This window comes from Streptomyces mirabilis, assembly GCF_018310535.1.
Taxonomy (GTDB): Bacteria; Actinomycetota; Actinomycetes; order Streptomycetales; family Streptomycetaceae; genus Streptomyces.
This window is the reverse complement of sequence record NZ_CP074103.1, coordinates 111,577-166,957: the sequence shown is the minus strand read 5'-3', so window position 1 is coordinate 166,957 and position 55,381 is coordinate 111,577. Positions and strand designations below refer to the sequence as shown.

Sequence of the window (55,381 nt, the reverse complement as noted above, 5' to 3'; positions counted from 1 at the left end):
ATGGCCACCGTGCCGGCGTCCGGTTCCTCCAGCAGGTTCATGCAGCGGATGAGCGTGGTCTTCCCGGAGCCCGAAGGCCCCATGATCACGACCACCTCCCCGCGGGCCACGGTGAGATCGACGCCCTTCAGTACTTGCAGGGCTCCGAACCGCTTGTGCAGGCCGCGTATGTCTATCTGGTCCGTCTGGTTCATGCGTACGCCTTCCCCAATCGGCGCTCCAGAGCGCCCTGGCCGACCGAAAGCAGGGTGTTGATCAGCCAGTAGGCGGCGCCCGCCACGAGAAACGCCTCCATATAGCGGAACGTCGAGCTGCCGATGCTCTCCGCGGCCCTGGTGAGCTCGACGACGGTCACCGCGGAGGCCAGCGAGGTGTCCTTCATCAGCGCGATGAACCGGCTGCCGATCGGAGGCAGGGCGACCCGGACCGCCTGCGGGGCGACGATCCGCCGGAGCATCCTCCAGTACGGCATGCCCATCGAGTGGGCCGCCTCCCACTGGCCACGGTCTACGGCGATGATGCCGGCGCGGAAGTTCTCGCTGAGGTACGCCGCGGCATAGACCGTGAGTGCGAGGACGGCCGACGGGATCGGCTCGATCAGGATGCCGATCTGAGGGAGGCCGTAGTAGACCAGCATGATCTGGATCAGCAGCGGTGTTCCGCGGAACACCGACACGTACGCGATGGCGAGCGCCTTCAGCAGCCGGAACCGGGAGATCCTGGCCAGGCCCACGAGCATGCCGAGGGCGCTTCCGAGGACGAACGACACCACGCCGAGCGTGAGAGTGACACCCATGGCCTTGAGGAGTTCCGGCAAGTCCTGGATGACGAGGTCCATGGTCGGTTTCCTCCTCCGTGTCAGCCGGCTTGGTTCGCGGGCAGGTCGCGGAGCTCTGCGGCCATGTCGAGGCCGCCGAGCCAGCGTCGCGAGATGGTCGACAGGGTGCCGTCGTCGATCATGTCGCCCAGGGCCTTGTCGAGGTTCTCCTTGAAGTCCTTCTGGCCTTTGCGGAACGTCATGCCGTTGACTTCCGTCTCCAGCAGCGCCCCTGCGGCTTTGACGCGCAGGTTGTTCTTGTCGGCGAGGTAGGCGCCCTGGAACTTCGAGACGAGTGCGGCGTCGGCCCGCCCCTGCCCGAGGTCCATGAGCGCGAGCGTGGCGTTCTTGTACGTCTTGATCTGCGCGCCGGGGATCTTCGTGCGGGCGTACTCGGCCTGGGTGGTGCCTTCGGTCACCGCGATGGTCTTGCCTCGTAGGGCGGGAAGGCCGGTGAGGGAGGTGTTGGACTTGCCGACGAATATGGAGACGCCGTTGACCTCGTAGGGACGGGAGAAGTCGACCTGCTTCTGGCGCTCTTCGGTGATCGTCTGGCCCGAGATGACGATGTCGAACCGATTGGCCCGCACGCCTTCGATGAAGCTGCCGAAGTCCGAACCGATGAACTCGACCTTGCCTATGCCGAGCCGTTTCGCCAGCTCCCGGGCTACATCGACGTCGTAGCCGGTGGGCTTGTCGTTGTCGAGGAAATTCCACGGCGGGTTCGCTTCGGTGAGGGCGACCCTCAGGGTGCCCTTGGAACGTGCGCTGTCGAGGGTGTTGGCGGAGGAGCCGACCGTGCAGCCGGCGGTCAGCACCGCACCGGAGACGAGCAGTGCCGCGAGCCGACTACATCGGGAGGAGGTCAGGGTGGTGGACACAATCGCGGTCCTTCCTGTGCGCAGCAGTTGTGGCCCTACGCGGTGGCATGGGGGGACGCGCCTCGTCTTCGGTGACGGGCGGATCGCGTACGGGAGGGGGCTGCGGCCGATGGGAGGGTTAGGGGCGCACTGGCAGAGTGCGCCTTACCCATCGAGGCGTCAAGTACCCCGTGGGGGTATTTACGTCTGAGAAACAGGGGTGCGATCGCCGCCTGTTGACGCAACGGCACAAACACCCTCGTGGTGCGCCGCAGCGCATAAACTTCCCCCGAGAGCGCCGACGGACCAGCTCCGGACTATGGCGGCAAACTCGATCGGGTCGGCATTCCGCTCCGGAACCGAGACACTCCGACTCCCTCCGGACACGACCTGAGCCCCGTCTGCCTGAGACTCTCCCGACGGGTCCGCGACCCCACCGGACGCGCTCGCATGGACGAAACGGCACAGCCGACCTCGCGCGAGTCTCCGCCCGGCGCGCCCTGCCGCCCGCAGCAGGGCCGGTCCGCCGCTGCCCGTCGCCTCCCAGGGATTCGCGCCCGGACCGGTCCCTCGTTCGGATCGGGAAGCGCCACATGTCCTGCCGCGGGGCCGTGGGGTGGATCGCACCGTGGCGGAGACCTCGTCCGGCAGGGGCACGGCGGCGCGTTTGAGGGCGCAGTTGCCGATGGCGGGCCTTCGGACGGTGCCTTTCATGAGGGCTTCATACGAGCGCCGGTCGTTGCTTCACAGCCGGTCCGCATGCTCAGAGGTGAAGGCATCCAGACCCGGCCGACAGCACACGTCGGGGCGAGGCGGCCGGCACGGGCCGGTCGGCAGGTGCCCGGGATGCTAAGGAGCCAGGAGATGAAGCGGAACCGGAAGGGTGTGACGCTCGGAGCGGCGGCGCTCGCGGTTGTCACGGTGGTCGGCGGTGGCGTCGGCATCGCGCAGGCGACGACCGGCACGTCGAGCACGGCCCCGGCCTCGTCCACCGCGCCGCATGACAACGACGGCTGCCACGGGGGCGGAATGCACGGCATGGCGTTCGGTGAGAACTCCCTCATGACCGCTGCGGCCGACTACCTCGGCCTGAGCCAGACCGGTCTGCGGACGCAGATGCACTCGGGCAAGTCACTCGCGGACGTGGCCAAGGCCCAGGACAAGTCGGTGTCCGGGCTCAAGGACGCCATGGTCGCGGCCGTCAAGAGCAACCTCGACGACAACACCACGCTGACGGCCGCGCGGAAGACCGAGATCCTCGCGCAGGCCAAGGAGCACATCGACACGATGGTGACCATGACCCACCCGTCCGGCACGGGCATGGGCGGCATGGGACACGGGATGGGGCGGTAGCCCCTGCGGTGCCGGGCGGCATGGACACGCGCCCGGCACCGCCGGAAAGCGGGGGACGAGCTCGGCGAAAGGCACGGGAGGAACGAAGGGGGCCTCAGCTGGCTTACGACTGACGGGAGCGGCTGATGGGTGCTCTTCGCGGGGGGACCCGTGGTCACCTCCCTGACCGCAGTGATCCACCTTGCTTTCGTACGCACGCGGGGCCGAGGACCGGCTGGTAGCCCGCTGAACGTCGCCTCCGGCCCGCAGGCACAAAAGCCTCAGGCCCTTCAGATTCCGCCCGGCGCGCGGGCGCGGCGGGCATGAGGGGCGGACTCGCGTCCCGGATGGCAGCCGGGCGCGGACGCTTGTCCGTCGGTGTTGGCGGCCATTCGGCGCTGCCCGGTCGTTAGTCTCGTGCAGGGGTGAGTCATGCGGCGGGTACTGGTGGTCGATGATGAGCCGCACATCCGGAGAGTCCTGCGCGGCTATCTGGAGGCGGACGGCTTCGCGGTGGCGGAGGCCGGCGACGGGGAGGCCGCTCTTGCCGCGCTGCGCGGCGACCCGCCCGATCTGGTGCTCCTGGATGTGATGCTGCCGGGCATCGACGGGCTGGAGGTCCTGCGGAAGCTGCGCGGCTTCAGTGACACGTACGTGATCCTCGTGACGGCGAAGGCGGAGGAGGTCGACAAGCTCGTCGGGCTCGGCGTGGGCGCGGACGACTATGTGACCAAGCCGTTCAGCCCGCGGGAGGTCACGGCCCGGGTGAAGGCGGTCCTGCGCCGCGGCCGGGCGGGGCGTGCCGGCGAGGACACCGTGCTGCGCTTCGACACGCTGACCGTCGACCTCGTCGGCCGCGAGGTCGCAGTGAACGGGACACCGGTGGCACTGTCGAGCCTGGAGTTCGACCTGCTCGCCGCGCTCGCCGACGCACCCGGGCGGGTGTACTCCCGGGCACAGCTGCTGGAACGGGTGTGGGGCTACGACTTCTACGGCGACGAGCGCGTCGTCGACGTGCACATCCGCAGCCTGCGGGCGCGACTGGGTGACGACGCGGGCGATCCGCACCTGATCGCCACGGTGCGCGGCGTGGGCTACAAGTTCGTGGGCCAAAGGAGCTGATGAAGGTGAGGATGCGCCTGCCGCTGAGACTGTTCGTCTCCCACGCCGCCGTGGCCGTGGTCGGCGCCGTCGTCGCGTTCCTGACGGTCCGGCTGCTCGCCCCGTCCCTGTTCGACCAGCGGATGGGAATGCTGGACGAAGACCACGGAATGGGCATGGCAGCCACGATGACACGGGTGCACGCCGCCTTCCTGACCTCGCTCGATACCGCCCTCCTCGTCGGCGTCGGGGCCAGCGTCGCCGCCGCCGGGATCGTTGCCGCGGCGGTCACCCGCCGTCTGCTGCGCCCGCTCGACGCCGTGCGCAGCGCGACCCGGCGGATCGCGGCCGGCAACTACCAGAGCCACGTCGCGCTGCCCTCGGAGCCGGAACTGGCGGCGCTGGCAACCGACGTCAACACCCTCGCCCGGGCCCTGGCCGACACCGAGACGCGGCGCAGCAGGCTGCTCGGTGAGGCCGCGCACGAGATGCGGACCCCGCTGACCGCGCTCGACGGCTACGTCGAGGGGCTGATCGACGGTGTGTTCACCGCGAGCCCGGACACGCTGGCCTCGCTCAGCGAGGAACTGCGCCGACTGCACCGGCTCGCCGACGACCTGTCCAGCGTGTCCCGCGCCGAGGAGCAGCGGCTGGACCTGCACTTGGTGGACGCGGACCTGGCCGATATCGCCCGCCGCGCGGCCGTGCGGCTCTCGTCCCAGTTCGAGGACGCGCACGTCGCGCTGGTCACCGACACGGACAGGGTGGTGCCGGTACATGCCGACCCCGACCGGATCACCCAGGTGCTGACCAACCTGCTCGGCAACGCCCTGCTGGCCACGCCCGCCGGTGGCACCGTCACGATCACCGCGCATGACGTCGGCGGCCGTGGCGAGGTCGTCGTGACCGACACCGGAGCGGGTCTGGCCGAGCAGGACATCGAGCGCGTCTTCGAGCGTTTCTACCGTGTGCCCGGCCGTCCCCGCCGGTCCGCCGGGTCGGGGGTGGGCCTGACGATCGCGCGGGGCATCGCACGTGGGCACGGCGGCGACGTCACCGCGTCGTCGCCGGGACGAGGGAAGGGGGCCTGCTTCGCCCTCGTGTTGCCGCCCCGCCCGTCCGGCCCGCCACGCGCGTAACCTCGCGGCACCCGAAGCGCCACCCCGCGAGCGGAGCGGCCGCCGATCCGGATCCCCGCTCTGGCGGGCCGAAGGCCAGAGGGACGCTGCTCTCCTCAGCGCTGCGGCATCACCACGTCCACCATGTAACGGCCAACTCGCCCGCCCCGCAGGCGGCCGCCGATCAGTCCCGCCCCCCTCCGACCTCATGACGGCCGGCGACCGTTCAGGCCGCCGACCGCGGGAGAAGCACGCCATGAACCACCTCGACACCCTCACCGTCCCTGCCTTTCCGGCACAGTTGCTGGCCGAGGCCAAGCGCCCGACCCACACGCCCGCCGGACTGGTCGGCGACACCCCGGTCCTGTGGCTCGGGGAGCCCTTCACCGCCGCCGGCCGCGGCTTCTGGGCCAAACTCGAAGGCCACAACCCCGGCGGCATCAAGGACCGCAGCGCCCTCTACATGGTCCGGGCCGCCCGCGAGCGCGGGCAGCTGCTGCCCGGCGCCCGGATCGTCGAGTCGACGTCCGGGACCCTCGGCCTCGGCCTGGCCCTGGCCGGCTCCGCCTACGGCCACCCGGTCACTGTCGTCACCGACCCCGGCATGGAACCCCTGATGACGGGCCTGCTCACTGCGTACGGCGCCGGGGTCGACGTGGTCACCACCCCGCATCCCACCGGCGGCTGGCAGCAGGCCCGCTGCGACCGCGTCGAGGAACTCCTGGCCGTCCACCCGGACGCCTGGTGCCCCGACCAGTACAACAACCCCGACAACGTCGCCGCCTACGCCCCGCTCGCCCACGAACTCGTAGCTCGGCCGGATCGACACCCTCGTCGTCGCCGTCGGCACCGGCGGCCACTCCGCCGGCATCGCCTCCGTCCTGCGCGGCTTCTTTCGCCGCCTGCGGGTCGTCGGCGTGGACACCACCGGGTCGACCATTTTCGGCCAGCCCGCCGCACCCCCCACTGATGCGCGGGCTGGGCAGCAGCATCTACCCCCGCAACGTCGCCTACGACCTCTTCGACGAGGTCCACTGGGGTCGCCGCCCCCGAAGCCGTCTGGGCCGCCCGCACCCTCGCACGCCACCACTACGCCACCGGCGGCTGGAGCGTCGGCGCCGTCCCTCTCGTGGCCCGCTGGCTGGCCCCGCACCGTGCCCGCAGAGGAGCGGATTGTCGCGATCTTCCCCGACGGCCCGCAGCGGTACGTCGGCACCGTCTTCGACGACACGTATTGCCGGGACCACGGCCTGCTCGGTCACCTGCCCGCCGACGATCCGGACGAGATCGGCCACCCCTGCGAACGGGTCGTGTCCCGCTGGACACGCTGCACCCAGGTGATCGACCCGCTCGCGATGCTGGCGCCGTCGGCGAACCCGCGCTCGTGGAGGCCGCCCGATGAAGCACCTGTGGCGCCAGACCCGCTCCTTCCCGCCCCCCGTACGGCTGTTGATGGCCAACCGGTTCGCCATCAACCTCGCCTTCTACATGCTCATGCCCTACCTCGCCGCCCACCTGTCCGGTCAACTCGGCCTCGCCGCGTGGGCGGTCGGGCTCGTGCTGGGCGTACGGAACTTCTCCCAGCAGGGCATGTTCCTGATCGGCGGCACCCTCGCCGACCGCTTCGGCTACAAGGCCCCGATCATGACCGGCTGCCTCCTGCGCGCCGTCGGCTTCGGCCTGCTCGGCTGGGTCGACAACCTGCCCGCCCTGATCGCCGCCTCCGCCGCCACGGGCTTCGCGGGCGCGCTGTTCAACCCGGCCGTACGCGCCTACCTGGCCGCCGAGGCGGGCGAGCGGCGCGTGGATGCCTTCGCCACCTTCAACGTCTACTACCAGGCCGGCATGCTCCTCGGCTCGCTCGTCGGACTCGCCCTGCTGGCAGCCGACTTCCGCCTCGTGTGCACCGTGGCCGCCGCCATCTTCGCCGTGCTGACGCTGCTGCAGTGGCGGTCGCTGCCCGCGCGCCGCGGCCACACGGCCGGCACCGGCGGCGAGGGCGTGCTGGCCCAGTGGCGCACAGTCGTGGCCAACCGGCCCTTCCTGCTCTTCTCCGCCGCGATGATCGGCTCGTACGTCCTGACCTTCCAGGTGTATCTGGCGCTCCCCCTCGCCGCGTCCGACGCGCTGGGAGCGAACGGCACGGCGGTCACGAGCGGGCTGTTCGTCGTCTCGGCCGCGGTCGCCGTCGTCGGACAGGTGCACCTCACCGGCCTGGCCAAACGCCGCTGGAGTCCCAGCGAGGCGCTGGTGCGGGGGCTGGCAGCGATGGGGGTGGCCTTCCTGCCACTGGCCTTCGCTCCGCGCGGCTCGTCGGTGGCGGTACTCGTGGCCCTGGTCGCGGCCGTCGTCCTGCTCGCGGCGGGCAGCGCAGTGGTCTACCCGTTCGAGATGGACACCGTCGTGACCCTGTCCGGCGACCGCCCGGTCGCCACGCACTACGGCTTCTGCAACACCGTCTCCGGCCTCGGCAACCTCGCCACGTGCGCCCCTCTGGGACTTCGCCGCGCGGCACAACGCACTCTGGCTGACCTGGGCAGGACTGCCCGCCACCGGGCTCGCCTGCGCGACATCGATCGCGGCGCTGGCACACAGCGGCCGACTCACCGTACGTCGGCCGCAGCCCGTCACCGTATGAGCGGGCGAGCCGCGGTCCAGGACGGGCACCTCCTGCGAAGCAAGGACGGCATCCGTGCGCCACCACCACCACGCGCAAAGGGCCTGTGCCGGTCGCGCCCCCGGCACAGGCCCCTCTACCTGAGCCGATCAGGCGGCCGACGCCACCCCAGGGGCCGCAGCCGCCTGGGCCGGGCGCGCGGGGTGCGGCGACAGGACCCGTTCTGCGAGGAAACCGAAGACCACGCCGAACGAGGCCCACAGCAGCGCCTGGATGCCGAGTGAGGCGAGGCGGAACTGCCACAGCACGGTGGCCGGGAAGTCCTTGGGCGTCTCGTTGACCGCCGGCAGGAACGCCATGGCCACGGCGATGACCCCGATGAAGGCGGTGGTCGCGGCGACAGCGGCGTTCCAGTTGCCGATCCGCCCGGCCAGGCGGCGGCCGAGGATCACCGCGCCGAGGGCGACCAGCACGGTCAGGGCGATCATCCCGACGTACAGCGTGGTCCGCTTTCCGATGGTGTCAGGGTCGCTGGACCCCGGCGGGTTGGCCGGGTACTTCAGGAACGGCACCAGGTAGACGGTGACGAAGGCGCCGCCGGCGACCAGCAAGGTGGTCGCCCGCGCGCCGAATCGGCCGACTCGCCCCAGGGCGAAGCAGAACGCCAACGCGGCGATCCCGCCCACCGCCGTGCCGAGGACCAGCACCCCGGTGGCCAGGCCGGTGGTGGACTGCGCGGCCCGGCTGACCAGTTCCATGCCGTGATCGTGGGTGTGGGCGTCCTCGTAGGCGATGCCCGCGTTCACGCCGGGCTCGCCGATCAGATAGGCGAGCCCGAAGGCCAACAGCCCCGCGGCCAGGCCCGCGAGCATTCCGCGTACCAGCAGCGCGCGGACGGTGACGGAGTTCATACGGCTGTCCTCTCGCGACTCAGTGGCAGGGGAAGCCGAGCAGGTGCCGGCCGTCGTGGACCCACTCGTGGACGCCCTCGCCGGAGAAGACGGAGGTGGCGCCCTGATCGGCGCCGACGAAGTACAGCAGGACCAGCATCAGCAGGCCGAAGAACACCGCCCAGGGCAGAATCGCCCGGATCGGCAGTTTCGCCACGACCGGCGAGGACAGGGGGGCAGGGGCAGCTGCAGTGTGAGCCACGGCGGTACCTCCTCGGGAACACGCGTCCCGCTCGTTGGAGCACGCGACGACGGCGCCGGGTCTGACTCACCGGCAACTCCCCACTCAGCGCGAAGAGTTGCACAGCTCACAGTGGCGCGACCGTGCCGGAATTGCACCGGACTTCCGTTCGCGCCGTCGTCCTAATACGCCAGACGGTACCGGTCCCGCGCCTACCAGCCAAGATGGCCTGTCTCACCCCCGCTCCGGCCCAGGCCGCACCACCGGCACAGGGATAGCGTGCGCCCCATGACGATCCGGCTGACCCTGCTCACCCCGGCTCCCGGACCCACCGGCCGGACCGGCAGGTGGAATCTCCGTCTGGGATGAAGCCGACGACTCCTACCGACCCATCAGGTCGCGGCACTTGTACTCGCCACCTGGCAGGCCGCCGACCACACGCACGCGGACTCCCGGAGCGAGCGCTGCCTCGGACAGGCGGTGAACTCTGCTCAGCCACACATCTCTTCTCCGCCGGAGAACGGGCGCTGCTGAGCGGGTACAGCCACTGAAGTCCATGACCGGACATGGCATCGTCTACTAAGACACTTAGAGTCCGTGGGGTAACATGGGTGTCGCACACCCCCACAAAGGGGGTCCGGAGGGGGGCATGACGGAACACGGTGACGTCTAACACCGCGAGCAACATGACCCACGCCTCTCGGATCGCGTCAGACATCAAGGACGACCAGAGCGGGCTCCTGTCGGGGATCTCCACCTTCTACATCGTGGTAACGGTGCTGATCATCGCCCTGGTCGTAGCCCTGATCGCCGAGCTGGCATGGAGAGACAGGCGGCAGCGGAGGCGGGAAGCGTCAGTCGCACCGCCTTCCGAAACTCCCCCCCGTGAGGGTGAAGCCCCGCCGTAACCATCAAAGCACCCCCTACAGTTAATGTACTAATGGAATTAGCGGATGGATCGTCTTCGCGGCACAGTCCCCAGGCTGCACGGAACCACGTACGACCAGGAGCTGAACGCGTGTCACGAGGCAAGCCGGTCTGGGCCCTGTTCGCGGCCCTCGCTGCCGCGTTGCTGGCCCTTCAGCTCTTCACGCACACCGCTCCCATGGCCTTCGCCCACGAGCGGGAGGCCACGACGTCCCAGGGCGAGGCGTTGGTCTGTGACGACGCCCACGGCCCCGAAGAGACGTCCCAACACTTCCTGACCCGCGATCGCCAGCGATCCGACGAGAACGCCTCGGTCGGCGCTTCAAGTGGCGCCCAGACCGTGGGCGCCCACGTGGCCGCGGCGTCGTCGATGCCCTCGACGGCCGGGCACACGTACCGTCAGCCAAGACCGGCAACAGGGCTCTCTCCTGCGGGACTTCAGATCTTCCGCTGCTGACCGAACCCACAGGCAAGCACCCTTCTGGACGGCCGAGGCACTTCTCCCAGCCGCCCCGCGCTCGCGCGCGCTCCCACTGCGCGCGGAGCGCTGCCCCTTGCCTGCCTCAGTGGCCATTTCCCCACCTGAAGGACCGACGCGCCCTGCGGCGCGCCCAGGAGGCATTCCACATGCAGCCCTTCATCGAACACGCCCGGTCGTTCCGGCAGCGGACCGCGGCACGGCCCGAGGAGTTCGCCCGGCTCGCCGACGGCCAGGCCCCGCAGGCCCTGTTCATCACCTGCTCCGACTCGCGGGTCGTCCCGGCCCTGATCACCGGGGCCCGCCCGGGCGAGCTCTTCGAGTTGCGCACGGCGGGCAACATCGTTCCCCCGTACGCCCCCGGGCGGCCGACCAGCGAGGCGGCCACCATCGAGTACGCGGTGGAGGTCCTCGGTGTCACCGACGTGGTCGTCTGCGGCCACTCGCACTGCGGCGCCGTCGGCGCGCTGGTGCGCGGCGAGGACCTGAGCGCCGTACCCGCCGTCCGTGACTGGCTCGCCCATGCCGCGCCCCAGCCGGGCGAAGCGACGGTCCAGGACGACCCCGCGATCGCGGGCGCGGTGCAGTCCCACGTGCTGGCGCAGATCCTCAGGCTGCGCTCGTACCCGTGCGTCGCGCGGCGGCTCGACGCGGACCGTCTGCGTCTGCACGCCTGGTTCTACGAGGTCCACACCGGCACCGTGCTGGCCCACCGGTCGCACGCCGACACCTTCGTCGCGCTGTGAGCGCGCACAGGAGGGCCACCGGCGGGACACCCACGAATCGGCGAAGGCACGGCCACCGCCGCAAGAACTCCGATACGTCCGGCTCGACTTTCCGGCAGGACTTCGCCGCCTCGCTCGTCGTCTTCCTCGTCGCGCTGCCGCTGTGCGTGGGCGTGGCCGTCGCCTCCGGTGTGCCGGCCGAACTCGGTCTGGTCACCGGCATCGTCGGCGGTCTCGTCACCGGCTTCCTGCCCGGCAGCAGCCTCCAGGTCTCGGGGCCAGCCGCGGGTCTGACCGTGCTGGTCTTCGAAGCCGTACGCGAGTACGGCCTGCCCGTCCTCGGGGTCGTCGTGCTCGCCACCGGTGTGCTCCAGCTCCTCATGGGCGCCCTGAAGTTGGGCCGGTACTTCCGGGCCATCTCGGTGGCTGTCGTCGAGGGCATGCTGGCCGGGATCGGGCTGGTGCTGATCGCGGGCCAGCTGTACTCCATGGCCGGGACAAAAGCGTCGGCCGAGGGACTCGCCAAGATTGCCGGGCTGCCAGGGATGCTCGCCGACGCGGTGGGCGCACCCGGCGCGCGAGCCGCTCTCAGCCTCGGAGCGGGAACCATCGCGGTCCTGGTGCTGTGGAAGAAGCTGCCGAAGGCGATCTTCCCTCGCCGACAGTGTGCGTGAACTCTCTGATCTGGCCGCGCACATCAGCTTCATCCACCAGAACGGGCCCTACGGCAACGGCACGCCCGTCCTCAACGCGGCCCGGCTCATCGGGGACGAACCCTTCATGGTTCTCTGGGCGGATGACGTGTTCGTCGCCGACGTCCCCCGCGCGCAGCAGCTCAAGACGGCGTACGAGGCCACTGGCGCCCCTGTCCTGGCCCTGATGCCCATGGATCCGGCCGACTCCTTCCGCTACGGCGTGCCGATCGTCAAAGAAGATCTCGGCGGCGGATGCCTGCGCGTCTCCGGTCTGGTCGAAAAGCCGGAGCCGCAGGACGCCCCCTCGCCCTACGCCGCGATCGGCGGATACGTGATCACTCCCGGCGTCGTCGCCGAACTGGAGGAGCAGACCCGCCGCTGGTACCAGAAGCCGGAAGGAGAGATCTATCTCTCCGACGCCCTGCACGCCCACGCCATCGCCAACCCGCTCTACGGGCAGGTCATCGCCGGCACCTGGTACGACACCGGCTCCCCGCAGACCTACCTCGAAGCACAGTTCGCCCACGCTCTCACCCACCGCGAGTACGGGTCCGCACTGCGCCGACTCGCGTACGACCTCGACGCCCGCACCTAGGCACACCCATCCGGATGAGTGGGGGCCGCACGCCGGGCACTGCCTTCGACTCGGCGAGCATCTCCGCCGAGCCCGGCAGACGGTGGATGTTTATCCGCCTCGGTCCTCGGGTGTGCGACATCCTCGGGCGAACGGACCTCGTCTCCGCCGCGCAACTGGTCTCCGGGCGCGTGGCGGGAACCGTGACGGCCCAAGGGCCGGATGAAGCACAGGTAGACGAGCACGATCGCGACCGGGACCAGTAGCGGACCGTACGCGCTCACTGAACGCTCTCGCGGGACGACGCCGACGGCTGGGCAGGGACGCGGGTCCGGGCCTGCAGCGCCTCGACTTCCACGCGCAGTTCAGCGAGGTCCGTCTCGGTCCGCCCGGGGGCAGGAGACTCCTTCGGGGCGGAGCCCTTGCGGCCCGACCGCATCATGAACCACATCACGGCGCCCATGCCGAGAGGGCAGGCCAGCACCGGAAGCAGATACAGCACATCACTCATGAAATTGCTCCTCGCCCGCCGATATGACCGGACCACCGACCCGTCCAAGCGGCACACCCGTAACGACCCCATTAATCCACTAAGCTATATAGGAGACACGGTCGTGTCGACCTGTTGTGCGTAGCGCCGCCCACTACGGACGGCGCTACGTGTGCTCGTCGGCGTGCTACAGGCCAGCGGGTTGTGGAGTCAGATGATCAGCGCTGTGCAGGGGTGGGGCAGCGGGTACCAACACCCCCTGTGACTCGGTGCCGTCCACGTCGGTCGGCGTGATCACAGCGAATCCCTGGCCCGGCCCGGGATGCCGTACGAGTTCGCGTGCGTAGAGGCGGTGCAGGAACGCCGGCGGCCGGTGGTAGCAGAACACCGATGACTCGGCCTCCACGATGGCCGGGGTGTCGAGGAACAGCGGCAGCTCGGCGAGCAAGTAGCGCACCGCACAGGCCATTTGAGCCTCGTCCGGCTCGCGCCCCTCCGGGAGCCTTCCGGCAAGGACCCAGCCGCTTGCTTCCCGGCAGGCGGCTCGGAACCCTTCGTCCCGCGTATAGAGAGCATGTCCCTCCGCGTGCAGTCGGCTGAAGGCCGCCACCCCCTGCAGCTCCGCCCACCCGAGGACCCGGGTCCGGCTCGCGCCCTCATCCACGCCCCGCAGGGCCACTCGGATCTTGTTCCGGGTGTACTGGCCCTGCCGACGCGCCTTCCACTCCGCTTTTGCCGGCGAGTAGCCCAGTGCCTCCAGCGTGTACGCGCTCGGACCGTCCGGCACGAAGAAGTCGACGCGTGAGAACCGCTGACAAGCCCAAACGGCCACCTGCCGGATCCGTGCGACCGAGAAGTAGCTGTTGAAAGGGCTGACGCCGATGCACGCGTGCTCAGCACGCGACAGTACGGCGGCACACGCAGTGCTCAGCGGAGTCGCGACAAGTCCGGCTGCCGAAGGGCCCGTTGTGTGCGTCGCGCCCGCCTTCATGAGGTCACCACCGCGAGTTCCGGCTCGGACCGGGCGGTCAGACGGCCGGACCGCGCCAGCAGGCCGACACATCCGGCGCAGAGGGCGCCCGTCGCCGCGAGCGCCCACCACGTCAGCTCCGGGTGCCCCATACGTTCGGCGGCGTCCCAGACAGCCCCGGTGGCCAGGTTCCCCAGAGTGATGCCGAGTCCGGAGACGGTGTTGTACAGCCCGTAGTGCGTGGCGACCAGCCGTCCGCCCGCGAGCGATACGACCGTGTCCATCTCGAACGGGTAGACCACGGCCGTCCCCAGTCCGAGCAGGGCGACCGCCGCGAACAGGGGCGCCAGCGCCATGCCCCAGCCCATAACGCTGGAACCTCCCGCCACCGTTCCAGGCCCGACCAGCAACGGCACGAAGGCGACACCCATGACCGCGATGCCGTAGACGATGGCGCGCTGCGAGGTCCACCGCGCCCGGGCCCACGCCGTGATCTTCAGCTGCCCCACCACAGCCACCGCGGCGGAGAGTGCGAACAGGGCGGTGGTCACCGCGTCGCCGCTGTCCCGGGCCACCCGATGCGCCTGCAAGGGAAGCGCGAGGTAGACCTGGAACGACAGGACGTACGAGCCGATCATGGCGGCGGAGAAGAGCAGGAACGGCCGGTTGTGAACGACGGTGCGCCAGTCGGCCAGCACGCCACCGGGTTCGGCCGACGGAGTGCCCTCACGATCGGGCAGCATGCGGAACTGGATGACCGTCAGGGCCAGGAACAGGACCGCAGCCACGGAGCAGACCAGCCCGAAGTCGGCTGTCAGCAGGGCGAGTCCGACCAGCGGCCCGACGAACATCCCTGCCTGATAGAAGACGTTGAAGGTCGCGAAGGCCTCCACTCGCCGCGCCCCCGCTTCCTGCGCGAGATAGGCCCGTACCGCCGGATTGAACAGAGCCCCCGCGAAGCCGGTGGCCGCCGACGCCACGACGAGCGCGGGCAGCGAATCGACGAAACCGAGCAGACCGAAGCCGATGGTACGCAGCACGCACCCGGCCATGATCAAGGGCTTGTAGCCGAGCCGGTCGGCGAGCGTGCCGCCGACGAGGAACATGCCCTGCTGGGTGAAGTTGCGTACCCCCAGCACCAGGCCGACCGCCCAGGCGGCCATGCCCAGCCCGTTGGCCAGATGCACGGCCAGGTAGGGCATGAGCATGTAGAAGGCGGTGTTGATGGTGAACTGCTGGACCATCAGCAGCCGGATGCATCCGTTGAACGAACGGAACTGCGCGGCAAGGGAGTTCATCGCGCCGTCCCCTCCGCCACGACGGGCGCGGTGATGTTGGTGCAGCGGGTCCAGCGTTCGACCGCGTACTCGCCAGGGTGCGCGATCTCGTCCGGCTGGTCCGCGGGGAAGCGGCGCAGAAGCCCGTGGGTACGGCAGTAGCCGTCGCTGTAGACGGTGTTCCAGTAGCGGTGGACGCCGTCGGGGAAGATCACTGCGATGCGGGTGCGTTCGGATTCCGTTCGAGCCAGCCAGTTCGCCACGAGCGCGACCGCGCCCACGCTCCAACCGCCGCTGGCGTAGTGACCGCGGGCCAGCTGGCGGCAGGTCCACACCGCTTCTCCGGGAGCCACCCAATGGACCTCGTCGAAGGCCGCGTGGTCGACGTTGCCCGGGTGGATGCTGCTGCCGAGGCCTCGCATCAGGCGCGGGCCCGCGGGCTGGCCGAAGACGGTGGAGTTCACCGAGTCGACGCCGACGAGCTTCAACTCCGGGTTGAAGGTGCGCAGGGTGCGGGCGATGCCGGCCGAGTGCCCGCCGGTGCCGACCGCCGCCACCAGGACGTCGATCCGGCCGAGCTGGACGATGAGTTCGAGGGCGAGCGGCGCGTACGCGGCGACGTTGTCGGGGTTGTTGTACTGGTCGGGGCACCACGCCGAGGGTGTACGGGCGAGCAGTTCGCGCACGCGCTGCCTGCGCGCCTCCTGCCAGCCTCCGACCGGGTGAGGCTCTGATACGACGTCCACGTGCGCGCCGAGAGCACGGAGCTGGTGCACCATCAGCGGCTCCATCCCGGGGTCGGTGACCAGGGTGACCGGGTGGCCGTAGGTGATCCCGGCCAGCGCGAGGCCCAGGCCGAGGGTGCCGCTGGTGGACTCGATGACCGGAGCACCCGGTGCGAGGTCGCCCCGCTTTCGGGCGGCGGCGACCATGTGGAGTGCGGGGCGGTCCTTGATGCCGCCGGGGTTGGCGCCTTCGAGCTTGGCCCAGAAGCCGCGTCCGGAGAGGTTGAAGGGTTCGCCGATCCATAGAACGGGGGTGTTGCCGACCATGCCGGCGGGTGACCGGCGCGGTGCGCCCGCAGGGTCGGGGAGTTCGTGTGCTGCGAGGAATGAGGTGATGTCGCGCGAGGGGATGCTGCGCAGGGCCGTGCTCATGTGGAGTCCTCTCGCGGCCCACGATGAGGCCGCGTGTCTGTGCCGTACGGGTGGGGGGTGTCGGGACGCCCGGCAATGCGTGCCAGGCGGGGCACCGTCAGGTACGGCTGACGCAGACGAGGCGCAGCAGGTGGAGTCCGGTGAGGCAGGGCGCTCCGGCGGTATCGCCTCGTCCCGGCGGCGCGCCGGACGTCGCGGGATCCTCCGTGCGGTGGCGCAACGGCAGCAGACCGAGCAGCAGGAGGGCCAGGAGCAGCGCCCCGGCCGGCACCCGCAGGTCGGCGGGCCAGTCGGCGGGGTCACAGCACGCGACGCCATGCCCCGGGTGCTCGTCCGCTCCGTGGGACGCCGAACAGGTCAATGCGTCCGAAACGAGCAGCGGGACGTCCGAACCGGATTCCGCCTGCTCCAAGGACACGGCCGCCGCAGCATGAACGTGGCTCTCGGCCGGGTGCACGGCGCACGCGACAGCGTGGGCCATGAGCATCAGCACCAGGCCCACGAGGAGAGCGAGGGCCGGTTTGCGCGCCCCCGCGCAGTCGGCCGATTCCTGCGGCATGCTACTGATCGTAAGCGGAACATCACTATATGCCAGTACTCATCCTCGTATGGGTGAACTTGCGCAACCTCAGACTCAAGGGACCAGGGCTCAACGTTAAGGCTCTTAGCCGTAAGGTTGGCGGGCCAAGCCGCTGCGGAGGCCCCCACCCTCACCGTCCCGAGACCGCGGTGATCGACCAGGTGATCGACCAGCAGGGCCGCATCGCCGCGCTCATCGTGGGCGGAGCATCCTTCAAGGCCGGCGGCGTGCCGGGCCACTTCTGGGTGCCGGACGCGGTCCAGGGCAGTGCTCCCCCGGTCGCGGCGTTCCTCACCACCCTCCCCAAGATCGGTGCCTTCGCCGCCCTGTACCGTCTTGGGACCGAGGCGCTGTCCGGTACGGACGTTGCCGTGGGCGGCTCTGGTGGCCGTGCTCTCCGCCGCGTCCATGACCCTGAGCAACCTCGCGGCCTTCTTCCAGCAGGACGTGAAGCGCCTCCTCGCATACTCGACGATCAGCCAGGTCGGATACCTGCTGATGCCGGTGGCCGTGGCCAGGCGCGCGGATCTCGCCCAGCAGGCGCCGCTGTTCTATCTGGCCGGGTACGCGCTGACGAATCTCGGCGCCTTCGCCGTGGTCTGCGCTCTCCCCGGGCTCCACAACATCGACGATTACCGGGGGCTGGCGCGTCAGCGACCGGCCCTCGCCGACGCCCTGGTCGTGTGTCTGCTCGGCCTGGTGGGGACCCCGCCGACCGCAGTCTTCCTGGGAAAGCTGGAGGCGTTCAGTGTGGCGGCTACGCCTGGCGGGCGGTCGTGGCCGCGATCAACACCGTGGCGTCGCTGTTCTACTACCCGCTGGATCGCTCCGGCCGTGTCCGCGGGGCGGAACGGGAAGACGCCCGGGACGGGAGGCTCGCGCGCTGACACCGCATCCCCTTGCGATGGGAACCGGACGGCGGTCAGCGGTGTACTCAGCGCATGACCGACGTCCTCAGCAGCGGCCCGCATCGGCCGTCTTGGAGGCCGGCGCGCTCGTTGATCGCGGCGGGACCGGTCGTGAACTCGGCTGCGGCTGTGGCCGTAAGCGTCTTAGCAGCAGTCGGAAGCGAAGCATCACGTCCTACAGCTACCCGAAGTCCCTCGCCACCTCCCCGCCCGGACCTCGCGCTGACTTCCGCGTGACGCAAAGCCGCCACGACATCCACCATGGTATTGCTGCTAACCCTCATAGCCGTCATTGTCGAGGTATGGGTCGCTGTCAACTCCCTGTCCCTCAAAGGACTGCATGCCCGGCACGGCTCCCACACCCACTCCATGGGAGCCGCCATCCTCAACACCGGCGAGGTCGCCCGCCGGGCCGCCTTACGCCCCTCCGTACTCCGACCTCCGAAGGGCCGCTCCGATGTCGCCTTCATCCCACCGCCGACGCACCGCATCCCTGCTGCTCGCGGCGGCCGCGACTCTTCTGCTGGTCCCGGCCTGCTCCAGCGGGAAAGACAACTCCCCTTCGGCCACATCCAGCCCCGCGTCCTCCAGCCCCGCATCACCGTCGGCGAGCACTGGCGCGGTACGCATCACGATGAAGAACTTCGCCTTCAGCCCGTCCACGCTGACGGTGAAGGCAGGCGAGAAGATCACGGTGGTGAACGAGGACTCCGCCGCGCACACGGTGACCGCCACGGAGGGCAAGGCGTTCGACACCGGGAGCATCTCCGGCGGCAAGTCCGGAACCTTCACCGCCCCGTCCAAGGCCGGCAGTTACCCCTTCGTTTGCACCTTCCATTCGAACATGAAGGGCACTCTAACCGTGCGCTGAGGCACCTCGCTCGGGACAGACGCCCGGCCTGGTGATCGCGGGAGCACGCTCGCCCGAGGTCTTCACGTTGAACCGGCGTGACCGCACGGCGGACACCGGCCCGTGGACGGTGACCGTCCGGCGGGGCGACGGCTCGCTGGGGCGGAACGGCGCGGTGGTGACGTTCCCTGCCCCCGCGCCGCAGTTGGGGCGACCGGTCCAGGTCGGCGGTGTCACAGGCAGAGTGGGTGACGGCGAGATCGCATGGCCGATCGGGGACGCCTACGCACGCGTCCGAGGGGATCTGCCGCGGACCGAGCTGGTGGGGATCGCCGCCGCGACCACGGTCGTCTCGGGTCGGCCCCACGTCGATCCGCCGTCCGGACTCTCCGTGACGAGCACGGGCACCTCACGTCCCCGCTACCTACGCGAAGCGCGCTACGGCTCGGACGAGGTCGGAGAGGCCGACGAACTCTCCCTCGGCCTGACATACACAGGCGTGGCCCGTTGTGGCGGGATCGAGGATCGGCTGTACGCCGCGGACGCTCAGGCGTCCGGGACCGTGCACGGCAGGCCTGCGGTGGTCACGTCCGCACTCGGCGCCAACGGCGTGCTGGCCTGGGAGCCGGAACCAGGTCTCGTGGCCTACGTCGGTTACAGCGGGGCAAGCCTCGACGAGGGCGCCGTCGCCACCCTGCACTGGATAGCCGAGCAGACGCGGCCCTTGTGGACCGAGCAGTGGCAGGCCACTCGCCCCCAGACGAACGACGAGACCAACGACTTCGGCTGAGGTGAATCTCTGTGCCATCAGATAGGCATATACCCCCTAGGGGTATATGCCTCGAGAGGTTACGGCACTTCTCGGCGAAGAGGGGCAGAGGCATGGGCTGGCTACTGACAGCGGTGACGAGCGGCGCGCTCGCGCTGTTCAGCACCTACTGGGACGACTCGCTGCACACCGACGTGGGCCGGGACACCTTCTGGAGCGCACCGCACGTGCTGCTCTACGGATCGATCCTGGTCACTCTCGGCGCGCTCGCCCTGTGGGCATGGCCTCAGGTCCGCCGGGAAGGCGTCGCCGGAATCGTGCGGGAGCCGGTTCTGCGGTGGGCCGTCGTCTCCGGGGTCGCCGTGGGCATCGCCGCGCCGGCGGACGCGGTCTGGCACACTGCGTTCGGCCAGGACGCCGTTCTGTGGAGCCCGCCGCATCTTCTGGCCATCGTCGCCACCATCGCCCTGACCGTGGCACTGCTGCGGGCCGTTGTACGGCAAGGTGGCAGCGGCCTGGCGGTCACGGCGGCCGAAGCCCTGGTCCTGGGCGCCGCCCTGGTGCCGGTCATGGAGTACGACTCCGACGTCCCGCAGTTCTCGGCCCTCTGGTACCTGCCGGTGGTCAGCGTCGGGGTGACCCTGGCCGTCCTGCTGGTACGCCGGCTCGACCCGCAGCCGGGAGCTGCCGGCCGCGCCGCGCTGCTGGTCACCGTCGCTCGGCTCCTCACGGTCGCCGTCCTGGCGGCGCTCGGCCACTCCACGCCGATCATCCCGCCGGTGTTCCTCGTCGCGATCGCTGCCGATCTGGTCCACTCGTGGCGCCCCTCCCCCTGGTGGCTGGCGCTAGTCGTCCCGGCCGCCGTCCACGCGGCCTACCTGCCGCTGCTGCCGGTGATGCCGCACGGCACGGAGGTCTCCGCCGACCAGATCGCACCCTCGCTGCTGCTGGCTGTCGCAGGCTCCGCCCTGGTGGTTCTGGTGTCCGAGGGGGTTTCGCGCGCCTGGCACCGGGGAGTGCAGGCCGCGACGGTCGCCTCGGCCGTCCTGCTCGCCGTCCCCCTGCTCACCGCAACGCGCGCCTTCGCCCACGACCCGGGACAGGGCACCGACGCGGGCCAGGCGCAGTGGAAGGCGTTCGTCCAGGAACACGTAGTCGAAGTCACGCTCACGACAGACGACCCGGCGCTCAGGCCCACGGGGCTGATAGCCCGCCGCGCCGGGGAAAAGGTCACCGGGCAGCTCATGCCTGTCTCCGACGGCGCCGAGCGCGGCAGGATCCAACTGCACGCCGAGGGCCGCTGGTTCCTGTACGCGACCTTCAAGGACTCCCGGAACCGGACCGCGGAAAGCTGGGTCGCCGTCCAGCAGGGCTCGGGACGGAACGTCACCGAGACGCGTCCCGTGTACCTGCCGCCGACGCAGACGTACGGAGCGGGCCGGACCACCGCCACCGTGGTGCTGTACGGAATGGCCGTCGCGATCCTCGCCGCCGTCGCCCGGTCCGGCCGCACCCGCCGCGCCGCACAGTCCCAGCCGCAGAGCTGACCGGGCGGAGCCGACTGCCAGGTAGACGGAGACGCAAAGTCCCACCAGCCCCTGAACACTCTCCGAAACCGAAACGTACTAAGGGCAATAGCAGTAAACAGCCCGCATGGCGCCGCGAGGCGCCCTGCGCGGCGAGCCCGCGTCCTTCCGACCGCAGCGGCCCGCCGCGCCCGGACGTACGGGAAGGTGAAGATGGGAAGCCTTGCTCTCAGCTGGTCCGTGGCGGCGGTCGCCGCTCTGGTGGCGGCTGTCAGCGCGGTCCGGGTAGTGACCACCAGCGGTGAGACGCGGTTCGCGGCGGGCGGCGATCTGCTGATGGGCCTGTGTATGGCCGTCATGGCCCTGCCCGCGACGGCCGTCTGGTACGCGGGCTACGGCATGTGGTGGGCGGTGGGGTTCGCCCTGCTCACGCTCGGCGGCGTGGCGCTGGCGGTCAAGCACACGCGTACTCATGGCTGGAAGCACGGCCGCCACTGGGTGCACCTCATCGTCGCCGGCGTCGGCATGGTGATCATGACACTGGCGATGACGAGTACGTCGTCCGGTCCTGCACTCGCCCTCGGCTCCTCCATGGCGAACATGCCGGGGATGGAGAGCATGGCGAGCACGGGGGACATGGCGGGTATGGGCTCCGTGGAGGGGATGGAGTCGATGCCCGGGATGAACATGCCGGGCATGACCACCGCCGCTGCCGGCGCTGGGACGTCAGCGGGTTGGAATTCCGTGTGGCGCCTCGCGATCGCGGCAATCGCCGTGTACTTCCTTCTGTCGATCGCCGCATCTGTATGGGCACGGGTTCGGGGCACCGGCAAGAGCGGCCTCACCGCGGGCCGCGCGGGTGGCCGACGGCGCAGCTGGGGGCGCTGGCTGCTCGCCATGCCGGACACGGTGCTCGTCTTCCTGGCCTCGCTGACGATCTCTGTATGGGACAAGACCCGGGCGGCCGAGCGGACGGCCTGTCGCGGCCGCCGTCGCAAACTCGGCGCCGCACCGGACGCGGCTCTGGCGGCCCACATCGGCATGGGCGGGACCATGTCCACGATGCTGCTGATGATGGCCTCCTGACGGCGGCCGGGTCAGCCCGGACCCCACTGATCGCAGGCCGGCCCCAAGACATGCGGGCGCCCTCAAAGGCTTCGGCCGCGCACGTGCGCGGGCGTCGGCCGAAGCGGCACCGTTGACGGGCGTCAGGCAGCGGGCGCGGCGGGGAAGGTCGTTTCCGAACCACCGCGGCAGCGATGAGTCCGTCCCGCAGAGGGCGGACGACCAGCCCTTCGGCAGGTCGGGGTCCGGGGACTGCGGGAGCACTCATGAAGCCTCCTCGTGGGGTACATGCGCCCCACCATTAAGGGACTTAGCGACAATGGGCAGGGGTGACCAGGCCCATGGGTGCGGCACCACAGGGATGGCGTAATACCCTGGGGGGGTATAGTGTTCCTATCGGTGGGAGGAGCCGGGAATCGCGCCCCTCCCCTTGAGACCCACGCGCATCGACACCCTGAGGAAGAAGCCATGACCGACCAGAAGACCTCCGGCTCCTGCTGCGGCGGCGGTTCCTGCGGCTCCGGCACGACCGCCGACGTCCAGGGCATCGGCGTCACCACCGTCTACAAGGTCTCCGGCATGACCTGCGGCCACTGCGAGAGCTCGGTCTCGAAGGAGATCTCCGCTCTGACCGGCGTCACCGCGGTCCAGGCCGTCGCCAAGACCGGTGAGGTGACCGTCACCTCCGCCGCGCCGCTCGACGAGGAGGCCGTCCGGGCCGCCGTCGACGAGGCCGGCTACGAGCTCGTCGGCCAGGCCTGACGGCCTCTCCGGGGCTTCCCACCCCGGCATCACGCGCATTCCCTCCCCGCGCCGGGACGTACCGCCCCGCTGATACGGACGCCGTACGTCCCGGCCTCCCCCTGGAGATACGCCCATGACCAGCACGGCTCCCGCGAAGACGGCCACCGAGACCGCGCCTGCGCCCACCGCCGCGGTCGAGCTCTCCATCGGCGGCATGACCTGCGCCTCCTGCGCCGCCCGCATCGAGAAGAAGCTCAACCGCATGGACGGCGTCACGGCGACCGTCAACTTCGCCACCGAGAAGGCGAAGGTCTCGTACGCCGACGGGGTCGAGGTCGCCGACCTCATCTCCACCGTCGAGAAGACGGGCTACACGGCCGAGGAGCCGCCGCCTCCCGTCCTGGAGACCAAGGGCGGAACCGAGGACGCTCCGGCAGTGGACGGCGAACTGCTCTCCCTGCGCCAGCGGCTCCTCGTATCGCTCGTGCTCTCCGTGCCCGTCGTCCTGATGGCGATGGTTCCGGCCCTCCAGTTCGACAACTGGCAATGGCTGTCACTGACGCTGGCGGCTCCGGTTGTCGTATGGGGTGCCTTGCCGTTCCACAGGGCAGCCTGGACGAACGCCCGGCACGGTGCCGCGACCATGGACACGCTGGTGTCGATCGGCACGCTCGCCGCCTTCGGCTGGTCGCTGTGGGCGCTGTTCTTCGGACACGCGGGCATGACGGGCATGCGGCACGCCTTCGAGTTCACCGTCTCCCGCACGGACGGCTCCTCCTCCATCTATCTGGAGGCCGCCGCCGGGGTGACCACGTTCATCCTCGCCGGGCGCTATCTCGAGGCGCGCGCCAAGAGGAAGTCGGGCGCGGCGCTGCGGGCGCTGCTGGAGCTGGGCGCCAAGGACGTCTCCGTACTGCGCGGTGGTACCGAAGTACGTATCCCCGTCGTGCAGTTGGCCGTCGGCGACCGTTTCGTCGTACGCCCCGGTGAGAAGATCGCCACTGACGGCACCGTCGTCGAGGGCAGCTCCGCCGTGGACGCCTCCATGCTGACGGGCGAGTCCGTTCCGGTCGACGTGGCGGTGGGCGACGCTGTCACCGGGGCGACCGTGAACGCCGGCGGCCGACTGGTCGTCGAGGCTACTCGCATCGGCGCCGACACACAGCTCGCGCGGATGGCACGGCTCGTCGAGGATGCCCAGAACGGCAAGGCCGAGGTGCAGCGCCTGGCCGACCGCATCTCGGGGGTCTTCGTCCCCGCTGTCATCCTCATCGCGCTGGGCACCCTGCTGACCTGGCTGTTCGTCACCGGCGACGCGACCGCCGCGTTCACCGCGGCCGTCGCGGTGCTGATCATCGCCTGCCCCTGCGCGCTGGGGCTCGCCACGCCGACCGCCCTCATGGTCGGCACCGGCCGTGGCGCTCAGCTCGGCATCCTCATCAAGGGACCCGAGGTCCTTGAGTCAACCCGTCGCGTGGACACCGTCGTCCTGGACAAGACCGGCACGGTGACCACGGGCCGGATGCAGCTCCAGGACGTCTTCACCGCGCCCGGTGTGGACGAGGGAGAGCTGCTGCGTCTTGCGGGCTCGCTGGAGTACGCCTCCGAGCACCCGATCGCCCAGGCGATCGCGGCCGGTGCCGTCGAGCGGGCCGGAAGCCTGCCCGTGCCGGAGAACTTCGAGAACGTCGCCGGCCTCGGCGTCCAGGGCGTCGTCGACGGGCACGCGGTGCTCGTGGGCCGCGAGAAGCTCCTTGCCGAGTGGATCATCGAGCTGCCCCAGGAGCTGGCCGAGGCCAAGGCCGCGGCGGAGAGCGAGGGACGTACGGCGGTCGCCGTCGCCTGGGACGGCGAGGCACGTGGCGTCCTCACCGTCGCCGACGCCATCAAGGAGACCAGCGCCGAGGCGGTCGCCGAACTACGCAGGCTGGGCCTGAAGCCGGTCCTGCTGACCGGCGACAACCAGCTCGTCGCCGAGTCCGTGGCCAGGGCCGTCGGCATTGACGAGGTCATCGCCGAGGTCCTGCCGCAGGACAAGGTGGATGTGGTCAAGCGGCTGCAGGGCGAGGGCCGTACGGTCGCGATGGTCGGCGACGGCGTCAACGACGCGGCCGCCCTCGCCATCGCCGACCTGGGCCTGGCGATGGGCACCGGAACGGACGCCGCGATCGAGGCGGGCGATCTGACCCTCGTACGCGGCGACCTGCGCGTGGCCGCCGACGCGATCCGCCTCTCCCGCAAGACCCTGGCCACCATCAAGGGCAACCTCTTCTGGGCCTTCGGCTACAACGTCGCAGCCCTGCCGCTCGCCGCTCTCGGCATGCTCAACCCGATGATCGCCGGCGCCGCGATGGCCTTCTCATCGGTCTTCGTGGTGACGAACAGCCTGCGGCTGCGGTCCTTCAAGTAGGACTTAGGGACTCAGACGCAGCATCCCGGAACGCCGGGGCCCGGTCTCCCGCCCGGGCCCCGGCGTTCCACCACGTCTGGCTCCCTCGGTCGCCGAGCGTGTCCACAAAACGGCTCACCTCGGCATTGAAAGCATCCGGGCGCTCCAGCATCGGCATGTGGCCGGTCTTCTCGATGACCACGACCTCCAGGGGACGGTCGAGGAGTCCATCCGGATGGTGGGGACCTTGCTCAGCACCACCATCGTGCCGTTCCAGGTCTCGAAGGTCTTCTTGCCGTCGGATCCCGTCGCGCTGGCCTCCACCGCGTACGTCACGCCGGGAGCCAGCTCGGCACCGGAGGTCCAGGAACCCTTGTTCTTGGAGAACGATCCATCGAGCGTGCCCGGCCCGGGGGCGATCACCTTCACGGACGTGAGCTTGCCGCTGCCGACCCGCACGGTCACCGTCCTGCTCCACCAGCACGGCCGAGGTGTCGGACGCGGGCGTGATCGCTATCTTCGCCGGCCCGGAAGTTCCCTTGCCGTCGTCACCACCCGCGCTCGTGCCGTCCGAGCCCGCCGCACTGCTGCAGGCCGCCAGGGCCATGGCCCCCGCGGCAGCCAGCGCGGCGGCTCGGATTCCCGTGCGGCGTCCGGGAGATCCCCCGGCAAGGCTTCGCAGCGCGGTTGCACGCTGCATGATCAGCCCATCAATAGAGTTCGCTGCCTGCCGCATACCGCCCGCTCTGCATCTCCTTGGGCGGCTGCCTCGTCCCGCGGTGCGCCCAGTTCGACAAGCCTTGCGCTCGCGGCACCGGGAAGACTGCGCCGACTTCCGCGGCACTTCAGGTGGACCGGCACCGCCGCGCCCGATGTCGTGCTGCGTGCCGCCGGCGGCCTCCCGGTCACGAACTGAGCTGGCCTCGCTTGCGCCGCACACTGCTGGAGTACTAACTGCAGAGGCGTTTGAAGGCGGTCGCGCCTGGCCGCGCACGGAACTTCACCTCATGTCCCGCGTTGTCGGTGAAGACGGTCTCGGTCTTGGATTTCAAGGTCATCGTGCCGTGCTGGATGGGGTTGTCCCACCCTTCGGGCGGGTTGCCCGAGTTATCGGAGAGCGGGGGATCCGCTTCGAAGTACGTCGAGCCGATGCGAGCCTCGTCGATGCCGCAATGCGTATAGAGATCGAAGGGAATCGTGCGGACGGACGGGGTCCCGCTGGACGGAGTCGCCCGGACGGGCTTTGTGTCTTCGTGGGTCTTGGTGCAGCCGGCGAGCACCGTGACAGCCAGCGCGAGGGCGAAGGTGATCCGTCCAGCTCTCTTCGTCATGCCCTTTCGACGCCCGGGCCGAGTAGGTGGTTCCGTACCTCACAGATGCGGGCCAAAGGGGAGAGCGTCACACGGCGACGGGCATTGGCGCGGCCACTTCGACGTCCGGCCCTTCCTACTGGCCTACTAATCACGTTAGCAGTATGCTTCTACGGCACCTCGCCAACCAGGAGCCCCGGCTCGTGTGGCGCCCCCGGGCGCGAACAGGAAGACGGGTCGGAATTCCTGGGAGGTGCCTCCGGTTAATTGCGCAACTGGGGATCACGCGGCGGGCCCTGAACGCGAGATCAGGGCCCGCACGCCACCAGCAGCGGCAGCAGCGGAGCCGCGATGGTCGCCGCCACTACGCCCAGCCACGTCGCACGGTGCGGCCGCGGCTGCGGAGTAAGCACGCGGCGCAGTCTGATGAGGGCGCCCGATCCACCCGCGCCGAGGGCCGCCTGGGGTGTCTGGCCGGCCGCCACCTCGCACATCGCGGTGGCCAGCGCCTCACGGGGATGGAACCGCAGGGCGCGGTCATCCGCGATCATCTCCACCAGCAGACCGGTCTGCTCCTTGGCGTGCCGGGCGAGCGGCAGACCGCGGAAGGCGCGCGAAAACGCGTCCACCTGGACATGGAGCAAGTGATGCCGGCCCTGGAGATGCGCCCGCTCGTGCTCCAGCACGGCCCGCAACTGCACCTCGGACAGGACGTCCAGGGCACCCCGGGTGATGACGATGCGACGACAGCGGCCGGGCAGGCAGTAGACGGCCGGGACTTCGTGGTCCACGACGGTGGCGCCGTATTCGGGCGCCGGTTCGCCGACGAGGGTGAGCATGTCGAGGTGACGCTGCCGTGCTCGGCGTGCTCGCCAGGAATTGCGCACAAGCCAGCCGAGAGGCAGCAGCACGATCACGACGGGAGCGGCGAGCACCAGGACGTCACCAAGAGTCGGCGAGGACTCGCCCGCCGGGGCGTCGGCGGCCAGACCGCAGGCGCTGAGCAGCCCGATGAGGCCGTCGTGCACATGCTGTTCGGTGAGGGCCAGGTGGTACACCGAGAGAGCGGTGGCGACGACGAACGTCACCATGAGGCCCTGCCACGCGAGGACCGCGAGAACCGGCGCGCGATGGGGCCACGTCGCCCGGGTCAGCAGGGAAGGCACCGCGACGCCCACCAGGACCGCATATGCGGCCAGCGCCACGGCTGTGATCATGCCTCGCTCCGCCTCTTGACTGCTCGGAGAGCCGAGCGTAGTGCGTCCGCTTCCTCAGGCGTGATCTGTTCCAGGAAACTGGCCAGGGTTCCCGCCGGATCCGGGTTGCCGCCCAGCGCATCCTGCATCAGCGACGCCGTGTACTGCTGACGGGTGCAGGTGGGTGTGTACAGCCAGGCCCGTCCCTCTTTGTGCCGCTTGAGCATGCCCTTGCGGTGCAGGATGTCGGCCACGGTCTTGACCGTGCTGTAGGCGATGGGCCGCTGCTTGTTGATGTCCGTCAGAACGTCGCGCGCGGTCGTCGGCCGCCCCCAGGCCCACAGGCGGTACATGATCTCCGCCTCGAGCTCACCCAGCTGACGCACGACCGCTCCCTTCGCCCCCGGAGTGCGAGCCCTCCGGCACCAGTGGACGTTCATCGTAGTCCGCGGCGCCTTCGCGCCCTGCTGAGTCATGAGGAGCGGGGACACTCGGCACCGGGCACGCCTCCGCCGTGCGCAGGCGTCGCACCAGGGCATGCACGAGCAGGGCCAGCGAGGCGACGGCCAGCACCGGCTGCGCGGGGGCCCAGTACGAGAGGGCTCCACTGACCCCGAGTGCGAGGACCACGAGCTTGTTGCAGATCGGACAGCCGACGGCGAACGCGGACAGTACCCCCGCGAACAGTGCGCGGCGCCCGCGAGGGCCTTCGCTCCGCACGGCCGGCGGCTGTCCCAGGTAGGTCGCCGCCAGCAGGCCCATGAGCAGCGACGAGACCGCCCAGACCGGATAGTTCCACCACAGTACCGGGGTCATCCGGGTGTAGAAGGACGTGGGGACAACCCCGGTCGGCACGCCGATCGCGACACCGGCGGCGAGGGCGACGGCCACCGCCGCCGCCCACTGCCGTGGCATCCATGTACGCATGGGCCCGCCTCTCTGCCGTAACCATCAATGCCAAACAGCTTAGTAGAACAGCCGAAGCCTGACCCGTCACAGTGTCCACGGCTCCGCTTGGGTACTGTCGGACGGAGAGATCCGGAGAGACCGAAGCGGAGATCCCGGAGTGCATGTGAGCCGATCCGTACGCACAGGAGGCGCCCTGGGGCACCTGCTGCTCGTCGTCGTGCTCGCGCTGGGCGTCTTCGTCATGCACACCGTGGGGCACCCCGATACGTCGTCCGGGCCCAACATGAGCGTCGCGGCCCACGCATCGACGGCGCACACGCCCGCAGCAGCCCACGACCCCATTGGGGCTCCGGCATCCCTGGAGCAGAGCCACGCGACGCACTCCACTCACGCGTCATCCAGGGACAAGCCCGCCATGGCGATGGACATGCTCTCGCTGTGCATGGCGGTGATGTTCAGCGCGTGGGCGCTCGCCGCGCTCCTGCGAATGGCGCTCGCCCGCCATCCTGACTGGCTGGCGAAGTTCCTCGCCGAGGCGCCCGTCATGCTGCGGCCGAATCCCCCACCCCGCGGCCCCGATCTCACCCAGTTGTCGGTCCTGCGGCTGTAAGCCGAACCGCCCTCGCGGACGCGTGTTCACGCGCGGTCCCGCGACGACGCGTACGCCAAAACAGCCAGAGAACCAACACACGAGGTGAATTCACGATGACTGCCTTCACGCGCGCCCTCCGCCGCAAGCCCACCCGCCGCATCGCGGCCGTCTGCGTCGTAGCCGCGGGAGCCCTGGTGCTCTCCGCCTGTAGCAGCAGCGACGGCATGAGCGGCATGAGTGGCATGGACCACGGCAGCAGCAAGAGCTCGGCCACAGCGACGGCGACCGCCAAGGCCGCGGACTTCAACGAAAAAGACGTCACCTTCGCTCAGAGCATGATCCCGCACCACAAGCAGGCCGTGGAGATGGCCCAGCTGGCCGACGGCCGCGCCTCCGACTCGGAGATCAAGGACCTGGCCGCGAAGATCGAGAAGGCCCAGGACCCCGAGATCAAGACCATGACGGGCTGGCTCCAGTCCTGGGGCAAGCCGACTGCCATGGGCGACATGCCCGGGATGAGCATGGGCGACGGCATGATGTCCGACAAGGACATGAAGTCGCTCAAGGCCATGAAGGGCACGGAGTTCGACAAGATGTTCGCCCAGATGATGATCGACCACCACAACGGGGCGATCAGCATGGCCAAGACCGAGCAGAAGAGCGGCCAGAACGCCGACGCCAAGAAGATGGCCGACGACATCGTCACCGGCCAGTCCGCCGAGGTCAAGCAGCTCCAGAGCATTCTTGACCGGCTCTGAGCCTCGTCGACGCGCCCGCCGTTCGGTACGCGTCGCGCACTGACCGCCCGGGCTCCGCGGACTACACGCCGGGGAGCCCGGGCGGTCGCCCTCCCACTCCCGAAGGACGGCGGCAAGACCGTCACCGAGCGCCTCACCGTCGAGTCGAGCGGTGGGCACTGAACCGGGCACGAGGGCCACGCCGAGCGTGCGGCGGTGTCGGGGCCGGCGTGGCTGGTCCCGGCCGGCACCAGCCGGACACCGCCGCCGCTCCGAACCCCGGGCTGACAGCCGCCAAGCCTTACTGCATATGCTTCGCATGTAACTCCTCAGCGCAGTAGGACATGGCCGAGATCGCCCCGAGGGAAGCAGCCCATGAGTACGCATGCCGCGTCCGTTCGGCGAAGCCGCCGGTTCGACCGAGGCGAGATACGCCGACTGGTCGCGATGTACGGCTTCGTCGCGGCGCTGCACATCGCGGGCTTCGGCCTGTTCGCGTACTACAACGCCCACTACCACGGCCTCGCCGACAGCCAGGGCGAGCTGCTGTACGCGGGGGCGGCCGGGCTGGCGTACACGCTGGGGATGCGGCACGCCTTCGACGCCGACCACATCTCGGCGATCGATGACACCACCCGTTATCTGCTGCAGAAGGGCAAGCGCCCGCTCGGTCTGGGCCTGGCCTTCTCGCTCGGGCACTCGTCCGTCGTCTTCGGCCTCTCCGTGGGCATCGCCTTCGCCGCGCAGGCCGCGAACCGTTTCCAGGCCGGCTTCGCCGACATCGGCGGCGTCGTCGGCACGCTGGTCTCCGGCGTTTTCCTGTACGCCATCGCCGCGCTGAACTTCGCCGTGCTGCGTGGCATCTTCCGAACCTGGCGCGAGGCGAAGGCGGGCCGTCATGAGCCGGAGGAACTGGAGCAGCTGCTCGCCGACCGGGGGCTGATGAACCGGGTCTTCAAGGGCCGCTACAACAGGTTCATCGAGCACAGCTGGCAGCTGTACTTCGTGGGGCTGCTCTTCGGCCTCGGCTTCGACACCGCCACCCAGGTCGGCGCGCTGGGCCTGGCGGCGGGTTCCGCCGCGGACGGCCACTTGCCGCCGCTCGCCATCATCGCGCTGCCGCTGATCTTCGCCGCGGGCATGAGCCTGATGGACACGACCGACGGCGTGTTCATGGCGAAGGCGTACGAGTGGTCGTTCTCGAACCCGGTGCGCAAGATCTACTACAACCTCACCATGACCGGCCTCTCGATCTTCGTGGCCTTCGTGGTGGGCACGGTCGAGCTGGTCTCCCTGCTCGCGGAGCGCCTGGGTGCGGCCAACCGGGCCCCGTGGTCGTGGCTGGCCGCCGTCGACCTCAACACGATCGGCATCGTCATCGTGGTCACCTTCCTGGTGACCTGGGTCGGCGCCGTCACGTTGTGGAAGCTGCGCCGCTTCGACGAACGGTATCCCGCGCACCGTACGACGGTTGACGCGGAACCGGATCCCGCCTCCGTCTGACGCGGCCCAGTCGGCGATCGGAACCTACGAAGATCGCTTCCTCGCTCGGCGGGGCTCGGCGTGGTCCCTGGCAGGATCATCTGACATGACCGTTCCCGTCCTCGTCCGCACCGTGGCCGACGCCTACCTGGCGGCCGTCGACGGCGAAGTTCCGGGCCTCGTGGAGGGCTTCTACCTGCTCGGCTCGGTGGCCCTGGACGATTTCCACCCCGGCAGCAGCGACATCGACTTCGTCGCCGTCACGTCCGGTGAGCCGGACGCCGGCCAGGTCGCCGCCCTCGCACGCGTACACGGGCAGCCGCGCCGGCCGGTCCTCGACGGCATCTACGCCACCTGGAGCGATCTCATGAACGCCCCTGACCTGGCGGCTCCGGGACCGCACATCCACGGCACCACCCTGCACCGCTTCTGCACGCACCAGCGGCACCCCGTCACCTGGCACACGCTGGCCCAACACGGCGTGGCGATCCGCGGACCGCACCCGAGCGAACTCACCGTCGCCACGGACCGGCAGGCGCTCGCCGAGTGGTGCCTGGGCAACCTGGACGGGTACTGGCGCTCGTGGTGGCAGCGCAGCAGCCGCCTGTTCAGCAAGCCCGGCCTGGTCTGTCTCGGTTCATGGGGCGCGGCGTGGGGTGTGCTCGGTGTCAGCCGAGACACCGTAGTCGCCGGCCAGATCACGTCCAAACGGGGCGCCGGCGAGTACGCGCGTACGGCCTTCGACACGCGCTGGCGCCGCATCATCGACGAGTGCCTGCGCATCCGTCTCGGGACGCAGAGTCCGTCGCTCTACCGCGGCCCGATCGCCCGTCGGACCGATGTCCTCGCCTTCATGAACATGGTCATCACTGACGCACACCACGTGGGTGGCCTCGGTCGCGGACCGGGCTGAAGCCGGCGCAGACATCAGTGCGCCTTCGGGGCTTTGCCACGGCGTACGACGAAGCGGCCCAGGCCGGTGAGCACAGTGACCTTCACCAGCACGACCGCCAGGAGGGCGCCCACGGCCCAGCCGGTCCACCGCCAGTTCGCGAGCAGGACGCCGCCCAGTCCGAGATGTACGGCAACGGCCAGTACGCCGACCGTTGCGAGAGCGGTCGTCCTGCCGCGCGATCGGCGTCGTGCCACTCCCCCTGAGGGCACGGGAGCGGCGCTGATGGCTTGGCCAGGAGATTCCGCGACGGCTTCGAGCCAGGTCACCTCCAGCTGCTCGCGCCTGCCGAACCTCTCGATGTGCCCCGAGACGAGGTCCTGGAGCCGCCCCAGGTTCTCCTCGTCGACGGCTTCGACGTGCACCGTGAGCGCGCCCGGGTCGGCCTGCAGCGCGCATCGGCCCCAGGGAAGACTGACCGTCCCCCGGGTCTCGGACCATTCGACCTGGGCCTGGGCTGCCACCGCCTGCATCTCGCGCAGCGCCTGCGCGTCACCGCCGTTGTGGGCACGCGGCCTGTGGCCCAGCTGCCGCCCCTTGTTGTCGAAGTGCTTGCAGAGTTGCACGAGATACCGGCTCGGGCGCTCGGTCTCGACGCGGGCTTCGGCAGTGCGCATGGGGATCCTTTCGCTGTGCGACTCCGCAGGGCGGACGCACTCGGGTGCACGGGTTCTGCCGGTACGGGCATCGACGGGCTCTCGCGGGTAGCAAGGTGCCCGCCCTGCGGAGGTTCAGATCCGGGTGAGGGCGACCAGCCAGGCCTGGATGCCGTCCGGAGTGGTGGTGATGTCGATCGTGGCCGGTTCGATCGAGTCGATCCGCCACCCGTCGGCGAACGCAGCCTCGACCTCCTCCCGCGTCAGTTTGTGCACGCGTCCCCACTCGGTCGGCTCCCGGTCGCTGAAGCCGAGCATGAAGTAGCGGCCACCCACCGGCACCACCGAGCGCAGGCTGTCGGCGTAGGCCGCGCGGTCGTCGCCGTCGAAGATGTGGAAGAGCCCGCAGTCGAGCACGGTGTCGAACTGCTCGCCCAGATCGGCCAGTTGACGGGCGTCATGGCGGCGGAAGCGGGCCCTGCGGCCTCGTTCGCGCGCCTTGTTCTCGGCCGCGTGCAGGGCATTGGAGGCGAGGTCGATACCTGTCGCGTCCAGGCCGAGACCGGCCGCCATGAGCGCGTGCTCGCCGGTTCCGCAGCCCAGGTCAAGCACCCGGCCCTTGATGGCACCAGCGTGGGCAAGGTCCAGAAACGCCGGTTGAGGTCGGCCGATGTCCCACGGCGGCCGGCTGATGTACAGGTCCTCGGGCTTCCGTGAGGTCTCGGGATCGTAGTGGGGGTGGGGGGTCGAGCCAGGCATGCTCGCGTCCTTCCCGTAGCCGTGATTGTCCGGGTCCCCGTGACGACTCCAGATTTATCAATACAGGTTGTCGATGTCAATCCAAGATGTCTTCACATCGGCGAGTCGTACACTGGAGCGGTGCCGAAGCTGTGGAACGAGACGATCGACGCGCACCGGGCAGCGGTGCGTACCGCGGTCATGGACACCACCGCGGCGCTCGTCGCCGAGCACGGACTGACGTCGGTGACGATGTCGCAGATCGCCAAGGAGTCCGGCATCGGCCGGGCGACGCTGTACAAGTACTTTCCGGACGTCGAAGCGATCCTGCTCGCCTGGCACGAACGGCAGATCAGCGACCACCTGAGCCACCTGGCCGAAGTCCGGGACCGGGCCGGGGCCGCCGGCGAGCAACTCGAAGCCGTACTGGAGGCGTTCGCCCTCATCTCCCACGAGTCCCGCGGGCACCGCGACACCGAACTCGCGGGGTTCCTCCACCGGGATCAGCACGTCACCGAGGCGGAGCAGCAACTCCACGGCATGATCCTGGACTTGGTGACCGAGGACGTACGGGCGGGCCACCTCCGGGACGACATCGTCCCTGGCGAGCTTGCGACCTACTGCCTCCACGCCCTCACCGCAGCCGGCAACCTGCCCTCCAAGGCCGCGGTCCACCGACTCGTCACGGTCACCCTGGCCGGGATGCGCCCCGATGAGACTCCTCCCGATTCCGTCGGAGCCCGAAAGCGCCCCCGCCGCTCCAGCGGAACCTCCGGTTCTTCCCCGGTCGAGCCACCGCATGTCCCATGGCGCCACTCGGCGCGTGGTCACGAGTCGACCGATTCATGACCAGTCAGACAGCTCCCGGGCCTATGCGGGGCCGACCGCGGTGCGTCGGCCCCTCCCCATTCGAGCTGGGCATTCTCGGCCGCAGACCAGATTGAATGAACACGGGGCACCAGCCGCCCTCCCCTCCGGCCGAGGTGACGCGTTTGGCCGGATATCCGCCTTGGCAATCCGGCAAGGCGGACGTATTCCAAGGAGACCTGAAAAATCGGGTACACCCGGCAGTGCCGGAGGTGGCAGGCCGCGGCGCAGGTCAGGGGGCGGGCGAACCACCGGGGACGGGTCCACGCATTCCCCCACGACGGGACCGGCCCTCATCGCATCGCACCGCAGATCTGCGTGGCCGCCGCCGGAAGGGAGGGACGCATGTCCCCGAAGGCCACGGCGAAGGCAGGAACAGAGAAGTACCAGGTCCCCGGTGAGTTGACGCCGGCCGAGCCGCTTGAGCGGGCGCGCAGCCAGTTCAACTCCGGCCCCTCTACCGGAAGTTCGGTTTCACCGACACAGCACCCGAGTCCTTCGGCATGGCGCGCTTCATGCCGGCGGACTGACGACCGGGTCGAGTTGGACCCATCGGCCCTCGGTACCGTAGGGGCCCTCCGATCTCACGGCTGAGCGGTCGCAGCGGCCACGAACATCGGCAACGCCAGGAACATCCGGTCGGCCTCGGCGCGATCGCGCTGTTCGGCGATCCACACGTCCGCCTGACCACGACTCACCGCCCCGGCCGAGCGGGCCCCTTCGGCCAGTCCGACCAGCACCGGCGTCATCGCCGGACCGGTGAACACTCCGGTGTGGATCTCGACCGTCACCTCCTCGAAGCCCGCCGCCAGCAGCAGGTTTCGGTAGCGCCGCGACGCCCGCGGGCCCGGCACGAGATCGGCGCGGGCGTGGACGATGGTGCGGGTGAGGGCCGGATGGTCGGAGTCGATGACGAAGGTGTCCCAGTCCTGCCTGACCAGCACGATCCGCCCGCCCGGGACCAGGATCCGCTGCGCCTCCGCCAACGCCCGCTCAGGCTCGCCCAGTTCATGGAAGACCTTGTCTGCCCGATAGCCGTCCATCGTGGCGTCCGCGAACGGCAGCTCGTACGCTCCCGCGACCCGGAACTCCGCGTCGGGCCACCGCTCTCTGGCCGCCGCGATCATCCGCTCGTCCGGATCCACTCCGACGGCCTTCGCGCCTTCTTCCGCCAGCTCGGCAACGGCGCGCCCCGCGCCGCAGCCCACGTCGACGACCAGGGTCCCGGGTGCGATGCCGAGCAACCCATACGAGCGGCCCCGTAGTTCTGCCACGCCAGGCAGCCGGTCGGCCGCATCGAGCAGTGCGATGAGTTCATCCGCCGCGTGTTCCGTTTCCTGCTCCTTGGACATGACTGCCAGGCTGCGGCTTAATGTCGGCATGAAGTCAAGCGGCGAGGACGAGACCTTGAGCATCGGCGCCGTCGCGGAGCGTTTCGGTCTGGCCACCCATGTCCTGCGCCACTGGGAGACGATGGGTCTGCTGACTCCCGTGCGCGATACCGCCGGCCGGCGCCGCTACCGCACCGCCGACCTCACTCGCGTGGCGGTCATTCTCCGCGCCAAGGAGGCCGGCCTGTCGCTGGACACCATCCGGTCCGTGGCCGCCACCGCCGAACCCGCCGTACGCCGGGACATCCTGCGGCAGGAGGCCGCGGCTCTGCGCTTCCGCATCGCCGCCGCAAGGGCCTCGCTCGAACTCATCGAATGCGCCCTGGACTGCGGCCACGAGGACTTCACGCAGTGCTCCCACTTCCGGCAGATGGTCGCCGACCGCATCGGCATCGGCGCGGCTGTCCAGGTCCCGGTATGAGACCGGGGGCGGAAGACGGCCGGATCACTCCGGCCGTCTCGCACCGCCGGTTGGGCGTCAGCTCGCCCAGAACACGTAGGTGATCACGGCGTTGCCCTTGCCGAAGTCACGGACGTACGTGTCGACGCCCGTCGAGGCGGAGTGCTCCACGCGCTTGCCCCAGCTCTTCTTGCTGTTGCCGACCGCCGGTACGGCTGCGGCCAGGCCGACTGTGCTGGACGAGTCGGTGTGGGAGTAGATGGTCGAGAGCTCGCTGTAGTCGTGGGAGTTGGGGTGGAGGTTGCTGGGCGGCCCGTCGGGGCTGTTGGTGTAGTCCATGCACGTGCCCAGGTTGGCGTTGGTCTGGTTCGTGTCCTGGTGGTCCAGGCCGAAGGTGTGCCCGACCTCCTGGCACATCACCATGGTTCTCCAGGACGGCGTGTTGTACGTCGAGGTGTTGAAGTACGTGTCGTTGACCTTGACCGTGCCCGAGCTGATGTGGGTGCTGCTGGACAGCGATATCGAGGCGAGGCCCAGCCAGCCGTTGTTGCCGTACGTGCTGTTGCACACCTCGACGCGCCCGCTGGTGGCCCGGCAAGCGCTGTTCGACTGCCCGGTCACGACGGTGGTGTCGAGCACCGCGGACGAGGACCAGTCGCTCGACGCGGTGCTCAGGTAGGTCTTCCAACCGGAGCTGAGGTTGTCGCCGAGCTTGAGGGTGAAGGGGTTGGACGTGCGGGCCCAGTGGTAGCCGCCCCACGAGTGGCTGGCCTGGGCGGATGTGGCGAGACTCAGTGTGGCGGCGGCCGCGGTCACGGCAGCGGCGAGCAGCTTCAGGCGCACGAGGGATCTCCTCTGATGGGGTGGGAAGCCACACGCGATCCCGGGTGCGCCCCTTCGTCGACGGCGCAGCCAAGATCGCGAACTACCTTGCGATGGTGCGGTGGTGACTGACCGTGCAGGTGAGACGGCATGCCAAACACCCGTGTGAGGCGGGCATGCCGACGGGGCTCTGGTCGACTCGAGGGAATCGAACTGGAGTTAGCGTAGGACCACTTTCAAGTTTTTGTCATGCCCACCATGCAAAGAAGCCGCCAACCTCCTTAGCGGACACAGAACAGAGCGGGCACTACGGTCAACAGCCGCAAACAGCCACGCGGCCAAGGGGATTCGGCGCGCGAAGGCGGCGCGCAACGTGCGTGACCCGCACGACGCCACACAGAGAACAGAGCACCGACACTCCGCGACTGGGCATGGGACAGGCACAGGCGTCGTCCGTCAGGCGCCGTGAAGAGAGGGCTGGCCGCCAGAGCCGACGCTCCGCCCTCGCCCGCAATCGCTAATCCTGATAGCGCGAAGGGCCGCCAGGAGCCGATCCGTACTCGTCTCAACTCCTCGCCCTCACAGCTCCTCAGCCCAGGTCGCGCGCAAGGGCTTCAACGGGGTGCAGCCCCTGGCCGAAGCGCATGATGGCCTCCCGGTTGGCGCGGAGTTCGCCGTACGGCAGGTAGCGCACCCGCAGGTCCGCGACCCGGCTGAAAGCGGGCCGCCGGATCTGGGCGCGGACCTCGTCCTCCCGGGCATCGGGCGCGACCAGATACATGCCGTGCGCGGCCTCGGGGTCGCCGCTCAGCGCGAGGTCGAGCATGCGCACGATGCCGGAGTAGATCGAGGTCGTGTGCTCCACCTCGAAGGCCGCGGCCACCCTACCCCCGGGCTCCAGCCACAGAACGTCGATCAGACCGATCGCCTCTGCCGCCGACGTTTCGGCGAGCGCAGGTGGCAGCTTGATCAGGCAGCCGTCGGCCAACCTCGCGCCCTGGTACTGGCGGTTGCGGTCGTTGGCCGCGATCCAGACCTGGAATCCCAGCGCCCGGCCCAGGTCACGCAGCCAGCCCTGGACCTCGGTGTGCGTGACGTCCTCGCGCTCGGCCTGCGCCCGCGCCTTCTCGGCCTTGGCGTCGGCGCGCACCTGCGCCAGATCGGCCTCCCACGCCGCTCGGGCCTCCGCGGTCGCCTCGGTGCTGAGAGGCGGCGGAGCGTAGCGGCCGGTTCCGAGGTCGAACAGGAGCCCTGCGACCGCGCCCAGGTCGTTCGACAACAGGCCGCGGTGGGCGCTGTTGAGCGCCAGGATCCCCTCCCGCATGGCCAGGTACTGGTCCCACTTGCCCAGCTTGACCTTCGCGCCGGTCAGGGCGTTGTAGCCGTTGACGATCGCCGTGTTGAACGGCGAGGCGATGGTCGGGTGCAGGAAGTAGAGAAGGTTCGCGGCCGCCGGCCCCAGTCCCTTGATGCCGCGAGCGGCCAGGGCCCGTATCGCGGTCAGGACCTGATCCTCCGTGGTGCAGCAGCGGCACGTCTCCAGCATGCGGGCGAAAGCAAGCTGGTTGTCCCGGTCCTCGTAGATGTCGGGGATCCGCAGCTTCGGCTTCCACAAGAAGGCGTGGTCCGCACCCTTGAACATCTGCCGCTGCTCGGCGATCGACCCCACGACGGTCTCGAGCGACGATCCCTTGTACGCCACTCCGAAGGTGTCCGCCTCCATCTCGCGCACGACCTGCTCGATGCCACGCCGGATGGACCGGAAGTTCTTGGTCCTCTCCTCCCACAGGAACCACGAGCGATACGTACCGCCGGAGTCCTCCCGCCACCTGCGGATGAGCGCGCCGACGGCTTCGTGATCGAGGTTGAGCACGCCGGAAGGCACGGAGGCAGGCACGGAGAGAGTCACAACCATGCATTCTGACACCGGATTTGGTGGAATGGGGAGGTAACGGGAGGGACAGGCAAAGGCGGACGAGGGAGCGCGCGGACCCCATGTTCGACCCCCGGCAGGCCCACACCCGATCCGCGTCAGACTTCTGGCGCCACGTACCGACAGCATCAGCCAGGTTCTCAGAGAGAGGTAGAAGGCTCCGACCGGATGCGGCCGGAGCATTCGCATTGCTTCTCGACGACGGCGCAACGGCCGCCGCCGACACCTAAGTGATCCGCTGCACGCCTTCAGTCGCTCGTCGATCGCCGGAACGCGGTGAGCAGCTCCCAAGGCCGTGGCGCCGCCAATCAGGAGGGCGCGGCCGACGGCTGGCCGCGGTACTCCGGGGGGAGAGCGCGGTTGACGCGTGCTGCGGCGGTGGGCGCGCAGTCGCGCAGGCTCTGGCGGGCGACCAGGAGCAGGGAGAGGGTGGTCCCGGTCTCGTCGTCGACGCGGAAGCTGGCGTCGGGGTAGCGCCGGGCAAAGGCGGTGACTGTGTCGGCGTCGCCCTCAAGCTCCGTGCGGGCCTTGCCGCTGGCCGCCGTACGGCATCGGGCGTCGATGTCGTGCAGCGCGTTGTGCATGCGCCGCACGTCGACGGCCGGTGGGGTGGACGCGGGCGTCGGGGTGCCGGCGGTGGTCGATGTGGTCGCCGATCCGCGCCGGTCGTCCGGCCCGCTCGCCCGCAGTACGCCGATGGTGCCCAGCGCGAGCGTCGCCACCACGGTGGCGATCAGCAGCGGCAGCCCGGGGATCCGGCGGGGCGTCGGGGTGTCTCCGCTGACGGGAGACTCCGGGAGATCACCGGTGGCGGGGCGTTCGGGGGCGGCGGGCCGCGGGTCCGTCACGCTGTCGCCTTCCAGGTGGTGCCCCCGTCGGTGCTGCGGTAGACGCGGGCGTTCTGGCCGTCGAGCACGCCCGCGTAGAGGGTCTTTCCGTCCGGGGCGTAGGCGACGGCGCTGGCGCCCTGCGGCAGGGCGGCCACCTTCCAGGTGGCGCCGCCGTCGGTGCTCAGCTCGGCGCCATTCATGCCGACGGCGATGATCTGTTGGGTGTCCTTGGGGTTCCAGGCGGCGGCCATCGCTCCCATCGGCCCGCCGAGGGACTTCCAGGTGCGTCCGCCGTCGCTGCTGCGCACCATCCCTTTGGACATGTCGGGGGCGATCAGCTTGGCGGGATCGGCGGGGTCGACCAGGATGCTGCCCATCATCGAGCGCCCGGCCTGGGCGTTGCGCACCTTCCAGCTGCGTCCGCCGTCGGTCGAGGCGATCAGCCCGGACTCCGGGGAGCCGACGTACAGGGTCTTGCCACTGCCGCCGAGCGCGTGCGCATCGGCCACCGCACCCGCCCCGGTGACCTTGGTGAAGGTCGCCCCGCCGTCGGTCGAGCGGAACAGCCCCGGATGCCCGCCCACCAGGACCGCGTCCGGCGTCTGCGCCCAGCCCATCGCGTCCGCGCCCTGCAGCGAGGAGACATCCTTCCACTGCTTGCCACCGTCACGGGACACCGCCACCGCCGCGTGGCCGCCCACGAACAGCCGGTTGCCGATCACGGTGACGGTGTGCAGATCGCCGCCCACCACGGGCGCCGACCCCGAACCGGCCGAAGTGCCGGAAGAACCACCGTCCCGTGCGGCCAGGTAGATCCCGCCACCGGCGACCACGAGAACGGCCAGTGCCGCGCCGGACCAGGCGACCTGGCGCTTGCGTCGCTCGGCGCGTCGTTCCGCTTCGGCCCGCTCCTTCACCGCCGCACGGCGCATGGCGGCGGCCGTGGCGCCACCCTGCTTGGTGTTGCGCGAAGAACCGGCTGTGGGGGTCATGCGCGGTGGTCCTTTTCTTCAACGGAAAGTGATGGGTCAGCGGGCCGGGACAGGGACGGCTTTCCCGCCGACCGGCAGACAGGCACACGGCCTGCGCCGGGTACACCCTCAGACGCCTAAGCAGTGTAGGAGACTGAATGTGCGAGCTGAGCAGGTCCGAGGAATGGCGCCAGGGCATCCGGCACCGGGCAGGCACAGGCCTCAGCTGTGCTCGCAGTCCGCTCGCTCAACCGCCGACGCGAACGGCAGCGTCGGCGGTTTCCCAGGCTGGTGCCCCGGCCCACCGGTTGGTGTGGCAGGCCGGGACAGCGGTGTGGAGGACGTCCGGTCAGCCGCAACGCCGACCGGAGTTGATGCAGTTCACCGCCTGCCGCATGAGCTGGTCACTCATGACGTTGATGAAGTCGGCGTGGTCGGTGACCGGGGCGTGCTGCTGGCCGGGGAAGGAGTCGACCGCGAACCTGGTCCGGTTCGGCTCCGTGAAGGTCAGCCGCTCGGTCAGCTGCGGCACAGCTTTGAAGCCCTGCGGGCAGGCTCCGGTGTTCGGGTCGGCGCCGACGATGTGGGAGCGGTGGTCGGCGCTGTCGATGTTCCTGCCGTCCCAGCAGCTGGAGAACGCGAAGCTGCGGACCACCTTGCTGCCGGCCGGGCAGATCGGGTACTTGTCCTTGAGCTGGACCTTGTTCTCGAAACCGGTGCAGGACCAGGAGGCGTTGGCGTTCTTGGTGCCGTTGGTGAACGCCTTGGCGTCACCGGTGATGACCCGCAGGAAGCGCGGCATCGCGGTCACCTTGCTGGTGGGGTTGCCCTTGAAAGTGATCTGGATTGAGGCCGGGGTGAGGACGGAACCTATGTTGCCCTCGGCGCCGCCGCCCTTCTGATTGGCGTCCGCGCCCTGCTTCGTCTGGTCGCGCAGGACCGGCCAGTAGTACGCGGACTGGTCGCCGTTGGTGCAGGAGGTGCCCTGCGCGGCCAGCGTGCCGTTGCTCGAGGTGTTGTCCACCTTGACGTTGCCGACGTAGTCGTGGGTGTGCTGGGCGCCGTCCGCGACGCCCGGGGCCACGATCACGTTGTCCGGGTTGTGCTGGCCCTCCGCATTGACACCGCAGCGGGAGCTGAAGGTACCGGAAGAGGCATTCGCCCCCTTCCTCGGAGCGTTGTTCCGGACGTTCGGGGCGACCTTCGTGATGTCGACGAAGTCACTGGCCAGAGGACCGATGACGGTCGACGTGGCCGATGGTGACGGTGACGCTGTGGCCTGGCCGTTGTTGCCGTTGTTCTGGTTGCCGCGGTGCCGGTTGTTGCCGCCCTGGCCTCCCCTCTGGACACCACCGGGGCCGCGGAGGACGTGGCTCCCTTGTTGGGCGCCGGTTCCGCGCTGCTGTCCGGTCTGGTGCGCGAAGGCACTCTGGCCCACCAGACCGAACAGGCCGCCCCCGCCGATCACGGCGAGCGCCGTGAACATGGCGAGACGCGGCTTGCTCATCCGGCGGCGGCGGTCGCGGGGTCGTCGATTACGCATGGAAACTCTCTCTCCTTCGCCCGTCACGCTGGGGCGAATTCAGGATGTGGGGGGTATGGGTGACCACAACGAGGGCCGCTCCCGGCGCCGGCGACGGAGGCACGAGGTCCACAGGGCTCACCGCGTTCACAGGGGCATCCCCGGCAACCCGGCCGAAATTGACCGGCCCGGCGTGCTCCGGGACTGCGTCACCGAGGTCACCTTGGTCTGGTCCACCAGGTTCCGCATCAGCCTGTTGCAGGTGGTGACGCGGAACTCTGTGACCGAGAAGAAGATCTGCTGCTGTCAGCTGGGTTGCACCCGAGAGATGACGCCCGGTCGAAGGGCCACGGTACGAACGTCGGCGTCCAGCGACGTATCACCGCTCGCCAGATGGGTGCCTGGGGTCGCCCCGGCACGTTCTTGCGCTTGCTTCCCGGCACTTCCTCCCTTCAACTCGGCCCTCTGATCCGTCAGCGGCTCGCACAGCCCGGCTGCCCCGGCCCCAGGGCGAATTCCCGGTCTGCCGCCATCAGCAGCCCGAACCAGGTGGACGGCACTCCGAGATCGGGGTTTGTGAGCGTCTTCTGCAGGTCCACCCAGGCCGGGGCGGGCAAACTCGGCCAAGGTCAGCACCAGCCCTCCGGCCGCCGGGAAGGTGGCCGGTGCCTGCCGGCCAGCAGGCACCGCTCCTCCTCGTGTCAGACAGATTCGGATACCCCCGCCCCGTATCTTGGGCTGCGACCGGCACACTAGCCCGCCGACCTGCCCTTGGCGAGGCCTCGACACACATTCGCGATTCTCAGGACGCGGGTGGCCAATCCTCAGTACGCTCACGAATTCGCCGTGCGCCAGTAAGGCCTACGGCAGGCGATTACTCGGCAAAGAGATCGCCCGGCGTTGAACGCCACCTGCAGCTCCTCCGTATAGCGGCAGCTGCTTGCGTAGCGTCGGCCTCCGGATGGCTGGGCGACTTTTCGGCTGGGTGTGGCCGCCGCAAGGGCCTGCCCGTGTGAGTCGCAGTCGCCCTGCCGCCACGAGACCCAGCCTCCCCTCGCGCGACCCTTGCGAATCAATACGGGTAGGGGGTATACAAGGGCCTCACGCGAATACCCCGTCCGGGTATTTCGATTTCGTGCCACCAGGAGATACCCACATGTCGTGCTGCAGCTCCGAGGGACACCATTCCGACGGCGGGACCGACATCGCGTTCGCTGCCGGCATCACCACCGTGTACACCGTCACCGGTATGACCTGCGGTCACTGCGAGCAGTCCATCTCCGCGGCCGTCTCCGCCATGGACGGTGTGCAAGCGGTGAAGGCCGATGCCGCCACTGGCCTGGTAACGGTGGTCTCCACCGCCGAGCCGAGTGACGCTCTCATCGGCGCCGCGATCGGCAACGCCGGCTACACCCTCTCCGGCCGCGCTTCGGCCCACGCCCACTGACCGGGCGCCTGGACAGGGACACGCCCATCGGGCTGCGCGCCCCGCCTGCTCCGGGGCGTCAACACCGCCCGGTCCGGCCAGGACCGCAGATACATCGACGCTGATCACCCCGGCTACGCTGGCCGGACCCGCCGGGGCTATTTCCCCCAGGCGATGCGGGAACCGAGTGCTCCCGCAGGCAGTCGGTCGCGCCGGGCCCTTGCTGTCACAGCCCCACCGGGCCGGAACGCGCAGCCGGCCGACTCGGTCTCGGCGATCCGAGGATTGCCGGGCCGTGGGCGATCGGCCTCAGGGCCCCTTACGACGATCCGTACCGCCGTCTCCTCGTCATGGCCCGTGCGTGGGGCTGATCAAGCACGCCCCACCGCGGAAGGTGGGGGCTACCGGGACCGGTAGTCCCCACCTTCCTTATAGGGCTCGCCCCCAACGTCGCGCCGAGGCCCATGAGCGCACCGTGCCGTTCTCCGGTGTTCCTCGTGGTTCCGTATGAACTCTGGTTGCCGTACCGAGGTGTCGGGAGACGCGGGTGCAGGATCAGGTGCGCATCAGCCGGGCGATGGCCTGGGAGGCCTCGGCGACCTTGTCCCGCGCCTCGTCGCCTCCAGCGGCGATGGCCTCGTGGACGCAGTGTCCCAGGTGGCCTTCCAGCAGTTGCACGGCCACCGCCTGGAGGGCCTTGGTGGTGGCTGAGACCTGAGTGAGTACGTCGATGCAGTACTGATCCTCCTCGACCAAGCGTTGCAGGCCACGGACCTGGCCCTCAATGCGGCGCAGTCGTTTGAGGACGGCGTCCTTGTCATCGTGATATCCCGGCGGTGCGTGCTCGCCCTCGCTAATCTCCATCTGGCCCATACCCCCTGAGAGTATTACCTGGCCGCACCGGAGGGGCGACGAACGTGAACCACGACTTGGCATCCGTCACGCCGACCCCCGGAATCCGACAAGGATCTCGGCGCCACCGCGCGCACGGAGGACGGCGACCGCCCCCGCCGACGACCTCGTAGGTCATTGTTGCCACGACGTCCCCCTCCTCGCGGCCGCTCTCTCACTGGCCGCCGACAGCGCGAACGCAGGGCACCGGGCCGCCACATGCGCCCGGCGGCATGCATGGGCCGTGATGCGGTTCGGCGGAGTGCTGCTGGTGGCGGCGGGCGTCATCAGGTGACCGGCGGGTGGGGACAACTGATCGCCCAACTCCAGACGCTGATCACCGGCTTCCAGCCTCCCTTGTGATTCCGGTCCCACCGAACTGGCGACAAACTCCCGAATTATCTAAATTACTTAGTAGACGGCTCATCGGCGGGCCGGATACGCGACCCGCCATTCACCGGGAGGTCGCCATGCCCCAGTTGCTGTATCCGCTCCTCCTGCTGGCCTGCCCCGTCGGCATGGGCCTGATGATGTGGTTCATGATGCGTGGCGGCGCCCACACCACTCAGCGAAGCGACACACCCTCGACGCACGCCGAACTGGACGAACTGCGCAGGGAAATCGCCGACCTGCGCGCCGCACAGAAGGACGCACGCCACCCCCTGCGGAGCTGAGCCGAAGACCCACAGCCCCGTGGCCGCCGCCGCAGTAGTGATCGCCGTACTGCTCTTCGCCACCATGCTCTGCGACACCACACGCCTGGTCACCCCTCGCTGGGCCCGCCGACCCCTGCTCGCCCTCCTCCGGCGGCGGCGCGCGGCACTGGAGGCCGAGGAACGGTGGAACACCGACCTGCTGCTGCATGGCCGGATTGACGGTCACTCCTACCAGCAGCGGATGAGCGGCCTCGCCCACGGCCAGCACCTCACCCGGCCTCGCTGGCGCCGACGGTCAAGCCATGATTGCTACTAAGCAAATTAGCGACTTAGGATGGCTGTCAGCCGTCGGCCGGAGGCCGGGATCAGGCGTCCCCCCGTCGCCAGGTCTGCCGGTCGGCGGTCTGATCTCAAGGAGCAGTCTCATAGGCGCCTGGCCCGCCCGCAGGTGGGCCACGGCAGCGGTGGCCGCGGTCAGCGCGGCACTCGTCGTCGGCGGGGCCGTGATCGGGTTGTGGCCGACGGGCGTGATGGATGAAAGTCATAATTCAAGGAAACGGCTCGCGCCCTGAACAGGGCACCTCTCGCATCCGTATCCCCGGCGCTGGCGTTCTCCGCCGCGCTTGTCCCTGCGGCTTGCTCCGGCGGGGGTGGCGGCGGTCAGGTGAATGACACAGGAAGCGCGACCAAGACCACCCCCGGCACGCAGGTGACGGTCACCGAGACCGAGTACGCGCTGAAGCTGTCCCGGGCCGCCTTCACACCGGGCACGTACGCCTTCACCGCCGACAACGCCGGCAAGGTCGCGCACGCCCTGGAGGTCGAGGGACCTGGCGTGTCGGAGGCCCAGACCAATCGAGCCAGGGCGGCCACAAGGGGCTGGGCATGGATCAGCGCTTGAATTCGGTTGACACCGCTGGCACCGCACCGACCGCCGTCGCATGACCTCTGAGGAAGAAACGGCCGTCGATCGTGGTGCTTTCCGCATGGTCGGGCCGACTTCCTTTGGGCGTGGGCCTCGCGCTCGCCGTGCTGGTAGAGGCCACACACGCGGCATCCTCGTCCCGGCCGTGATGCGGCAGGCCGGGCCAACTGGTGGGCGCCCGGTCCGCTGCGCCGTCTGCACGCCCGCATGGGCCTCACCGAGGAATGGGGCCGGGTGGCCCGCTCGGCCAGGCGCAGACGGCCCCCGCACCCGTCGGGCCGGCCGCGATCGCCCACCGCCGGTACCGGCCCCGAACCGAGGGCCGGGGCCGGACACCGGTGCAATGGCTGTATCAGGCCGTCATCAGGCCGTCGTGGTGACGGTGACCGTGTGGTAGCCGGAGGCTCCGGTGGGGAAGGGCGTCCGGGGCACCGGGCTCTGGAACTCTCCACCCCGGGCGACGCAGCGGGCCTGGATCGTGTGCCGGCCCGGGGGCAGGGCAAGCGGCAGGCGCCAGCGCCGCCAGGCTGCCGGGGCGAGTTCGCCAGCGAGTTCGGCCGGCTGCCACGGGCCGTCGTCGATCCGGATCTCGACCGTCTCGACTCCGTGCGGGGGCGCCCAGGCCACTCCGGCGCACACCAGCGGGCGGCCCGGCAGGCGCCCTGCGGCCGGCGTGTCGATGCGTGCCGTGGGGCGCACCGGCACCGGCTCGCGCGGCCATCCACGGGGGAGCCAGTAGTCCTGGTTCGGGTGCTCGGCCAGGCGCAGTCCGGTCAGCCATTTGGCACCGGTGAACTGTCCGTAGATACCGGGCACGAACACCCGGGCGGGGAACCCGTGCGCGGCGCTGAGCGGACGGCCGGCCATGCCCACCACCACATACGCGTCCTGCCGGCGCACGAGATCCAGCGGTAGCGTGCACTCCCACCCGTCGACGGCACGGGTCACCAGAAAACGGGCCGTGTCGTGCGGTTCGGCCTCGTCGAGGAGCGCGCGCAGCGGGAGTCCGGTCCAGCGCTGGTTGCCCAGCCGGTCCCAGCCCAGGCGGTTGTGAACGCAGGAGAGCACCGCGTCGAACTCGACCAGGTCCCGCTCCAGCAACTGCGCGTACGACAACCGAAGCGGTGCGGCGCACGCGCCGGTGACCTCCAGCCGCCAGACGTCCGGGTCGACCAGCGGGGGCCGCATGGCGACATCCGTGACGTAGAAGTCCTCGGCCGGCGTCATCAGGGGGCTGACCCCGGCCCAGGACTCGGCGCCGTCCCGCGAGGGCGGCAGGGGACGCGCCACTCGCAGCTTGGCGGCTGTCCGGTCGGTATCGTGCCGCGCCTGCTGCTGCCGCCGGGCGCGGAAGCCGACCGTCAGCGCGGTGCCGCCGGCCAGGGCGAGCGCGGGGGCGCGGCGGGCGGAGGCGGACAGCGCCAGCACCGCGGCCAGTGCTCCCACCGTGGTCGCGCCCAGCGCCCGGGCCTGGGAGCGGGGGTCGGCACCCGCGCCCGGCCGGCGCAGGACGAGGGCCGCACCGGCCGTGCCCGCGGCGGCGGACGCCAGGTCGCGAGGGAGGTAGCGGGGCATCCGCCCCAGCAGGGCGCCGACCCCGGTGAGCGTGGCGACGACCGTTGCCCGGATGGCCGGTTTGTCCGCGCCGCGCAGGTACTTCACGGTGCGTTCGACCACCGGCAGCGGGCCGGTGTCCACCACGAGCCTGCCTGCGGCGTCCACCGGGGAGACCGCCTGCCAGGCCGCCGCGAGCGCCTCGGCCGTTCCCGCCCCGACCAGCGCGGCCGCCGCACCCTGCTGCCAGGTGCCCATCACCCACCCCACTCTCTGACAAGGTTGTGTATCGTGAATGCAACACTAGCGTTGCACCGTTGGGGAGGGCGAGTGACCGGCAGCACAAGCCCGGTCCTGGACGAGGCGGTCCTGGCCGCGACGGCGCAGGTCCTGGCCGAGCACGGCTGGCACGACTTCACCCTCGAACGGGTGGCACAGGCCGCGGGCGTCTCCCGCGTCACGCTCTACCGGCGGGGCATCACCAAGGACGTGCTGCTGGACGCCCTGGTGGTGGGGGCGGCGCAGGCCTGGCAGGCCGCCCTGTGGCCGGCCGTGACGGGGCCCGGGGACGGTGCGGCCCGCTTGCTCCAGGCGATGCGCGCGGCGTGCGCGGTGGTCGAGGAGCATCTGCGGCTGCTCACAGGGCTGTCCACGCTGCCCGATCCGGTCTTCCACCTCGACGGGACCGAGGACGACGGCGGTCGCGGCACCCGCGAGGTGTACATCAGCCCGTTCCGGCGCCTGATCCAGGACGGCCAGGCCGACGGCAGTGTACGGCCGCACCTGGAGGCGGAGCAGACCGCGACGCTGCTGTTCAACCTGCTCACCCGCACCTACCTGCACATGCGCGTCGGCCACCGCTGGCGTTCCGCCCAGGCCGCCGACTTGCTGCTGGAACTGATCACCCCCGGACTTCTGACCCGGCCCGCCGACCCAGAGGAGTAGCCCATGGCCACCGCCGTCGCCGCGCTCGGCCCCGTGAAGGACGTGGAACTTCCCGACGGAGTCATCCGCTACCACGCCACCGGTGCGGGCCCGCCGATCGTGTTCGTCCACGGGATCATCGCCAACGCCGACGTCTGGCGCGGCGTCGTGGCCCGATTGCGCGACCGCTACCGCTGTATCACCCCCGACTGGCCGCTGGGCGGCCATGTCCAGCCCATGCGCCCCGGCACCGACTTCACCCTGTTCGGACTCGCCGACCTCGTCCGGCGCACCATCGCCGCCCTGGACCTGACCGCGCCCGCCCTGGTCGGCAACGACACCGGCGGCGCCATCTGCCAGGCCGTGGCCGCCCGCCACCCGGAGGCCATCGGCTCCCTGGTGCTGACCCCCAGCGACGCCTTCGACAATTTCCTGCCCTGGCCCATCCGCCACCTGCAGCTCTTCGGCCGCACCCCGGTCGGACTGAAGGTCCTCGCCGAGACCCTGCGCCTGCGCCCCGTCCAGCGGCTGCCGATCGCCTTCGGCCTGCTCACCCGGCGCCCCATCCCCGCCGACATCATGGCCAGCTACACCGGCCCGCTGCGCGACCACCCCGAGATCCGCCGGGACTTCGCCCGCCTGGTGCGCGCCATCTCCCCCGCCTTCACCCGGGAAGCTGCCGAAGGACTGCGGACCTTCCCCCACCCCGCCCTGATCGCCTGGGCCCGGCAGAACTTCTTCCCCCTCGCCCACGGCGAGCGGCTGGCCGGCCTCATCTCCGACGCCCGGCTGCGCGTCATCGAGGACTCCGGGCCCTTCGTCACCGAGGACCAGCCCGAGCACACCGCCGCCCTCATCGAGGAGTTCCTGCGGGAAGCCGCCCCACGCTGACCACGCGGCGGCCGCGAGCCCGGCGCACAGCACCGCCCACCGGTGAGGCCGCCGCGGCGGGCCAAGAGCTCCGGTCGGGCGGTAGCCGGGGGACTCCGGCGCGGCCCCGCCGAGACCGACAGGCCGACGGGCGCACGGAGTTCGCACCGACCTCGCCCGGCTCGCCCACGCCGGATGCGCGATGCGGTGCGGAACGGGCTATTTCCCGTTCCGCACCGCGCGCCGACACACCCCTACTTCTTCACGTAGGACAAAGTGGTCAGCATCCCGGCTTCGGCGTGGTAGATGTTGTGGCAGTGCAGCGCCCATTGACCGGGGTTGTTCGCGTCGAGATCGACGGTGACCCGGCTCATCGGCGGCACGATGACGGTGTCCTTGCGCGGTCCCGGGGCGGAGCCGGTGACCAGCTGGAAGGTGTGGCCGTGCAGGTGCATCGGGTGCCACATCATGGTTTCGTTCTTCAGGACCAGCCTGATCCGCTGGCCTTGCCGGACCGGCAGCGTGGCGCTGCCTTCCTTCGCGGCGGCTATGCCCCACTTGTACGTGGTCATGGTGCCGGTCAGGTTGACGGTGTAGGTCCGCTCGGGGGTGCGTGCGGGCAGCGCGGCAGCCCGGGTGGCGTGAAGGTCGGCGTAGGTCAGGAGCCGGCCGGCCAGTTCCTTCACCTTGGTGTCGGGCATGGGGTTTGTGCCGGTCCCCGTACGGAGCACCGCCAGTGCCTGCGCCGACGTTCCTTCGGCCTTCGCGACCAACGGGACCGCCCCGGAGCGGGGCACGGTGACGACCGCGTCGTAGCGCTCGCCCATGCCCAGCAGAATGGTGTCCGCCGTGACGGGCCGGACCGGGAATCCGTCCGAGGCGGTGACGGTCAGCCTGCTGCCGCCGACCGCGACCCGGAAGGGGGTGGTCGAGGCGGCGTTGATGATGCGCAGCCGGATGCGCTCCCCGGGCGTGACCGTGACGGTGGCGGGGTCGGTCGCAGGGCGGCCGTTGATGAGGTAGTACGGGTACGTCAGGTCGGTGGTGTCCTCGCCCAGCGGGCTGGTCCGGGTGGGCATGTTCTCGCTCATCTGCGAACCGCTTGACGAGCTGTCCGACGAGGCGCTGCTCATGCCGGGCATGGATCCCATGTCCGGGGACCCTGTGCCGGAGGAGTCCATCCCGGTCGTGGCGCCGGAGCGGAGTTTGGTGAGGACCTGGTCGGGGGTTTGGCCGGTGCCGTCGATCCAGTCGTCGAGCAGGACGGTGATGTCGCGGCGCGGCGCCGTGGTGTCGCGGGGGTCGTCCACGATGAGCGGCCCGTACAGTCCGCGGTCCAGCTGCGTGCCGACGTGGCTGTGGTAGAAGAACGTGCCCGGATCGGTCACCGTGAACCGGTACACGAACTGCCCGCCGGGCTTGATCGCCTTCTGGGTCACGTCGGGCACGCCGTCCATGTCGTTGCGCAGCGCGATCCCGTGCCAGTGCACGGTCAGCGGCTGGGGCAGCCGGTTGATCACCCGGGCGCGCAGGACGTCGCCCGCGTTGACGCGGATCTGTGGGCCGGGCACGGTTTGGTTGAAGGCCCAGGTGGTGACCTTGCGGCCGTCGAGCCGGAGCGTGGTGGGGGCGGCCGTCAGGGTCACGTCCCGCACGCGGGCGTCCTTCGCCCGGCGGGCGGCCTCGGCCGTGCCGACGGCGCGGTCGCCCGGCCCGACCAGGGCGGAAGCCCTGGGTTTCGGCGACCCGCTCGCCCACAGGCCGATACCGACCCCGGCGCCCGCGACCAGGGCGACCAGCCAGCGGGGTGTGAACCATCGTGTGCTCATTCTGTGTTCCTCCTATGAGCTCCGATGATTCAGGCGGATTGTGACGATTCCGTCAACCTCCGACGTTGCTTCCCTGAAGGCCGGGGCCGTCGTTCGCAGCCGGGAGGCTGATCCGGAAGACGGCCCCCAGGCCGGGCCCGGCACTGTCGGCGGTGATGGTGCCGCCGTGCGCGTGGACCAGGGCGCGGGCGATGGCCAGTCCGATGCCGGAGCCGCCGTGGGCGCGGTCGCGGGCGGGGTCGGCCCGGTAGAACCGTTCGAAGACGTGAGGCAGGTGTTCGGCGGCGATGCCCTCGCCGGTGTCCGCGACGCTGAGCATCACCCCCGCACCGACCGGTTCGGCGGCGAGGGTGACGGCGCCGCCGGCCGGGGTGTGGCGCAGCGCGTTGGTGAGCAGGTTGACGAGCACCTGCACGAGCCGGTCGGCGTCCGCCTCCAGCGCCGGGGTGCGGGGGGCGACACTGACGCGCAGGTCCACGCCCTTGGTCTGGAAGGCGGGGCGGACGGCGGCCGCGGCCGCTTCCAGCAGCCGGGCGGAGGGCACGGTGGCCCTGCTCAGGGTGAGCCGGTGTTCCTCGGCGCGGGAGACCAGGGAGATGTCCTCGACCAGCCGGTGCAGCCGGGTGGTCTGCGCGTCCAGCACCTGCAGGGTGTGCGCGTCGAGGGTGCGCACCCCGTCGGCCAGGCCCTCGAGGTACGCCTCGATGGTGGCGAGCGGGGTGCGCAGCTCGTGGGCGACGTCACCGAGCAGCCGGCGGCGGGTGCGCTCGGTGCTCTCCAGGGCGTCGGCCATGGTGTTGAAGGCGCCGGTGAGGGCCTCGAACTCGGGCCCCAGGTGCGGCGCGTCCAGGCGCGCGGTGTAGTCCCCGTCGGCGAGGCGGGCCGCCGCGCCGGCCAGGGCACGCACGGGGCGCGACAAGCGGCGGGTGAGGAGCACGGCGGTGACGACGGCGGCGATCAGACATGCGGCCATGGCGATGGCCAGCGCGATGCCGCCCGCGGCCAGGAAGGCGTCCTCCAGGTGCCGGGACAGCTGCGGGGAGACCGTGCCGACCGCGCGGCGCAGGTGGCGCCTCAGCAGCGGTGGGCCGATGACGAAGGCGACGGTGGCGAGGGCGAGGAGCCCGGCGAGTACCACGAGCAACTGGGCGATCACCAGCCGCCCGGTCAGGCCCGGGCGCCGGGGCATCAGCCGGGGCCCATCCGGTAGCCGATCCCGCGCACGGTGAGCACGAACCGGGAGGCGACCGGGTCGTCGCTCAGTTTGCGCCGCAGCCGGGCGACGTGGACGTCCACGATGTGCTCATCCCCGCCCCACTCCGGTCCCCAGACCCGCTCGATCAGCTGCCGTCGGCTGAACGCCAGGCGGGGGCGCGAGGACAGCGCCTCCAGCAGGTCGAACTCCAGCCGGGTCAGCTCGACCGGGCGGCCGGTGAGGGTGACCTCCCGGGCCTCCGGGTCGATGGTCAGCTCGCCGAACCGGCGGACCAGCGCGTGACCCGGCGCCGGCTGCCCGCCGCGGGGGCGGCGCAGCATCGCCTTGATGCGGGCGACCAGCTCCCGCGGGCTGAACGGCTTGGTCAGGTAGTCGTCGGCGCCCACCGACAGGCCGATGAGCTTGTCGACCTCCTCCACGCGGGCGGTCAGCATGATGACGTACGCGTCGCTGAAGGTGCGCAGCTGCCGGCACACCTCCACGCCGTCGATGCCGGGCATCATCACATCCAGGACCACCACGTCGGGTGCCGCGCTCCGGGCCAGATCCAGGGCGTCCACGCCGTTGCGTACGACGTCCACGGCGAACCCCTCGCGGGACAGGTAGTCGCCGACCAGCCGGCCCAGCTCCGCCTCGTCGTCCACCACCAGGGCGTGCGGGTGCGCCTGCGCAACAGGGCCGTCGCTCATCCGGGATCCTCCTTGACGTGCTGCTCGCTCAGCCCGGGCGGCCCAGCTCGGCGGAGATCTCGGCGAGCTGGTCGAGGCGGCGCTGGAGGGTGGGGTGGGTGGAGAACAGGTTGGCCACGACCGTGCCCGGGCCGAGGGCGGGGGTGAAGAAGAAGGCGTTGAACGCCTGGGCGGTGCGCAGGTCCTGGGTGGGGATGCGGGCGATGTCGCCGCTGACCTTGGTCAGGGCCGACGCCAGGGCGGAGGGCTTGCCGGTGAGCATGACGCCCGCCCGGTCGGCGGCCAGTTCCCGGTAGCGGGACAAGGCGCGGATGAGCAGGAAGCTGAGGGCGTAGACGAGGGCGGAGACCGCCATGACGGCGAAAAGGAGCGCGGCGGTGTTCTGGTCGTCGCGCCGGTCGCGCCCGCCGAAGAGCTGGGAGTAGAAGGCGAAGCGGACCATGAGCCCGGCGATCACGCCCAGGAACGAGGCGATGGTGATGACCGCGACGTCGCGGTGCGCGACGTGGGACAGCTCGTGGGCGAGTACGCCCTCCAGCTCGTCGGGTTCCAGGCGGCGCTGCAGGCCGGTGGTGACGCAGACGACGGCGTGGTTGGCGTTGCGGCCGGTGGCGAAGGCGTTGGGCATGTCCATCCGGGAGAGCGCCACCCGGGGTTTGGGCATGTCCGCGGTGGCGCACAGCCGGTCGATGATCCCGTGCAGCTGGGGCTCCTCCTCGGGGGTGACGAGGCGGCCGTGCATCGCGAACAGGGCGATCCGGTCGGAGAACCAGTACTGCGCGGCCAGCAGACCGGCGGCGATGACCACCACGATGATCCACGACTTGAGCAGCGCGATCAGCACGGCGACGAACGCCACGTACAGCAGTCCGAGCAGGAACAGCGTGACACCCATGCGGGCGGTCAGCTGCCGGTCGGGAGCGAAGCGGCTGCGCACGGCCGTCACCCCGGAATCAGGCCCTCGCCGGCCAGCAGCGCCTGCACCTCGTGGAGGGTGGCGTCCTCGTCGGGGAGGATCAGGTTGGACGGCGCGAGCGTGTCGGGCGGGAGCGGGGTTCCCAGGGATCGTACGGTGTCCAGCAGCGCCCGCAGCGCGGTGGCGAACGCCTGCTCGTCGCCGGAGGCTGCGGCCGACTGCACCGGGGCGTCCAGCTCGTTGAGCTGGTTCAGGTGAGCGTCGGCGATCTCGTACTGGCCTTCGCCGAGAATCCGCATGATCACGACGATCCCTCCTTGTCGGCTCCGGCCTCCGCGGGCCTGCCGTCCTCCAGGGCGGGCGCGGCGGGGGCGGGCGCGAGCTGCTGCTTCATCCGGGCCAGCTCCAGCTCGACGTCCCCGCCCGCAGTGGCCCGGTCGAGTTCGGCCTGGATGTCGTCCCGGCCGGCCGGGAGGGTGGCGTCCTCCAGAGCGCCGGAGGCGATCAGCTCGTCCAGCGCCCCGGCGCGGGCCTGGAGCTGCTCGGTCTTGTCCTGGGCTCGCTGGATGGCCATGCCGACGTCGCCCATCTCCTCGCCGATGCCGGTGACGGCCTCGGTGATCCGGGTCTGCGCCTCGGCGGCGGTGTAGGTGGCCTTGATGGTCTCCTTGTGGGTGCGGAAGGCATCCACCTTGGTTTCAAGACGCTGTGAGGCCAGGGTGAGTTTCTCCTCCTGGGCCTGCAGCGCGGCATGCTGGCCCTGCAGGTCGGTGATCTGCGCGGTCACCGCCGCCCGGCGTCCCACGGCCTCGCGGGCGAGGTCCTCACGTCCGATGGCCAGTGCCTTCTGGGCCTGGTCCTGCAGCTTGCCGCCGGACTGCTCCAGGGTGCGCGTCTGCAGTTCGAGGCGTTTGCGGCTGGTGGCGACGTCCGCCACGCCGCGCCGTACCTTCTGCAGCAGCTCCCGCTGCTGCTCGTAGGAGTAGTCCAGGATCTCGCGCGGGTCCTCGGCCCGGTCCAAGGCCTTGTTCGCCTTGATCCGGAACAGGTTCGCGATGCGGCGGGCGATGCTGCTCATGGCCTCTCACTTCCTCCCGGCCCACGACCGTGACGGGGTCGGGCCGCTGATTCGGCTGC

53 protein-coding genes, 6 pseudogenes and 1 riboswitch (1 of these 60 cut by a window edge) are annotated in these 55,381 nt (G+C 70.1%); of the genes and pseudogenes, 28 read left to right on the top strand and 31 right to left on the bottom strand.

Annotated features, from left to right (window positions below; translation table 11 throughout):
• The 3 genes in view from SMIR_RS41380 to SMIR_RS41370 are tightly spaced (at most 20 nt apart) and all read right to left on the bottom strand, a layout consistent with a single transcriptional unit that may run on beyond the window.
• Nucleotides 1-194, bottom strand: partial view of an amino acid ABC transporter ATP-binding protein gene (locus SMIR_RS41380; protein WP_212728647.1) — the 5' end (the start) only. It extends 643 nt beyond the left edge of the window; only the first 194 of its 837 coding nucleotides appear in the window; its start codon is at nt 192-194; the stop codon falls past the left edge of the window.
• The gene (locus SMIR_RS41375; protein WP_212728646.1) at nt 191-838 is read right to left on the bottom strand and encodes an amino acid ABC transporter permease; all 648 of its coding nucleotides are present in this window, start codon (nt 836-838) and stop codon (nt 191-193) included. Before SMIR_RS41375 ends, SMIR_RS41380 begins: the two co-directional genes overlap by 4 nt.
• Nucleotides 839-858: 20 nt before the next feature.
• On the bottom strand, nt 859-1,698 hold the full coding sequence (locus SMIR_RS41370) for a transporter substrate-binding domain-containing protein (RefSeq protein WP_249938688.1): 840 nt from the start codon (nt 1,696-1,698) through the stop codon (nt 859-861).
• A gap of 843 nt (nt 1,699-2,541) precedes the next feature.
• Here SMIR_RS41370 and SMIR_RS41365 point away from each other — a divergent pair.
• The 5 genes and pseudogenes from SMIR_RS41365 (at nt 2,542) to SMIR_RS41345 (ending at nt 7,866) form a co-directional block, all read left to right on the top strand.
• Complete coding sequence (locus tag SMIR_RS41365) at nt 2,542-3,030, top strand: hypothetical protein (RefSeq protein WP_212728645.1); 489 nt, start codon at nt 2,542-2,544, stop codon at nt 3,028-3,030.
• A 411-nt stretch (nt 3,031-3,441) separates the two neighbouring features.
• Nucleotides 3,442-4,131 carry a response regulator gene (locus tag SMIR_RS41360; protein WP_212728644.1) on the top strand — a complete coding sequence of 230 codons (690 nt, stop codon included), beginning with the start codon at nt 3,442-3,444 and terminating at the stop codon, nt 4,129-4,131.
• A complete protein-coding gene (locus SMIR_RS41355; RefSeq protein WP_212728643.1) occupies nt 4,131-5,249 on the top strand; it encodes a sensor histidine kinase in 1,119 nt (372 codons plus the stop codon). The genes SMIR_RS41360 and SMIR_RS41355 overlap by 1 nt, the downstream gene beginning before the upstream one ends.
• A gap of 235 nt (nt 5,250-5,484) precedes the next feature.
• Nucleotides 5,485-6,583, top strand: a pseudogene (locus SMIR_RS41350) (PLP-dependent cysteine synthase family protein); the annotation flags it as partial.
• 43 nt (nt 6,584-6,626) lie between these two features.
• A pseudogene (locus tag SMIR_RS41345) lies at nt 6,627-7,866 on the top strand (MFS transporter).
• A 128-nt stretch (nt 7,867-7,994) separates the two neighbouring features.
• On the opposite strand, the gene SMIR_RS41340 reads toward SMIR_RS41345, so the two are convergent.
• Complete coding sequence (locus SMIR_RS41340; RefSeq protein ID WP_212728642.1) at nt 7,995-8,756, bottom strand: CbtA family protein; 762 nt, start codon at nt 8,754-8,756, stop codon at nt 7,995-7,997.
• 19 nt (nt 8,757-8,775) lie between these two features.
• A complete protein-coding gene (locus SMIR_RS41335; RefSeq protein WP_212728641.1) occupies nt 8,776-8,997 on the bottom strand; it encodes a CbtB domain-containing protein in 222 nt (73 codons plus the stop codon).
• 54 nt (nt 8,998-9,051) lie between these two features.
• A riboswitch (cobalamin riboswitch) is annotated at nt 9,052-9,196 on the bottom strand.
• A gap of 798 nt (nt 9,197-9,994) precedes the next feature.
• Here SMIR_RS41335 and SMIR_RS41330 point away from each other — a divergent pair.
• The 4 genes and pseudogenes from SMIR_RS41330 to SMIR_RS41315 form a co-directional block, all read left to right on the top strand.
• Nucleotides 9,995-10,360: a hypothetical protein gene (locus SMIR_RS41330; protein WP_212728640.1), complete on the top strand. Its 366-nt coding sequence runs from the start codon at nt 9,995-9,997 to the stop codon at nt 10,358-10,360.
• A 170-nt stretch (nt 10,361-10,530) separates the two neighbouring features.
• Nucleotides 10,531-11,127: a carbonic anhydrase gene (locus tag SMIR_RS41325; protein ID WP_212728639.1), complete on the top strand. Its 597-nt coding sequence runs from the start codon at nt 10,531-10,533 to the stop codon at nt 11,125-11,127.
• Nucleotides 11,124-11,756, top strand: a pseudogene (locus tag SMIR_RS41320) (SulP family inorganic anion transporter); the annotation flags it as partial. The gene SMIR_RS41325 and the pseudogene SMIR_RS41320, both read left to right, overlap by 4 nt.
• Nucleotides 11,752-12,396 (top strand): annotated as a pseudogene (locus SMIR_RS41315) (sugar phosphate nucleotidyltransferase); the annotation flags it as partial. The pseudogenes SMIR_RS41320 and SMIR_RS41315, both read left to right, overlap by 5 nt.
• Before the next feature lie 259 nt (nt 12,397-12,655).
• Here SMIR_RS41315 and SMIR_RS41310 read toward each other — a convergent pair.
• From SMIR_RS41310 to SMIR_RS41290, 5 genes are all read right to left on the bottom strand, one after another.
• Nucleotides 12,656-12,886, bottom strand: a complete 231-nt coding sequence (locus SMIR_RS41310) for a hypothetical protein (RefSeq protein WP_212728637.1) — start codon at nt 12,884-12,886, stop codon at nt 12,656-12,658.
• A gap of 166 nt (nt 12,887-13,052) precedes the next feature.
• Nucleotides 13,053-13,856: a tRNA-dependent cyclodipeptide synthase gene (locus SMIR_RS41305; protein ID WP_212728636.1), complete on the bottom strand. Its 804-nt coding sequence runs from the start codon at nt 13,854-13,856 to the stop codon at nt 13,053-13,055.
• Nucleotides 13,853-15,133: an MDR family MFS transporter gene (locus SMIR_RS41300; RefSeq protein WP_212728635.1), complete on the bottom strand. Its 1,281-nt coding sequence runs from the start codon at nt 15,131-15,133 to the stop codon at nt 13,853-13,855. The genes SMIR_RS41305 and SMIR_RS41300 overlap by 4 nt, the downstream gene beginning before the upstream one ends.
• Nucleotides 15,130-16,269 carry a PLP-dependent cysteine synthase family protein gene (locus tag SMIR_RS41295; RefSeq protein WP_212728634.1) on the bottom strand — a complete coding sequence of 380 codons (1,140 nt, stop codon included), beginning with the start codon at nt 16,267-16,269 and terminating at the stop codon, nt 15,130-15,132. Before SMIR_RS41295 ends, SMIR_RS41300 begins: the two co-directional genes overlap by 4 nt.
• Nucleotides 16,270-16,366: 97 nt before the next feature.
• Nucleotides 16,367-16,828 carry a hypothetical protein gene (locus SMIR_RS41290; RefSeq protein ID WP_212728633.1) on the bottom strand — a complete coding sequence of 154 codons (462 nt, stop codon included), beginning with the start codon at nt 16,826-16,828 and terminating at the stop codon, nt 16,367-16,369.
• Between the two features lie 215 nt (nt 16,829-17,043).
• Here SMIR_RS41290 and SMIR_RS41285 point away from each other — a divergent pair.
• From SMIR_RS41285 to SMIR_RS41255, 7 genes and pseudogenes are all read left to right on the top strand, one after another.
• Nucleotides 17,044-17,794, top strand: a pseudogene (locus SMIR_RS41285) (NADH-quinone oxidoreductase subunit N); the annotation flags it as partial.
• 303 nt (nt 17,795-18,097) lie between these two features.
• Nucleotides 18,098-18,628, top strand: a complete 531-nt coding sequence (locus SMIR_RS44510; protein ID WP_349636934.1) for a cupredoxin domain-containing protein — start codon at nt 18,098-18,100, stop codon at nt 18,626-18,628.
• Between the two features lie 31 nt (nt 18,629-18,659).
• Nucleotides 18,660-19,397, top strand: coding sequence for a hypothetical protein (locus SMIR_RS41275; RefSeq protein ID WP_212728631.1), 738 nt, complete (start codon nt 18,660-18,662; stop codon nt 19,395-19,397).
• 92 nt (nt 19,398-19,489) lie between these two features.
• Nucleotides 19,490-20,923, top strand: a complete 1,434-nt coding sequence (locus SMIR_RS41270) for a hypothetical protein (RefSeq protein ID WP_212728630.1) — start codon at nt 19,490-19,492, stop codon at nt 20,921-20,923.
• Nucleotides 20,924-21,115: 192 nt separating this feature from the next.
• The gene (locus SMIR_RS41265; RefSeq protein WP_249938686.1) at nt 21,116-21,988 is read left to right on the top strand and encodes a DUF5134 domain-containing protein; all 873 of its coding nucleotides are present in this window, start codon (nt 21,116-21,118) and stop codon (nt 21,986-21,988) included.
• Between the two features lie 447 nt (nt 21,989-22,435).
• Nucleotides 22,436-22,729, top strand: a complete 294-nt coding sequence (locus SMIR_RS41260) for a heavy-metal-associated domain-containing protein (RefSeq protein WP_212728629.1) — start codon at nt 22,436-22,438, stop codon at nt 22,727-22,729.
• 115 nt (nt 22,730-22,844) lie between these two features.
• Nucleotides 22,845-25,121, top strand: coding sequence for a heavy metal translocating P-type ATPase (locus tag SMIR_RS41255; RefSeq protein ID WP_212728628.1), 2,277 nt, complete (start codon nt 22,845-22,847; stop codon nt 25,119-25,121).
• 114 nt (nt 25,122-25,235) lie between these two features.
• Here the strand turns inward: SMIR_RS41255 and SMIR_RS41250 are convergent, their stop codons facing one another.
• The 5 genes from SMIR_RS41250 to SMIR_RS41230 form a co-directional block, all read right to left on the bottom strand.
• On the bottom strand, nt 25,236-25,565 hold the full coding sequence (locus tag SMIR_RS41250; protein ID WP_212728627.1) for an Ig-like domain-containing protein: 330 nt from the start codon (nt 25,563-25,565) through the stop codon (nt 25,236-25,238).
• A gap of 485 nt (nt 25,566-26,050) precedes the next feature.
• Nucleotides 26,051-26,431 (bottom strand): hypothetical protein, encoded by a 381-nt coding sequence (locus SMIR_RS41245; protein WP_212728626.1) that lies wholly within the window; start codon nt 26,429-26,431, stop codon nt 26,051-26,053.
• Between the two features lie 287 nt (nt 26,432-26,718).
• Complete coding sequence (locus SMIR_RS41240; RefSeq protein ID WP_212728625.1) at nt 26,719-27,627, bottom strand: M56 family metallopeptidase; 909 nt, start codon at nt 27,625-27,627, stop codon at nt 26,719-26,721.
• The gene (locus tag SMIR_RS41235) at nt 27,624-27,992 is read right to left on the bottom strand and encodes a BlaI/MecI/CopY family transcriptional regulator (RefSeq protein ID WP_212728624.1); all 369 of its coding nucleotides are present in this window, start codon (nt 27,990-27,992) and stop codon (nt 27,624-27,626) included. The genes SMIR_RS41240 and SMIR_RS41235 overlap by 4 nt, the downstream gene beginning before the upstream one ends.
• Nucleotides 27,976-28,533 (bottom strand): hypothetical protein, encoded by a 558-nt coding sequence (locus tag SMIR_RS41230; protein ID WP_212728623.1) that lies wholly within the window; start codon nt 28,531-28,533, stop codon nt 27,976-27,978. The genes SMIR_RS41235 and SMIR_RS41230 overlap by 17 nt, the downstream gene beginning before the upstream one ends.
• A 145-nt stretch (nt 28,534-28,678) precedes the next feature.
• Here SMIR_RS41230 and SMIR_RS41225 point away from each other — a divergent pair, with 145 nt between their 5' ends.
• The 4 genes from SMIR_RS41225 (at nt 28,679) to SMIR_RS41210 (ending at nt 32,239) form a co-directional block, all read left to right on the top strand.
• Nucleotides 28,679-29,125, top strand: coding sequence for a DUF6153 family protein (locus SMIR_RS41225; protein ID WP_249938685.1), 447 nt, complete (start codon nt 28,679-28,681; stop codon nt 29,123-29,125).
• Nucleotides 29,126-29,220: 95 nt separating this feature from the next.
• Entirely contained in the window at nt 29,221-29,865 is a 645-nt protein-coding gene (locus tag SMIR_RS41220) for a DUF305 domain-containing protein (protein ID WP_212728621.1), read from the top strand.
• Between the two features lie 354 nt (nt 29,866-30,219).
• Nucleotides 30,220-31,347, top strand: a complete 1,128-nt coding sequence (locus SMIR_RS41215) for a HoxN/HupN/NixA family nickel/cobalt transporter (RefSeq protein WP_212728620.1) — start codon at nt 30,220-30,222, stop codon at nt 31,345-31,347.
• Between the two features lie 85 nt (nt 31,348-31,432).
• Nucleotides 31,433-32,239, top strand: coding sequence for a nucleotidyltransferase domain-containing protein (locus SMIR_RS41210; protein WP_212728619.1), 807 nt, complete (start codon nt 31,433-31,435; stop codon nt 32,237-32,239).
• Between the two features lie 14 nt (nt 32,240-32,253).
• Here the strand turns inward: SMIR_RS41210 and SMIR_RS41205 are convergent, their stop codons facing one another.
• Complete coding sequence (locus SMIR_RS41205) at nt 32,254-32,895, bottom strand: DUF2218 domain-containing protein (protein WP_212728618.1); 642 nt, start codon at nt 32,893-32,895, stop codon at nt 32,254-32,256.
• 114 nt (nt 32,896-33,009) lie between these two features.
• Entirely contained in the window at nt 33,010-33,633 is a 624-nt protein-coding gene (locus tag SMIR_RS41200; RefSeq protein ID WP_212728617.1) for a class I SAM-dependent methyltransferase, read from the bottom strand.
• Between the two features lie 120 nt (nt 33,634-33,753).
• Here SMIR_RS41200 and SMIR_RS41195 point away from each other — a divergent pair.
• Nucleotides 33,754-34,332 (top strand): annotated as a pseudogene (locus tag SMIR_RS41195) (TetR/AcrR family transcriptional regulator); the annotation flags it as partial.
• A gap of 731 nt (nt 34,333-35,063) precedes the next feature.
• Here the strand turns inward: SMIR_RS41195 and SMIR_RS41190 are convergent.
• Nucleotides 35,064-35,831 (bottom strand): methyltransferase domain-containing protein, encoded by a 768-nt coding sequence (locus SMIR_RS41190; RefSeq protein WP_212728910.1) that lies wholly within the window; start codon nt 35,829-35,831, stop codon nt 35,064-35,066.
• A gap of 28 nt (nt 35,832-35,859) precedes the next feature.
• Here SMIR_RS41190 and SMIR_RS41185 point away from each other — a divergent pair, with 28 nt between their 5' ends.
• A complete protein-coding gene (locus tag SMIR_RS41185) occupies nt 35,860-36,291 on the top strand; it encodes a MerR family transcriptional regulator (protein WP_212728615.1) in 432 nt (143 codons plus the stop codon).
• Nucleotides 36,292-36,348: 57 nt separating this feature from the next.
• On the opposite strand, the gene SMIR_RS41180 is transcribed toward SMIR_RS41185, so the two are convergent.
• From SMIR_RS41180 to SMIR_RS41160, 5 genes are all read right to left on the bottom strand, one after another.
• Complete coding sequence (locus tag SMIR_RS41180; RefSeq protein ID WP_212728614.1) at nt 36,349-37,113, bottom strand: hypothetical protein; 765 nt, start codon at nt 37,111-37,113, stop codon at nt 36,349-36,351.
• Between the two features lie 568 nt (nt 37,114-37,681).
• Nucleotides 37,682-39,007 carry a type II restriction enzyme NmeDI-related protein gene (locus SMIR_RS41175; RefSeq protein ID WP_422664543.1) on the bottom strand — a complete coding sequence of 442 codons (1,326 nt, stop codon included), beginning with the start codon at nt 39,005-39,007 and terminating at the stop codon, nt 37,682-37,684.
• Nucleotides 39,008-39,333: 326 nt separating this feature from the next.
• On the bottom strand, nt 39,334-39,873 hold the full coding sequence (locus tag SMIR_RS41170) for a hypothetical protein (protein ID WP_212728613.1): 540 nt from the start codon (nt 39,871-39,873) through the stop codon (nt 39,334-39,336).
• Complete coding sequence (locus SMIR_RS41165; RefSeq protein WP_212728612.1) at nt 39,870-40,847, bottom strand: WD40/YVTN/BNR-like repeat-containing protein; 978 nt, start codon at nt 40,845-40,847, stop codon at nt 39,870-39,872. Before SMIR_RS41165 ends, SMIR_RS41170 begins: the two co-directional genes overlap by 4 nt.
• 328 nt (nt 40,848-41,175) lie before the next feature.
• Complete coding sequence (locus tag SMIR_RS41160; RefSeq protein ID WP_212728611.1) at nt 41,176-42,369, bottom strand: DUF1996 domain-containing protein; 1,194 nt, start codon at nt 42,367-42,369, stop codon at nt 41,176-41,178.
• A gap of 1,135 nt (nt 42,370-43,504) precedes the next feature.
• Here SMIR_RS41160 and SMIR_RS41155 point away from each other — a divergent pair.
• Nucleotides 43,505-43,795: a heavy-metal-associated domain-containing protein gene (locus SMIR_RS41155; RefSeq protein ID WP_212728610.1), complete on the top strand. Its 291-nt coding sequence runs from the start codon at nt 43,505-43,507 to the stop codon at nt 43,793-43,795.
• 534 nt (nt 43,796-44,329) lie between these two features.
• Here the strand turns inward: SMIR_RS41155 and SMIR_RS41150 are convergent.
• Complete coding sequence (locus SMIR_RS41150; protein WP_212728609.1) at nt 44,330-44,647, bottom strand: metal-sensitive transcriptional regulator; 318 nt, start codon at nt 44,645-44,647, stop codon at nt 44,330-44,332.
• Between the two features lie 488 nt (nt 44,648-45,135).
• On the opposite strand from SMIR_RS41150, the gene SMIR_RS41145 reads away from it, so the two are divergent.
• The 3 genes from SMIR_RS41145 to SMIR_RS41135 all read left to right on the top strand — a co-directional run bounded on the left by SMIR_RS41145 (nt 45,136) and on the right by SMIR_RS41135 (nt 46,222).
• Nucleotides 45,136-45,339 carry a hypothetical protein gene (locus SMIR_RS41145; RefSeq protein WP_212728608.1) on the top strand — a complete coding sequence of 68 codons (204 nt, stop codon included), beginning with the start codon at nt 45,136-45,138 and terminating at the stop codon, nt 45,337-45,339.
• Nucleotides 45,340-45,358: 19 nt separating this feature from the next.
• Nucleotides 45,359-45,637, top strand: coding sequence for a hypothetical protein (locus tag SMIR_RS41140; RefSeq protein WP_212728607.1), 279 nt, complete (start codon nt 45,359-45,361; stop codon nt 45,635-45,637).
• A gap of 348 nt (nt 45,638-45,985) precedes the next feature.
• The gene (locus SMIR_RS41135; RefSeq protein ID WP_212728606.1) at nt 45,986-46,222 is read left to right on the top strand and encodes a hypothetical protein; all 237 of its coding nucleotides are present in this window, start codon (nt 45,986-45,988) and stop codon (nt 46,220-46,222) included.
• A 387-nt stretch (nt 46,223-46,609) separates the two neighbouring features.
• Here the strand turns inward: SMIR_RS41135 and SMIR_RS41130 are convergent, their stop codons facing one another.
• Nucleotides 46,610-48,058, bottom strand: a complete 1,449-nt coding sequence (locus tag SMIR_RS41130) for a molybdopterin-dependent oxidoreductase (RefSeq protein WP_249938733.1) — start codon at nt 48,056-48,058, stop codon at nt 46,610-46,612.
• A 72-nt stretch (nt 48,059-48,130) separates the two neighbouring features.
• Here SMIR_RS41130 and SMIR_RS41125 point away from each other — a divergent pair, with 72 nt between their 5' ends.
• Both SMIR_RS41125 and SMIR_RS41120 read left to right on the top strand, forming a co-directional pair.
• Nucleotides 48,131-48,745 (top strand): TetR/AcrR family transcriptional regulator, encoded by a 615-nt coding sequence (locus tag SMIR_RS41125; protein ID WP_212728604.1) that lies wholly within the window; start codon nt 48,131-48,133, stop codon nt 48,743-48,745.
• 3 nt (nt 48,746-48,748) lie between these two features.
• The gene (locus tag SMIR_RS41120; protein ID WP_212728603.1) at nt 48,749-49,615 is read left to right on the top strand and encodes an alpha/beta fold hydrolase; all 867 of its coding nucleotides are present in this window, start codon (nt 48,749-48,751) and stop codon (nt 49,613-49,615) included.
• 233 nt (nt 49,616-49,848) lie between these two features.
• Here the strand turns inward: SMIR_RS41120 and SMIR_RS41115 are convergent, their stop codons facing one another.
• Genes SMIR_RS41115 through SMIR_RS41090 form a run of 6 tightly spaced genes read right to left on the bottom strand, consistent with a single transcriptional unit; the run spans nt 49,849 to nt 55,322 of the window.
• Nucleotides 49,849-51,423, bottom strand: coding sequence for a multicopper oxidase family protein (locus SMIR_RS41115; RefSeq protein WP_212728602.1), 1,575 nt, complete (start codon nt 51,421-51,423; stop codon nt 49,849-49,851).
• 52 nt (nt 51,424-51,475) lie between these two features.
• Entirely contained in the window at nt 51,476-52,612 is a 1,137-nt protein-coding gene (locus SMIR_RS41110; RefSeq protein ID WP_212728601.1) for a sensor histidine kinase, read from the bottom strand.
• The gene (locus SMIR_RS41105) at nt 52,612-53,328 is read right to left on the bottom strand and encodes a response regulator (protein WP_212728600.1); all 717 of its coding nucleotides are present in this window, start codon (nt 53,326-53,328) and stop codon (nt 52,612-52,614) included. The genes SMIR_RS41110 and SMIR_RS41105 overlap by 1 nt, the downstream gene beginning before the upstream one ends.
• A gap of 28 nt (nt 53,329-53,356) precedes the next feature.
• A complete protein-coding gene (gene htpX, locus SMIR_RS41100) occupies nt 53,357-54,265 on the bottom strand; it encodes a zinc metalloprotease HtpX (protein ID WP_212728599.1) in 909 nt (302 codons plus the stop codon).
• A 5-nt stretch (nt 54,266-54,270) separates the two neighbouring features.
• On the bottom strand, nt 54,271-54,543 hold the full coding sequence (gene pspAA / locus SMIR_RS41095; RefSeq protein WP_422664548.1) for a PspA-associated protein PspAA: 273 nt from the start codon (nt 54,541-54,543) through the stop codon (nt 54,271-54,273).
• A 2-nt stretch (nt 54,544-54,545) separates the two neighbouring features.
• Nucleotides 54,546-55,322 (bottom strand): PspA/IM30 family protein, encoded by a 777-nt coding sequence (locus SMIR_RS41090; protein WP_212728597.1) that lies wholly within the window; start codon nt 55,320-55,322, stop codon nt 54,546-54,548.
• Between the last annotated feature and the right edge of the window lie 59 nt (nt 55,323-55,381).

What these genes read in the sequence shown, in the direction of transcription:
- pspAA (WP_422664548.1), bottom strand. Translation starts at nt 54,543, where the DNA reads ATGCGGATTCTCGGCGAAGGCCAGTACGAGATCGCCGACGCTCACCTG.
- SMIR_RS41365 (WP_212728645.1), top strand. Translation starts at nt 2,542, where the DNA reads ATGAAGCGGAACCGGAAGGGTGTGACGCTCGGAGCGGCGGCGCTCGCG.
- SMIR_RS41165 (WP_212728612.1), bottom strand. Translation starts at nt 40,847, where the DNA reads ATGACCCCCACAGCCGGTTCTTCGCGCAACACCAAGCAGGGTGGCGCC.
- SMIR_RS41300 (WP_212728635.1), bottom strand. Translation starts at nt 15,133, where the DNA reads ATGAACTCCCTTGCCGCGCAGTTCCGTTCGTTCAACGGATGCATCCGG.
- SMIR_RS41375 (WP_212728646.1), bottom strand. Translation starts at nt 838, where the DNA reads ATGGACCTCGTCATCCAGGACTTGCCGGAACTCCTCAAGGCCATGGGT.
- SMIR_RS41215 (WP_212728620.1), top strand. Translation starts at nt 30,220, where the DNA reads ATGAGTACGCATGCCGCGTCCGTTCGGCGAAGCCGCCGGTTCGACCGA.
- SMIR_RS41310 (WP_212728637.1), bottom strand. Translation starts at nt 12,886, where the DNA reads ATGAGTGATGTGCTGTATCTGCTTCCGGTGCTGGCCTGCCCTCTCGGC.
- SMIR_RS41185 (WP_212728615.1), top strand. Translation starts at nt 35,860, where the DNA reads ATGAAGTCAAGCGGCGAGGACGAGACCTTGAGCATCGGCGCCGTCGCG.
- SMIR_RS41155 (WP_212728610.1), top strand. Translation starts at nt 43,505, where the DNA reads ATGTCGTGCTGCAGCTCCGAGGGACACCATTCCGACGGCGGGACCGAC.
- SMIR_RS41295 (WP_212728634.1), bottom strand. Translation starts at nt 16,269, where the DNA reads ATGAGCACGGCCCTGCGCAGCATCCCCTCGCGCGACATCACCTCATTC.
- SMIR_RS41130 (WP_249938733.1), bottom strand. Translation starts at nt 48,058, where the DNA reads ATGGGCACCTGGCAGCAGGGTGCGGCGGCCGCGCTGGTCGGGGCGGGA.
- SMIR_RS41190 (WP_212728910.1), bottom strand. Translation starts at nt 35,831, where the DNA reads ATGTCCAAGGAGCAGGAAACGGAACACGCGGCGGATGAACTCATCGCA.
- SMIR_RS41265 (WP_249938686.1), top strand. Translation starts at nt 21,116, where the DNA reads ATGGGAAGCCTTGCTCTCAGCTGGTCCGTGGCGGCGGTCGCCGCTCTG.
- SMIR_RS41105 (WP_212728600.1), bottom strand. Translation starts at nt 53,328, where the DNA reads ATGAGCGACGGCCCTGTTGCGCAGGCGCACCCGCACGCCCTGGTGGTG.
- SMIR_RS41200 (WP_212728617.1), bottom strand. Translation starts at nt 33,633, where the DNA reads ATGCCTGGCTCGACCCCCCACCCCCACTACGATCCCGAGACCTCACGG.
- SMIR_RS41120 (WP_212728603.1), top strand. Translation starts at nt 48,749, where the DNA reads ATGGCCACCGCCGTCGCCGCGCTCGGCCCCGTGAAGGACGTGGAACTT.
- SMIR_RS41150 (WP_212728609.1), bottom strand. Translation starts at nt 44,647, where the DNA reads ATGGGCCAGATGGAGATTAGCGAGGGCGAGCACGCACCGCCGGGATAT.
- SMIR_RS41260 (WP_212728629.1), top strand. Translation starts at nt 22,436, where the DNA reads ATGACCGACCAGAAGACCTCCGGCTCCTGCTGCGGCGGCGGTTCCTGC.
- SMIR_RS41270 (WP_212728630.1), top strand. Translation starts at nt 19,490, where the DNA reads ATGGGCTGGCTACTGACAGCGGTGACGAGCGGCGCGCTCGCGCTGTTC.
- SMIR_RS41160 (WP_212728611.1), bottom strand. Translation starts at nt 42,369, where the DNA reads ATGCGTAATCGACGACCCCGCGACCGCCGCCGCCGGATGAGCAAGCCG.
- SMIR_RS41110 (WP_212728601.1), bottom strand. Translation starts at nt 52,612, where the DNA reads ATGCCCCGGCGCCCGGGCCTGACCGGGCGGCTGGTGATCGCCCAGTTG.
- SMIR_RS41340 (WP_212728642.1), bottom strand. Translation starts at nt 8,756, where the DNA reads ATGAACTCCGTCACCGTCCGCGCGCTGCTGGTACGCGGAATGCTCGCG.
- SMIR_RS41205 (WP_212728618.1), bottom strand. Translation starts at nt 32,895, where the DNA reads ATGCGCACTGCCGAAGCCCGCGTCGAGACCGAGCGCCCGAGCCGGTAT.
- SMIR_RS41090 (WP_212728597.1), bottom strand. Translation starts at nt 55,322, where the DNA reads ATGAGCAGCATCGCCCGCCGCATCGCGAACCTGTTCCGGATCAAGGCG.
- SMIR_RS41305 (WP_212728636.1), bottom strand. Translation starts at nt 13,856, where the DNA reads ATGAAGGCGGGCGCGACGCACACAACGGGCCCTTCGGCAGCCGGACTT.
- SMIR_RS41290 (WP_212728633.1), bottom strand. Translation starts at nt 16,828, where the DNA reads ATGCCGCAGGAATCGGCCGACTGCGCGGGGGCGCGCAAACCGGCCCTC.
- SMIR_RS41255 (WP_212728628.1), top strand. Translation starts at nt 22,845, where the DNA reads ATGACCAGCACGGCTCCCGCGAAGACGGCCACCGAGACCGCGCCTGCG.
- SMIR_RS41210 (WP_212728619.1), top strand. Translation starts at nt 31,433, where the DNA reads ATGACCGTTCCCGTCCTCGTCCGCACCGTGGCCGACGCCTACCTGGCG.
- SMIR_RS41245 (WP_212728626.1), bottom strand. Translation starts at nt 26,431, where the DNA reads ATGACGAAGAGAGCTGGACGGATCACCTTCGCCCTCGCGCTGGCTGTC.
- SMIR_RS44510 (WP_349636934.1), top strand. Translation starts at nt 18,098, where the DNA reads ATGCCCGGCACGGCTCCCACACCCACTCCATGGGAGCCGCCATCCTCA.
- SMIR_RS41115 (WP_212728602.1), bottom strand. Translation starts at nt 51,423, where the DNA reads ATGAGCACACGATGGTTCACACCCCGCTGGCTGGTCGCCCTGGTCGCG.
- SMIR_RS41355 (WP_212728643.1), top strand. Translation starts at nt 4,131, where the DNA reads ATGAAGGTGAGGATGCGCCTGCCGCTGAGACTGTTCGTCTCCCACGCC.
- SMIR_RS41360 (WP_212728644.1), top strand. Translation starts at nt 3,442, where the DNA reads ATGCGGCGGGTACTGGTGGTCGATGATGAGCCGCACATCCGGAGAGTC.
- SMIR_RS41230 (WP_212728623.1), bottom strand. Translation starts at nt 28,533, where the DNA reads ATGCGTACATGGATGCCACGGCAGTGGGCGGCGGCGGTGGCCGTCGCC.
- SMIR_RS41240 (WP_212728625.1), bottom strand. Translation starts at nt 27,627, where the DNA reads ATGATCACAGCCGTGGCGCTGGCCGCATATGCGGTCCTGGTGGGCGTC.
- SMIR_RS41325 (WP_212728639.1), top strand. Translation starts at nt 10,531, where the DNA reads ATGCAGCCCTTCATCGAACACGCCCGGTCGTTCCGGCAGCGGACCGCG.
- SMIR_RS41175 (WP_422664543.1), bottom strand. Translation starts at nt 39,007, where the DNA reads ATGGTTGTGACTCTCTCCGTGCCTGCCTCCGTGCCTTCCGGCGTGCTC.
- SMIR_RS41145 (WP_212728608.1), top strand. Translation starts at nt 45,136, where the DNA reads ATGCCCCAGTTGCTGTATCCGCTCCTCCTGCTGGCCTGCCCCGTCGGC.
- SMIR_RS41220 (WP_212728621.1), top strand. Translation starts at nt 29,221, where the DNA reads ATGACTGCCTTCACGCGCGCCCTCCGCCGCAAGCCCACCCGCCGCATC.